At 29.8% G+C, this 57,671-nt stretch carries 65 protein-coding genes, 6 tRNA genes and 1 other annotated feature (2 of these 72 cut by a window edge); of the genes, 8 read left to right on the forward strand and 63 right to left on the reverse strand.

The annotated features are described in order from the left end of the window. From FDN13_RS00585 to FDN13_RS00620, 8 genes are all read right to left on the reverse strand, one after another. Positions 1-379, reverse strand: partial view of an aminotransferase class I/II-fold pyridoxal phosphate-dependent enzyme gene (locus tag FDN13_RS00585; protein ID WP_138978395.1) — the 5' portion only. 908 nt of this gene lie to the left of the window's left edge; only the first 379 of its 1,287 coding nucleotides appear in the window; its start codon is at positions 377-379; the stop codon falls past the left edge of the window. A 64-nt stretch (positions 380-443) separates the two neighbouring features. After that, positions 444-695, reverse strand: a complete 252-nt coding sequence (hfq, locus tag FDN13_RS00590; protein ID WP_138978396.1) for an RNA chaperone Hfq — start codon at positions 693-695, stop codon at positions 444-446. A 45-nt stretch (positions 696-740) separates the two neighbouring features. Continuing rightward, positions 741-1,685, reverse strand: a complete 945-nt coding sequence (gene miaA / locus FDN13_RS00595) for a tRNA (adenosine(37)-N6)-dimethylallyltransferase MiaA (protein ID WP_138978397.1) — start codon at positions 1,683-1,685, stop codon at positions 741-743. A gap of 8 nt (positions 1,686-1,693) precedes the next feature. Further along, a complete protein-coding gene (gene mutL, locus FDN13_RS00600; RefSeq protein WP_138978398.1) occupies positions 1,694-3,517 on the reverse strand; it encodes a DNA mismatch repair endonuclease MutL in 1,824 nt (607 codons plus the stop codon). Positions 3,518-3,814: 297 nt separating this feature from the next. Further along, positions 3,815-4,861, reverse strand: a complete 1,047-nt coding sequence (locus tag FDN13_RS00605) for an IS30 family transposase (RefSeq protein WP_138978399.1) — start codon at positions 4,859-4,861, stop codon at positions 3,815-3,817. 72 nt (positions 4,862-4,933) lie between these two features. Then, positions 4,934-7,465: a DNA mismatch repair protein MutS gene (gene mutS / locus FDN13_RS00610; RefSeq protein ID WP_435369333.1), complete on the reverse strand. Its 2,532-nt coding sequence runs from the start codon at positions 7,463-7,465 to the stop codon at positions 4,934-4,936. 115 nt (positions 7,466-7,580) lie between these two features. Then, positions 7,581-8,921 (reverse strand): tRNA (N6-isopentenyl adenosine(37)-C2)-methylthiotransferase MiaB, encoded by a 1,341-nt coding sequence (gene miaB, locus FDN13_RS00615; RefSeq protein WP_207670924.1) that lies wholly within the window; start codon positions 8,919-8,921, stop codon positions 7,581-7,583. A gap of 126 nt (positions 8,922-9,047) precedes the next feature. Continuing rightward, on the reverse strand, positions 9,048-9,710 hold the full coding sequence (locus FDN13_RS00620; RefSeq protein WP_138978402.1) for a PrsW family glutamic-type intramembrane protease: 663 nt from the start codon (positions 9,708-9,710) through the stop codon (positions 9,048-9,050). 196 nt (positions 9,711-9,906) lie between these two features. Here FDN13_RS00620 and FDN13_RS00625 point away from each other — a divergent pair, with 196 nt between their 5' ends. Together FDN13_RS00625 and FDN13_RS00630 are read left to right on the forward strand one after the other, a co-directional pair. Continuing rightward, positions 9,907-11,088 carry a PLP-dependent aminotransferase family protein gene (locus FDN13_RS00625; protein WP_138978403.1) on the forward strand — a complete coding sequence of 394 codons (1,182 nt, stop codon included), beginning with the start codon at positions 9,907-9,909 and terminating at the stop codon, positions 11,086-11,088. 93 nt (positions 11,089-11,181) lie between these two features. Beyond that, on the forward strand, positions 11,182-12,381 hold the full coding sequence (locus FDN13_RS00630) for a pyridoxal phosphate-dependent aminotransferase (RefSeq protein ID WP_138978404.1): 1,200 nt from the start codon (positions 11,182-11,184) through the stop codon (positions 12,379-12,381). Between the two features lie 28 nt (positions 12,382-12,409). Here the strand turns inward: FDN13_RS00630 and trpS are convergent, their stop codons facing one another. The 3 genes from trpS to FDN13_RS00645 form a co-directional block, all read right to left on the reverse strand. Continuing rightward, complete coding sequence (gene trpS / locus FDN13_RS00635) at positions 12,410-13,399, reverse strand: tryptophan--tRNA ligase (protein WP_138978405.1); 990 nt, start codon at positions 13,397-13,399, stop codon at positions 12,410-12,412. Between the two features lie 46 nt (positions 13,400-13,445). Continuing rightward, positions 13,446-13,645, reverse strand: a binding site (T-box leader). Positions 13,646-13,679: 34 nt separating this feature from the next. Then, the gene (locus FDN13_RS00640) at positions 13,680-14,534 is read right to left on the reverse strand and encodes a GNAT family N-acetyltransferase (protein WP_168190021.1); all 855 of its coding nucleotides are present in this window, start codon (positions 14,532-14,534) and stop codon (positions 13,680-13,682) included. Positions 14,535-14,550: 16 nt separating this feature from the next. Next, a complete protein-coding gene (locus FDN13_RS00645) occupies positions 14,551-15,087 on the reverse strand; it encodes a MerR family transcriptional regulator (protein ID WP_168190022.1) in 537 nt (178 codons plus the stop codon). Positions 15,088-15,286: 199 nt separating this feature from the next. Between FDN13_RS00645 and FDN13_RS00650 the strand changes: the two genes are divergently transcribed. From FDN13_RS00650 to FDN13_RS00660, 3 genes are all read left to right on the forward strand, one after another. Beyond that, a tRNA-Glu gene (locus FDN13_RS00650) sits at positions 15,287-15,361 on the forward strand. A gap of 3 nt (positions 15,362-15,364) precedes the next feature. Continuing rightward, positions 15,365-15,441 (forward strand) — tRNA-Ile (locus tag FDN13_RS00655). 12 nt (positions 15,442-15,453) lie between these two features. Next, positions 15,454-15,529, forward strand: a tRNA-Phe gene (locus FDN13_RS00660). A gap of 25 nt (positions 15,530-15,554) precedes the next feature. Here the strand turns inward: FDN13_RS00660 and FDN13_RS00665 are convergent. After that, a complete protein-coding gene (locus FDN13_RS00665; RefSeq protein WP_138978408.1) occupies positions 15,555-16,607 on the reverse strand; it encodes a CotS family spore coat protein in 1,053 nt (350 codons plus the stop codon). A gap of 161 nt (positions 16,608-16,768) precedes the next feature. Between FDN13_RS00665 and FDN13_RS00670 the strand changes: the two genes are divergently transcribed. The 3 genes from FDN13_RS00670 (at position 16,769) to FDN13_RS00680 (ending at position 17,022) form a co-directional block, all read left to right on the forward strand. After that, positions 16,769-16,845, forward strand: a tRNA-Ile gene (locus FDN13_RS00670). An 11-nt stretch (positions 16,846-16,856) separates the two neighbouring features. Then, positions 16,857-16,932: transfer RNA gene (locus tag FDN13_RS00675), tRNA-Thr, on the forward strand. 5 nt (positions 16,933-16,937) lie between these two features. Then, positions 16,938-17,022: transfer RNA gene (locus FDN13_RS00680), tRNA-Tyr, on the forward strand. 189 nt (positions 17,023-17,211) lie between these two features. Here FDN13_RS00680 and FDN13_RS00685 read toward each other — a convergent pair. The 51 genes from FDN13_RS00685 to flgK form a co-directional block, all read right to left on the reverse strand. After that, entirely contained in the window at positions 17,212-18,375 is a 1,164-nt protein-coding gene (locus tag FDN13_RS00685; protein WP_138978409.1) for a M20 metallopeptidase family protein, read from the reverse strand. After that, positions 18,368-19,279, reverse strand: coding sequence for a S66 peptidase family protein (locus FDN13_RS00690; protein ID WP_138978410.1), 912 nt, complete (start codon positions 19,277-19,279; stop codon positions 18,368-18,370). The genes FDN13_RS00685 and FDN13_RS00690 overlap by 8 nt, the downstream gene beginning before the upstream one ends. Before the next feature lie 46 nt (positions 19,280-19,325). Further along, on the reverse strand, positions 19,326-19,772 hold the full coding sequence (locus tag FDN13_RS00695; RefSeq protein ID WP_138978411.1) for a tetratricopeptide repeat protein: 447 nt from the start codon (positions 19,770-19,772) through the stop codon (positions 19,326-19,328). Positions 19,773-19,838: 66 nt separating this feature from the next. Next, on the reverse strand, positions 19,839-20,582 hold the full coding sequence (locus FDN13_RS00700) for a flagellar hook-basal body protein (RefSeq protein WP_138978412.1): 744 nt from the start codon (positions 20,580-20,582) through the stop codon (positions 19,839-19,841). Positions 20,583-20,593: 11 nt separating this feature from the next. Further along, positions 20,594-21,361, reverse strand: a complete 768-nt coding sequence (locus FDN13_RS00705) for a flagellar hook-basal body complex protein (RefSeq protein WP_138978413.1) — start codon at positions 21,359-21,361, stop codon at positions 20,594-20,596. A gap of 18 nt (positions 21,362-21,379) precedes the next feature. After that, positions 21,380-21,637 (reverse strand): hypothetical protein, encoded by a 258-nt coding sequence (locus tag FDN13_RS00710; protein ID WP_138978414.1) that lies wholly within the window; start codon positions 21,635-21,637, stop codon positions 21,380-21,382. After that, the gene (locus FDN13_RS00715; RefSeq protein WP_138978415.1) at positions 21,568-21,969 is read right to left on the reverse strand and encodes a DUF6115 domain-containing protein; all 402 of its coding nucleotides are present in this window, start codon (positions 21,967-21,969) and stop codon (positions 21,568-21,570) included. The genes FDN13_RS00710 and FDN13_RS00715 overlap by 70 nt, the downstream gene beginning before the upstream one ends. 10 nt (positions 21,970-21,979) lie before the next feature. Then, complete coding sequence (locus FDN13_RS00720) at positions 21,980-22,708, reverse strand: FliA/WhiG family RNA polymerase sigma factor (protein ID WP_138978416.1); 729 nt, start codon at positions 22,706-22,708, stop codon at positions 21,980-21,982. Between the two features lie 11 nt (positions 22,709-22,719). Continuing rightward, a complete protein-coding gene (locus tag FDN13_RS00725; RefSeq protein WP_138978417.1) occupies positions 22,720-23,388 on the reverse strand; it encodes a flagellar brake protein in 669 nt (222 codons plus the stop codon). A 6-nt stretch (positions 23,389-23,394) separates the two neighbouring features. Next, positions 23,395-24,252, reverse strand: a complete 858-nt coding sequence (locus tag FDN13_RS00730; protein WP_138978418.1) for a MinD/ParA family protein — start codon at positions 24,250-24,252, stop codon at positions 23,395-23,397. After that, positions 24,252-25,313, reverse strand: a complete 1,062-nt coding sequence (flhF, locus tag FDN13_RS00735; RefSeq protein ID WP_138978419.1) for a flagellar biosynthesis protein FlhF — start codon at positions 25,311-25,313, stop codon at positions 24,252-24,254. The genes FDN13_RS00730 and flhF overlap by 1 nt, the downstream gene beginning before the upstream one ends. After that, entirely contained in the window at positions 25,310-27,370 is a 2,061-nt protein-coding gene (gene flhA, locus FDN13_RS00740; protein WP_138978420.1) for a flagellar biosynthesis protein FlhA, read from the reverse strand. The genes flhF and flhA overlap by 4 nt, the downstream gene beginning before the upstream one ends. A gap of 11 nt (positions 27,371-27,381) precedes the next feature. Next, on the reverse strand, positions 27,382-29,205 hold the full coding sequence (flhB, locus tag FDN13_RS00745) for a flagellar biosynthesis protein FlhB (RefSeq protein WP_138978421.1): 1,824 nt from the start codon (positions 29,203-29,205) through the stop codon (positions 27,382-27,384). Between the two features lie 8 nt (positions 29,206-29,213). Then, the gene (gene fliQ, locus FDN13_RS00750; RefSeq protein ID WP_138978422.1) at positions 29,214-29,483 is read right to left on the reverse strand and encodes a flagellar biosynthesis protein FliQ; all 270 of its coding nucleotides are present in this window, start codon (positions 29,481-29,483) and stop codon (positions 29,214-29,216) included. Between the two features lie 10 nt (positions 29,484-29,493). Further along, entirely contained in the window at positions 29,494-30,258 is a 765-nt protein-coding gene (gene fliP / locus FDN13_RS00755) for a flagellar type III secretion system pore protein FliP (protein ID WP_138978423.1), read from the reverse strand. Next, a complete protein-coding gene (locus tag FDN13_RS00760) occupies positions 30,251-30,589 on the reverse strand; it encodes a flagellar biosynthetic protein FliO (RefSeq protein WP_138978424.1) in 339 nt (112 codons plus the stop codon). Before FDN13_RS00760 ends, fliP begins: the two co-directional genes overlap by 8 nt. A gap of 15 nt (positions 30,590-30,604) precedes the next feature. Beyond that, on the reverse strand, positions 30,605-31,039 hold the full coding sequence (locus tag FDN13_RS00765; protein ID WP_138978425.1) for a flagellar basal body-associated FliL family protein: 435 nt from the start codon (positions 31,037-31,039) through the stop codon (positions 30,605-30,607). Further along, positions 31,036-31,788: an OmpA family protein gene (locus tag FDN13_RS00770; RefSeq protein WP_138978426.1), complete on the reverse strand. Its 753-nt coding sequence runs from the start codon at positions 31,786-31,788 to the stop codon at positions 31,036-31,038. Before FDN13_RS00770 ends, FDN13_RS00765 begins: the two co-directional genes overlap by 4 nt. Further along, entirely contained in the window at positions 31,781-32,608 is an 828-nt protein-coding gene (locus FDN13_RS00775) for a motility protein A (RefSeq protein ID WP_138978427.1), read from the reverse strand. Before FDN13_RS00775 ends, FDN13_RS00770 begins: the two co-directional genes overlap by 8 nt. Further along, positions 32,605-32,808, reverse strand: coding sequence for a flagellar FlbD family protein (locus FDN13_RS00780; protein ID WP_138978428.1), 204 nt, complete (start codon positions 32,806-32,808; stop codon positions 32,605-32,607). Before FDN13_RS00780 ends, FDN13_RS00775 begins: the two co-directional genes overlap by 4 nt. Positions 32,809-32,822: 14 nt before the next feature. Then, positions 32,823-33,713, reverse strand: a complete 891-nt coding sequence (gene flgF, locus FDN13_RS00785) for a flagellar basal-body rod protein FlgF (RefSeq protein ID WP_138978429.1) — start codon at positions 33,711-33,713, stop codon at positions 32,823-32,825. A 71-nt stretch (positions 33,714-33,784) separates the two neighbouring features. After that, the gene (locus FDN13_RS00790) at positions 33,785-34,153 is read right to left on the reverse strand and encodes a TIGR02530 family flagellar biosynthesis protein (RefSeq protein WP_243120238.1); all 369 of its coding nucleotides are present in this window, start codon (positions 34,151-34,153) and stop codon (positions 33,785-33,787) included. After that, a complete protein-coding gene (locus FDN13_RS00795) occupies positions 34,134-34,556 on the reverse strand; it encodes a flagellar hook capping FlgD N-terminal domain-containing protein (protein ID WP_138978430.1) in 423 nt (140 codons plus the stop codon). Before FDN13_RS00795 ends, FDN13_RS00790 begins: the two co-directional genes overlap by 20 nt. 12 nt (positions 34,557-34,568) lie before the next feature. Then, positions 34,569-35,798, reverse strand: a complete 1,230-nt coding sequence (locus FDN13_RS00800) for a flagellar hook-length control protein FliK (RefSeq protein ID WP_168190023.1) — start codon at positions 35,796-35,798, stop codon at positions 34,569-34,571. 4 nt (positions 35,799-35,802) lie between these two features. After that, entirely contained in the window at positions 35,803-36,240 is a 438-nt protein-coding gene (fliJ, locus tag FDN13_RS00805) for a flagellar export protein FliJ (protein WP_138978432.1), read from the reverse strand. 8 nt (positions 36,241-36,248) lie between these two features. After that, a complete protein-coding gene (gene fliI, locus FDN13_RS00810; protein ID WP_138978433.1) occupies positions 36,249-37,550 on the reverse strand; it encodes a flagellar protein export ATPase FliI in 1,302 nt (433 codons plus the stop codon). Beyond that, positions 37,543-38,310: a FliH/SctL family protein gene (locus FDN13_RS00815; RefSeq protein ID WP_138978434.1), complete on the reverse strand. Its 768-nt coding sequence runs from the start codon at positions 38,308-38,310 to the stop codon at positions 37,543-37,545. Before FDN13_RS00815 ends, fliI begins: the two co-directional genes overlap by 8 nt. Continuing rightward, complete coding sequence (fliG, locus tag FDN13_RS00820) at positions 38,294-39,304, reverse strand: flagellar motor switch protein FliG (protein ID WP_138978435.1); 1,011 nt, start codon at positions 39,302-39,304, stop codon at positions 38,294-38,296. Before fliG ends, FDN13_RS00815 begins: the two co-directional genes overlap by 17 nt. Before the next feature lie 4 nt (positions 39,305-39,308). Beyond that, a complete protein-coding gene (gene fliF / locus FDN13_RS00825) occupies positions 39,309-40,883 on the reverse strand; it encodes a flagellar basal-body MS-ring/collar protein FliF (protein WP_138978436.1) in 1,575 nt (524 codons plus the stop codon). Positions 40,884-40,901: 18 nt separating this feature from the next. Further along, on the reverse strand, positions 40,902-41,186 hold the full coding sequence (gene fliE / locus FDN13_RS00830) for a flagellar hook-basal body complex protein FliE (protein WP_138978437.1): 285 nt from the start codon (positions 41,184-41,186) through the stop codon (positions 40,902-40,904). Between the two features lie 5 nt (positions 41,187-41,191). Then, complete coding sequence (gene flgC, locus FDN13_RS00835; protein WP_138978438.1) at positions 41,192-41,623, reverse strand: flagellar basal body rod protein FlgC; 432 nt, start codon at positions 41,621-41,623, stop codon at positions 41,192-41,194. Between the two features lie 15 nt (positions 41,624-41,638). Then, positions 41,639-42,037, reverse strand: coding sequence for a flagellar basal body rod protein FlgB (gene flgB, locus FDN13_RS00840; protein ID WP_138978439.1), 399 nt, complete (start codon positions 42,035-42,037; stop codon positions 41,639-41,641). Positions 42,038-42,253: 216 nt separating this feature from the next. Further along, complete coding sequence (fliS, locus tag FDN13_RS00845; protein ID WP_138978440.1) at positions 42,254-42,637, reverse strand: flagellar export chaperone FliS; 384 nt, start codon at positions 42,635-42,637, stop codon at positions 42,254-42,256. 11 nt (positions 42,638-42,648) lie between these two features. Further along, entirely contained in the window at positions 42,649-43,005 is a 357-nt protein-coding gene (locus FDN13_RS00850) for a hypothetical protein (protein ID WP_138978441.1), read from the reverse strand. A 5-nt stretch (positions 43,006-43,010) separates the two neighbouring features. Continuing rightward, positions 43,011-43,370 (reverse strand): flagellar protein FlaG, encoded by a 360-nt coding sequence (locus tag FDN13_RS00855; protein ID WP_138978442.1) that lies wholly within the window; start codon positions 43,368-43,370, stop codon positions 43,011-43,013. 174 nt (positions 43,371-43,544) lie between these two features. Further along, positions 43,545-44,642: a LegC family aminotransferase gene (locus tag FDN13_RS00860; protein WP_138978443.1), complete on the reverse strand. Its 1,098-nt coding sequence runs from the start codon at positions 44,640-44,642 to the stop codon at positions 43,545-43,547. A gap of 24 nt (positions 44,643-44,666) precedes the next feature. Further along, positions 44,667-45,659, reverse strand: a complete 993-nt coding sequence (locus tag FDN13_RS00865) for an NAD-dependent 4,6-dehydratase LegB (protein WP_138978444.1) — start codon at positions 45,657-45,659, stop codon at positions 44,667-44,669. 14 nt (positions 45,660-45,673) lie between these two features. Further along, positions 45,674-46,315: an acetyltransferase gene (locus FDN13_RS00870; RefSeq protein WP_138978445.1), complete on the reverse strand. Its 642-nt coding sequence runs from the start codon at positions 46,313-46,315 to the stop codon at positions 45,674-45,676. A gap of 13 nt (positions 46,316-46,328) precedes the next feature. Further along, complete coding sequence (gene neuC, locus FDN13_RS00875; RefSeq protein ID WP_138978446.1) at positions 46,329-47,480, reverse strand: UDP-N-acetylglucosamine 2-epimerase; 1,152 nt, start codon at positions 47,478-47,480, stop codon at positions 46,329-46,331. An 8-nt stretch (positions 47,481-47,488) separates the two neighbouring features. After that, positions 47,489-48,514, reverse strand: coding sequence for an N-acetylneuraminate synthase (gene neuB, locus FDN13_RS00880; RefSeq protein WP_138978447.1), 1,026 nt, complete (start codon positions 48,512-48,514; stop codon positions 47,489-47,491). Beyond that, a complete protein-coding gene (locus FDN13_RS00885) occupies positions 48,498-49,220 on the reverse strand; it encodes a cytidylyltransferase domain-containing protein (protein WP_138978448.1) in 723 nt (240 codons plus the stop codon). The genes neuB and FDN13_RS00885 overlap by 17 nt, the downstream gene beginning before the upstream one ends. Positions 49,221-49,224: 4 nt before the next feature. Further along, the gene (locus tag FDN13_RS00890; protein ID WP_138978449.1) at positions 49,225-50,292 is read right to left on the reverse strand and encodes a nucleotidyltransferase family protein; all 1,068 of its coding nucleotides are present in this window, start codon (positions 50,290-50,292) and stop codon (positions 49,225-49,227) included. Between the two features lie 65 nt (positions 50,293-50,357). Further along, positions 50,358-50,714 (reverse strand): hypothetical protein, encoded by a 357-nt coding sequence (locus tag FDN13_RS00895; protein WP_138978450.1) that lies wholly within the window; start codon positions 50,712-50,714, stop codon positions 50,358-50,360. Then, complete coding sequence (locus FDN13_RS00900; protein ID WP_138978451.1) at positions 50,701-52,422, reverse strand: motility associated factor glycosyltransferase family protein; 1,722 nt, start codon at positions 52,420-52,422, stop codon at positions 50,701-50,703. The genes FDN13_RS00895 and FDN13_RS00900 overlap by 14 nt, the downstream gene beginning before the upstream one ends. 53 nt (positions 52,423-52,475) lie before the next feature. Next, positions 52,476-53,291 (reverse strand): flagellin, encoded by an 816-nt coding sequence (locus FDN13_RS00905; protein ID WP_138978452.1) that lies wholly within the window; start codon positions 53,289-53,291, stop codon positions 52,476-52,478. A 163-nt stretch (positions 53,292-53,454) separates the two neighbouring features. Beyond that, entirely contained in the window at positions 53,455-53,787 is a 333-nt protein-coding gene (locus FDN13_RS00910) for a hypothetical protein (RefSeq protein ID WP_138978453.1), read from the reverse strand. A gap of 22 nt (positions 53,788-53,809) precedes the next feature. Next, a complete protein-coding gene (fliD, locus tag FDN13_RS00915; protein ID WP_138978454.1) occupies positions 53,810-55,771 on the reverse strand; it encodes a flagellar filament capping protein FliD in 1,962 nt (653 codons plus the stop codon). A gap of 25 nt (positions 55,772-55,796) precedes the next feature. Beyond that, on the reverse strand, positions 55,797-56,009 hold the full coding sequence (locus FDN13_RS00920; RefSeq protein ID WP_138978455.1) for a carbon storage regulator: 213 nt from the start codon (positions 56,007-56,009) through the stop codon (positions 55,797-55,799). Then, positions 56,000-56,419 (reverse strand): flagellar assembly protein FliW, encoded by a 420-nt coding sequence (fliW, locus tag FDN13_RS00925; protein ID WP_138978456.1) that lies wholly within the window; start codon positions 56,417-56,419, stop codon positions 56,000-56,002. The genes FDN13_RS00920 and fliW overlap by 10 nt, the downstream gene beginning before the upstream one ends. A 10-nt stretch (positions 56,420-56,429) precedes the next feature. After that, on the reverse strand, positions 56,430-57,305 hold the full coding sequence (flgL, locus tag FDN13_RS00930) for a flagellar hook-associated protein FlgL (RefSeq protein WP_138978457.1): 876 nt from the start codon (positions 57,303-57,305) through the stop codon (positions 56,430-56,432). A 10-nt stretch (positions 57,306-57,315) separates the two neighbouring features. After that, on the reverse strand, positions 57,316-57,671 hold the end of the coding sequence (gene flgK, locus FDN13_RS00935; protein ID WP_138978458.1) for a flagellar hook-associated protein FlgK. 1,306 nt of this gene lie beyond the right edge of the window; only the last 356 of its 1,662 coding nucleotides appear in the window; the start codon falls outside the window, past its right edge — the gene reads right to left on this strand; its stop codon occupies positions 57,316-57,318.

Here is a 57,671-nt window from a genome sequence, read left to right on the forward strand (position 1 = left end):
CGTAAGGCTTTCCTGTTATAGATAAAAGGGTTTCATTGGGCCTTAAATTACCACTTAAAGCAAGAGTTATTGCATGTGTTCCAGAAACTATATGTGGCCTTACAAGTGAATCTTCGCAGCAAAACACTCTCGAATAAACTCTATCTAAAGTATCTCTCCCAATATCTCCGTATCCATATCCTGTTGTATTTGTAAAATGAGCATCAGAAAGCCTTTCTTGCTGCATTGCATAGAGAACCTTTGATTGATTATATTCTTTAATCTCATCTATTTCTTTGATAATATCAGATATGTCATCTAAAGCCTTTTGTGACATTTTAATAACTTCATCACAAATATTAAAGCGTTCTTTTAGCATCCTTTTATATATTTCAAGCATATTAACCTCCAAGCAAATTTAATATAATGAAGCAAAATAAATACCCTCAATTTGAGGGCATATATCATTCTTTTTCTTCAGAATTATTTGATGTAGGTGTATAAAGTACTGGAATTGTAGGAGTTATAGTAGATACTGCATGCTTATAAACCATAATCTGCTTGCCTTCATTTTCGAGTATTATGGTAAAGCTATCAAAGCCTTTTACAAAACCTTTTAACTGAAATCCATTAACAAGATGTATTGCAACTCCTACTTTATTTTTTCTTGCTTGATTTAAAAAAACATCCTGAAGATTATTAGCGTTTTTATTCATAGCATCATCCTCCAAGGCAAAATATGATTATAATATATATATATTCTATACGAGATTGATTTTGCTTTCAATATAGAATATAATATTTTCTAAAATTTCATCAAGACTATTAAAATTATCAAGATCAATCCAATATATCCTATTTTCTCTTCGAAACCAAGTAAGCTGACGTTTTGCATAACGCCTTGTACTTTGTTTTATTATATCTATAGTTTCATCCAAAGTATAAAGCCCATCAAGATAATCAAGAACTTCTTTGTAACCTATACCTTGCATAGAAGTCATATTTTTATTATATCCCATTTCTTTTAATTTTTTAACTTCTTCTATAAGACCTTTTTCAAACATTTTATCTACTCTTTTATTTATTCTATCATATAACTTTTGTCTATCCATGTAAAGTCCAATATATGCGATATTATATTCAATTGGTTTATTTTTTGATTCTTTTTGATATTCAGACATAGTTTTTCCAGTATTTTTATAAACTTCAAGAGCTCTTATAATTCTTTTAATATCATTGGGATGTAGCCTATTAGCAGTTTCGATATCTACTTCCTTAAGCATAAGGTGAATATGTTCTCCTCCATATTCTTCAGCTAAGCCCTGAAGATATAAGCGATATTCCTTATCGTTTGCTGTATTTGTAAAATCAAGGGGATATGTAAGAGAATTAATATAAAGTCCTGTACCTCCAACAACGATTGGTACTTTGCCTCTTTTTATTATATTATCTATACACTCTCCAGCCATCTTTCTATATAAAGCAACACTGAATTCTTCCTTTGGATCAACTATATCTATCATATAGTGAGGTATACCCTGCATTTCCTCTAAAGTTGGTTTTGCAGAACCTATATCCATATATTTATATATTTGCATAGAGTCTGCAGATACTATTTCACCATTAATTCTCTTAGCAAGCTCAATAGATATTTCAGTCTTACCTGAAGCCGTTGGGCCTGTTATTATAACTATATCCTTCTTCATTCTATCACCTATTGAATTCTTTTAAATTTCTTTTCAAGTTCATTTACTGTCATTTTTATAATTGTAGGACGTCCATGAGGACAAGTATATGGATTTTCGCAATATCTCAATCTATCAATAAGTTCAAACATCTCCTTATAGTTTAGCTTATCACCAGCCTTTATTGCACTTTTACAAGCTAATGTATATATAGTTTTATCTATTATATTTGTTCTTTCATTATTTACGTTATTAAGTATTGACATTATCTCCATAAATAATTCTTTAGTATTAGGATTTCCATAAATAACTGGAATACTTCTTATAGATATTGAATTCCCACCAAACTCTTCAATTTCAAATCCAAATTGTTTAAAAAAATCTATGTTATCTAAAACCAGTTGTTTTTCACTAATAGAAAGATCAATAATTATTGGCACAGCAAGGCTTTGACTATATATACCCGTATTTTTATATTCATCAAAATATTTTTCATAACATATTCTCTCATGAGCTGCATGCTGATCAATTATATAAAGTTCATTTTCTCCTTCAGCTATTATATAAGTAAAGTGCATTTGCCCTATAATCGTTAAAGGTTCGAATTTTGGTATCTTAAAACTAATTTTATCATCTATCTTTTTAGTTATATCTTCTACATTATTATTGTATATTGTCTCCTCTTTCTTTTTATCAACACAATTATTTTCCTTTCTATTTTCATAATTATTATTAAAAATTGTCCTTTCTTCCTTTATGCTTTCATTCATATCAAAATCTATACTAATTTTTTGCTGCTCATAATCTATTTTTGGTATTTCTTTTAATAAATTTTGCTTAGATTCTTGAATATCAACAATCAAATTCTGTGAAAGCAAAGCATTTTTTACACCATTATATACATCCTTAAATATACCATTATCGTCTTGAAACTTTACTTCTGACTTTGCTGGATGAACGTTTACATCAACAAATTCAGGGTTTACATATAGTTCTACAACAAAAAAAGGATATTTATTTATTGTTAATATAGATTTATAAGCTGTTTCTATAGCAGCGGTAATTGTTTTATTCTTTATATATCTTTTATTTACAAAGATAGATTGTCCACTTCTACTTCCCTTTGCAATACTGCTATTACCAATATAACCTTTTATTGTTGCAATATTGCCAATATGATTTAATTGTATTAAGTTTTTTATTACTTCTCTTCCGTGTATTGCAAGAAGAACGGACTTTAAATCTCCATCACCTTTAGTTGCAAATATCAGCTTATCGTTTAAGTAATATTTAAATGAAATATCAACGTGAGATAAAGCTAAATTTTGCATTATTTCAGTTATATACATTCCTTCCTTTGAAGGGGATTTTAAAAACTTAAGCCTCGCTGGAGTATTAAAAAATATATCTTTAACAGTAATCGTTGTACCATTCTTTGAACCACAATACTCCTTTGATAATATTTTTCCTCCTTCAATTTCAATCCTTGAGCCAATACTATCATCACTCTTTTTAGAAATCATTTCTACCTTTGATACTGCAGCAATACTTGCAAGAGCCTCACCTCTAAAGCCTAAAGTTGCTATACTTTCAAGATCTTTTTCATTTTTTATCTTACTTGTTGCATGCCTTAAAAAAGCCGTTTCTAAATCCTCATTATCTATTCCACAGCCATCATCGGAAACCTTTAAATATGAGATGCCTCCATTTTTAACTTCAACAATAATTTCCTTTGCACCTGAATCTATGGAATTTTCAACAAGTTCCTTTACTATAGAAGCAGGTTTTTCTATTACCTCTCCAGCTGCTATTTTATTTATTGTTTTTTCATCTAAAATTCTTATATTACCCATTTAACCACTCCTAAATTTTTTTGGCTTTCGTGCAAATCTTATATAGATAGTTCATTGCATCAATAGGAGTCATATTTAAAACATCTAGTTCTTTAAGTTCCTCCTTAAATTGCAATAATAAATGCAACACTCTGTGAAAAATCATGTAGTATAAGGACTAAAAATAGTCAAAATAGCCTTAAATCCATCTTAATTATCAATCTATATGTCACGCAGGGGTATGTCAAGGGCTGCGTAGCAGGCGTAGCTTTACCCTTGACATACCACAAGTGGCATCTACAATATTCATAATATGATTTAGGCTATTTTTAATAATTCCTCGTAAAAAAATTTTTCAGGAGTTTTGTAATTTAGTAATTTTCGTGGGAGTGTATTCATCCAATTTTGAATTCTTTTAATGGTATCAATAGATATATCCTTTATACTCTTTCCCTTAGGGATAAAACGACGTATAAGACCATTATGTCGTTCGTTAGTTCCTCTTTCAAAAGAAGAAAAGGGATGGGTATAATATACCTCAACATCATATTTTTTAAGAATGAATTGTAAATTACTAAATTCAACTCCATTATCTGCCGTAATACTCTTGAAAATCTTTTTAAAATTATCCTTATATACTTCCATAAGTCTCTTTATAGAATCATCAACAGACTTAGCATCTTTATTATCTAAAAGCATTATTATTTCATAACGGGATTTACGTTCTGTTAAAGTTAAAAGAGCTTTATCGCCTGATTTTTTACCTATAACAGTATCTATTTCCCAATGTCCAAATTCTTGACGAGAATTAATTTGTTCAGGCCTTAAATCAATACTTTTACCTAAAAGGCGTTTGTTCTCCCTAATTCTTTTCTTTTTAGGTTTTAAATGTGTTTTTAAAGGTAAATCTATATTACGTATAGATAAAAATCCTCTATCAATATAGTTATATAAGGTCTTAGTTGAAACAATGAACTCATCTTTCCAAGAAGGATCAGTTTTGCAATAACCAACGACAGTATCAACAGACCAATTATTTTTACGGATTTTTTCTTCTGCAAATTTTATAAAGGTTTCTACTTTAGCCAATTTAATTTTTGCTCCGCAATTTGAGCGGTGATTTTTATAGACAGCTTGCCCAGTTTCAGGGAAATAACTTGAATAATAAGATAAATCACTTTTTAATTGTGATACAGTACCACGTTTAATTTCACGGCTTATAGTACTTGGACTTCGTCCTAATTTTTTAGCAATATAACGAATACTTTTACCTTCTTTAAGCAAGGCAAAAATTTCTCCACGTTCATAAGATTTCAGATGTTTAAAAGAACGTATAGGTGTGTTATAATTATTTTTATGAACCATAGTGAAAACCTCCTGTATGTTTGGATTTGTCACCTATATCATACATGATTTTCACTATGGTTTAAATATTTTTTACCTGTTGCATTTAATTATACAATGAATCTCTTTAAGTTCCTCTATAATTTCTCTTTCTTTAAAATTAAAAAGATTTATTTCTTTTTCTTTATCACTAAGCAAAGAAACAGCAACCTCATCTTGCTTTAAATTTGCTTTTATATTTTTATTTATATCACTTTCTTCGAGTTTATTTAAAATTTCCTTAGCCTTTAGTATAACATCATTTGGAAGGCCTGCAAGCTTTGCAACTTGAATTCCATAGCTTTGATCAGCACCACCACGAATAATTTTTCTTAAGAATATTATATCCTCACCATGTTCTCTTACAGATATGCAATAATTTTTTACTCCAGGAAGTTTTCCTTCAAGCTCTGTAAGCTCGTGATAGTGAGTTGCAAATAAAGTTTTTGCTTTTATTTTTTTACTAATATAGTCAGTAACAGCCCATGCTATACTTAGTCCATCAAAGGTACTTGTTCCACGTCCAACTTCATCAAGTAATATAAGACTATCCTTTGTAGCATTTTTGAGTATGCTTGCAACTTCAGCCATCTCAACCATAAAAGTACTTTGTCCTGAAGATAAGTCATCAGAAGCCCCTATCCTTGTAAATATTCTATCAACTATTGATATACTTGCAGACTTTGCAGGAACAAAACATCCTATTTGTGCCATTAGAGTTATCAATGCAACTTGTCTCATATATGTAGACTTACCTGCCATGTTTGGTCCTGTTATTATAGCAATCATATTGTCTTTTAAATCAAGATTAGTATCGTTAGGAACAAATATACTTGATAATACTTTTTCAACAACAGGATGTCGGCCTTCTTCAATTTTAATTTTACCATCCTTTGTTATTATAGGCTTACAATAATTGTTTTCAAAAGATGTAGTTGCCAAAGACAAAAGTACGTCTATTATAGATATTTGTCTTGCAGTCTTTTGGACTCTTATAACTTCTTTTGCAACTTTATTTCTTATTTCTGTGAATATCTCATATTCAATATCTATTATCTTTTGTTCAGAATTTAATATAAGATCCTCCATCTCTTTAAGCTCTGAAGTTATATATCTTTCGCAATTTGCAAGGGTTTGCTTTCTAATATATCTTCCTTCAGGTACATTTGAAAGGTTACTTTTTGTAATTTCTATATAGTATCCAAAAACCTTGTTATATCCTACCTTTAAAGATTTAATGCCAGTAATCTCTCTTTCTTTTTGTTCAAGATTAGCAATCCATTCTTTACCATTCTTCATGACATCCCTAAGCTTATCTACATCACTACTATATCCATCCTTTATAAGGTTTCCTTCTTTAAGCTGTAAAGGTGGATTATCGTTTATAGATTCATTTATAAGATTGTATATGTCATCAAGGGTATCAAAATCATTATACATATTTTTAATAAGATCGCTTTTACAGGATGATAATGCTGATTTTATGTCTGGAAGATACTTTAAAGATTCCTTTAAAGAAACTAAATCCCTGGCATTTGCAGCGCCACAACTTATTCTACTAATTAACCTTTCAATATCGTAGATGTTTTTTAAAAACTCCTTTAAATCACAGGCTACATATACATTATTAATTAATTCCTCAACAGCATCAAGCCTCTTATTTATTTCATCGATACTTATTAATGGTTCCTCAATCCATTTTCTTAGCATTCTACCTCCCATTGAGGTCTTTGTTTTGTCAAGAAGCCAAAGAAGAGAGCCTTTAGAATTTTTTCCTCTTATCGTTTCTGCAAGCTCAAGGTTTCTTCTTGATGTAGCATCAAGAACCATAAAGTCGCTTATTACATATTTTCGTATGCTTGTAATTTGAGATAATGAGCTTTTTTGATTTTCGCATATATATTTATAAAGACAGGAACATGCAATCAGTTCTATTTCACTAATATCTTTTAAATCATTAAACCTTTCTTTTAAAGAATTAATATCATCATTTAAATATTTTTTATATGTTAAAAGAAGATTGAATTTATCTTTAATCATTTTCTCTGTTTTTACATCCAAAGGTTCATTATTTTCTATAACTATAAGTTCAGACGGATTAAATTTTGATAATTCATCAATTATTCTCATTATCGTGCCTTCTGCACTTGTTGTTAAAAACTCACCTGTTGAAATGTCGCAAACGGCAATAGAAAATTCATTATCATTAATATAAACACATGAAATATAGTTGTTTGACCTTTCATCGAGCATATTACTTTCTATAATAGTTCCTGGGGTTATTATTCTTATAATTTCTCTTTTAACAATCCCCTTTGCAAGTGCAGGATCCTCAACCTGCTCACATATTGCAACCTTATAACCTTTTTGAATAAGCTTTGAAATATATGCATCTGCAGAATGATAAGGAACCCCACACATTGGTGCTCTTTTATCAAGTCCACAGTCTCTTCCTGTTAACGCGATTTCAAGCTCCTTTGATGCAATCTCAGCATCTTCAAAAAACATTTCATAAAAATCTCCAAGCCTAAAGAAAAGTATACAATCTTCACACTGCTTTTTAATTTCAAGATATTGCATCATCATTGGTGTTAAAGCCAAAATTCATTCCTCCTTTTAAGGACATAAAAATAATACTCAATTAAATATAATTATATAATACATTTTTAATATACGTAAGAAAAAAAGGGAGATACCCTCCCTATCTTATTTTGTTTTCAAACTCACCAAATAATATAAAGTTTTGAGGTTCTGTTATTTTAACGTTTACAAGTTCACCTTCAGAAATATTAATATTTGGAGCTGTAAAATGAACAAGTTTTCCTGTTCTTGTTCTTCCAGTAATTTTTGTCTTATCAGTTTTACTTGGACCTTCGACTAAAACTTCAACTATTTTATCTTTATATTCCATATTCTTTCTTTCACAGATTCTATTAACAAGTTCAACAAGTCTGTTAAATCTTTCGTGTTTTACATCATCAGGTATTTGATCTTCATATTCAGCAGCTGGGGTACCCTTCCTTTTTGAGTAAATAAAAGTAAAAGCAGAATCATATTCAACCTTTGATACAAGATCAAGTGTTTCTTTAAAATCCTCTTCCGTTTCTCCAGGGAACCCAACAATAATATCAGTTGTCAATGCTACACCTTTTATATTTTTCTTTATCTTATCAACAAGTTCAAGATATTGTTCCTTTGAGTATTTTCTGTTCATCTTTTTTAGTATATTTGTACTACCTGACTGTACAGGTAAATGTATATGTTCACAAATTTTTTCACAATCTCTTATTGCTTCTATAACATCATCAGTTAAATCCTTAGGGTGGGATGTCATGAATCTAATTCTTTCAATTCCTTCTACTTCATTTACCATTCTTAATAGCTTTGAAAAACTCATATCCTCAAGATCTTTACCATAAGAGTTAACATTTTGACCAAGAAGAGTTATTTCTTTATATCCTTTATTAGCAAGATCCTTTATTTCATTTATTATTGCCTCAGGCTTTCTGCTCCTTTCGCGTCCTCTTGTATAAGGTACAATACAGTAAGTACAAAAATTATTACAACCATACATTATCGTTACAAAGGCTTTAATACTGCTTTGGCGTTCAATATTAATACCCTCTATAATTTCCCCTTCTTCATTCCATACTTCAATTATTGTTGAATTACTTTGAAGTGCATTTTGAAGCAATTCAGGAAATCTATGTATATTATGGGTTCCGAAAACAATATCAACAAAAGGAAACTTTTTCATTATAATTTCAGGTACTCCTTTTTGTTGCATCATACACCCGCATACAGCTATTATAATTTCAGGTCTTTTTTCCTTTAGTTTTTTTAGCCTCCCAACATTACCGTAAACTTTAAGCTCTGCATGCTCTCTAACACAGCATGTATTAAATATAATAACATCTGCCAAGTTAACATCCTGTGTATTAGTATATCCAAGGCCTTTTAATAAGCCAGCGAGTTTTTCAGAATCTTCTTCATTCATCTGACATCCATAGGTTTCTATGAAATATGACTTGTTCTTATGAATTTTTTCCAAGTTAATCAACCCTTCTACAATATAATATTTCAACATATTTATTATACACAATCTTGTTTTATTTTGTAAATTATATATTATTATTAGTTTAGTTTACATAAATATATTTATGTTTATTCACTCTCTATTTTTCGATTCTAAAACATATTTATTAAGTTTAGATAAATTTATATACCAAAGATATATTACAAATACTATTAATAATACAAAATAATTATATATTCTTGAAAAAAGAATATAGTCATATATTCCATGTAAAATTACAGGTATAAAAAGCGCCTTATAGATATACTCACTTTTATACTTTGAATATTTATATAGGGATATATAATATCCCATAGTTATAGCAAATAGCATGTGAGCAGGAACAGATAAAAGTGCTCTTGCAATACCCGTATATAAATAATTAGCTTTAACATTAAAGACATATAAAATGTTTTCTGCTGTTGCAAAACCAAGAGATGTAAAAACACTATATACAATTCCATCAAGTTTTTCGTTGTAGAATTTGTTGTTAAAAGCAGTTTTCAGAATTATATAGTATTTGAAATATTCTTCCGTTAAGCCAGCAACTATAAATGCCTGAAAAAAAGCATTATCATAATTTGATAAACCTGATAGAAATCTTTCAATAATGTATACCGGGAAAACAGAAAGTATACCATATATAAATAGTTTTGTTAAAAGGGGAGCTGGTTCCCTATCGTATCTATCCTTTTGATAGATAAAAACTAATAATGCAATTGATGGTGCAAGAGCCAAAGCAATCATTTTAAACATAAAATCACCTCAACTTATTAATTATATGTTTCATATTACAGAATATTATAATCAATTATTGTTATATAACTGTTAATTTGCTATAATGTAAATGTAGATTTTGACTAAAAATAAAAATTTATATCAAATCATTATTTATTTTATTTTTACCTTAAAATTTATTTTAAATTAATTTTATTTGGAGGTGTTTTATTTTATGGCGTTTAGACTAGCTAACAGAATGAACAATCTCAAGGCTTCTGAAATTCGTGAGCTTTTAAAACTTGCAGAAATGCCTGAGATAATTTCATTTGCAGGAGGTATGCCAGCTCCTGAACTATTCCCTATAAAGGAAATGGAATTTGTTACAAAAAAAGTACTTGAAGATGAAGGAAAATTTGCTCTTCAATATGGTCCTACTGAAGGATATAAGCCCCTAAGAAAAATAATTGCTGAACAAAGAATGATAGTTTCTGGTGTAAAAGTTGATGAAAGTAATATCCTAATCACAAGTGGCTCACAGCAAGGTCTTGACTTTACAGGAAGAATTTTTCTTGATAAAGATGATATAGTTATCTGTGAAAGTCCAAGTTACTTAGGTGCAATTAATGCATTTAAGGCTTATGAACCTAAGTTTGTTGAAATTCCAATGGACGATGATGGAATGATAATGGAGGAACTTGAAAAAGCATTAGAAAAGTATCCTAATGCTAAATTCATATACACTATACCTGATTTCCAAAATCCAACCGGTAAAACCCTTTCTGTAGATAGAAGAAAAAGAATGGTTGAACTTGCTGAGAAATATAACATTCCAATAATAGAAGATAACCCTTATGGAGAATTAATATATGAAGGTGAAGTTTTACCTTCAATTAAAAGTTTTGATAAGAAAGGCTTGGTTGTTTACCTTGGAACTTTCTCAAAAACATTCTGTCCTGGTCTTAGAATTGGTTGGGTATGTGCAGACCATGAGATACTATCAAAGTATATAATAGTAAAGCAAGGAGCAGATCTTCAAACAAACTCAATGTCACAAAGAGAAGCTGCAATATTCATGCAAAATTATGATTTAAATGAACACGTTAATAAAATAAAACAAGTATATAAGAAGAGACGAGATCTTATGCTTGAAACTATGGAAAAGGAATTTCCAAAGAGCTGTACCTTCACTCATCCTAAGGGTGGATTATTTACATGGGTTACTCTCCCTGAAGGATTAGATGCTGCTAAAATACTTGAAATATGCTTAAAAGAAAATGTTGCCTTTGTACCTGGTGGTTCCTTTTTCCCAAATGGAGGTCATGCAAATCATTTTAGGCTTAATTTTTCAAATATGACTGAGGAAAAGATAGTTGAAGGTATTAAAAGGCTTGGAAAAGTTTTAAGAAGTCTATAATTAAATAAGACCACTTTTAATATGATCACCCACCTTTTTAGGTGGGTGATTTGTAAAATTAAGAAAATAATAAATTAAAGGAGGTTTATTAATATGGCTAAATTATCCCAAAGAATATTAAACCTGCAGGCCTCACCAATTCGAAAGCTTGCTCCTTTAGCTGACAATGCTAAAAAAGAAGGGAAAAAAGTATATCATTTAAACATAGGACAACCAGACATACATACTCCTGAAGTTTTCTATGAAGCAATAAAAAATTTTAATGAACCAGTATTAAAATATAGTGATTCCCATGGTATATCTGAACTAATCGATAGTTTTATAAAATACTATAAAAAATGGGACATCCATTTTGAAAGTGATGAGATAATGGTAACAAATGGTGGAAGTGAAGCAATTTTATTTGCTTTAATGGGTGTTTGTGATTATGGCGACAACGTTTTAATACCCGAGCCATTTTATACTAATTACAATGGTTTTGCTCAAATCGCAGGTGTTAATGTATCCTCCTTTCTCACAAAAGCTGAAGAAGGTTTCCATTTACCACCTAAATCTGAAATTGTAAAACACATAAATGATAAAACAAGAGCAATACTTCTATCAAATCCTGGTAATCCTACTGGAGTTGTATATACAAAAGAAGAAATTAACCTTATTGCTGAAATAGCAAAAGAATATGATTTATTTATAATAGCTGATGAAGTTTATAGGGAATTTGTTTATGATAACCTTGAATACACAAGCTTTATGAAGGTTACCGGAATAGAAAAAAGAGTTATTTTAATAGATAGTATATCAAAAAGATATAGTGCTTGTGGTGCAAGGATTGGTCTTGTTGCAAGTAAAAATAAAGAGCTTATTGCAAATATTTTAAAACTTTGTCAGTCAAGACTTTGTACTCCAACTATTGAACAGATAGGTGCTGCAAAGCTTATAGATACACCCCAAGAATATTTCTTTGAAGTTAAAAAAGAATATCAAAAAAGAAGGGATGTTGTTTTCAATGCTTTAAAGGAAATGCCTGGAGTTGTATGCCAAAAGCCAACTGGTGCATTCTATGTTGTTGCTAAACTGCCAGTAAAAGATGCTGAAGACTTTGTAAAATGGTTATTAACTGATTTTTCAGTCAACAATGAAACTGTAATGCTTGCACCTGCAGCAGGTTTTTATTCTACGGAAGGCCTTGGTCTTGATGAAGTAAGAATATCTTACTGTTTAAAGTGTGAAGATTTAGAAAAGGCAATGAATATTTTAAAAGCCGGACTTGAAGAATATAAAAATACTAAAGAATAATTTTTTAGGCAGGGTATATACCCTGCCTTTAATCAAAATAGTTTATTTTCATAGCAGCTCTAACTTCACGCATAGTTTCTTTTGCTATTTCCCTTGCCCTGTTAGTCCCTGATAATAGTATTTCATCTACAACTTTAGGATGAGATTCATAATATGCTCTTTTTTCTCTAAAAGGAGATATAAACTCATTTATTTTTTCTCCAAGTATTCTCTTACATTCTACACAACCTATCTTTCCACCCTTGCACATTTCTTCTATATTACACTTATCTTCTTTATTAAATATCCCTTGATATGAAAAAACTGTACAAATATCTGGGTTACCGGGGTCAGATTTTTTAATTCTATTTGGATCTGTAACTGCATTTCTAACTTTTTTCATAATTTCCTCATAGCTTTCAGAAAGGTAAATAGCATTACCATAGCTTTTACTCATCTTAAGTTTTCCATCAAGCCCTACAAGCCTTGGAACATCTCCAACTAAAGCTTCAGGTTCAACAAGTACAGGTGCATAAAGCTCATTAAACCTTCTAACAATCTTTCTGCACATTTCAATATGAGGAACTTGGTCCTCCCCAACTGGCACAAGGTTAGCTTTGCAAAAACTGATATCTGCAGCTTGTGATACTGGATATCCAAGGAAGCCATAAGTTAAATCATCATACCCTCTCTCTTTTGCTTCAGTTTTTATAGTTGGATTATGCCTTAAGCTATTTACAGAAACAAACATTGAATAATATATGGTAAGTTCTGCAATTTCAGGAATTAAAGATTGTACAAAAATAGTTGAAATCTCAGGATCTATACCTACCGATAGATAATCTATAGCTACATTTCTAAGGTTTTCTGATAACATACCCGGATTTTCAAAATGCGTTGTAAGTGCTTGAACATCAGCAAGTATAATAAAAGTTTCATATTCATGTTGAAGTTTTACTCTGTTTTGAAGGCTACCAAAATAGTGTCCAAGATGAAGCTTTCCAGTAGTTCTATCACCTGTTAATATTCTTCCTTTCATATAAGACAACCTCCTTAAAATGTATAATAAAAAAACTCCTCATCCATAATGGGACGAGAAGTTACCCGCGGTACCACCCAAATTAGCATAATGCTCACTTTACCTTTAACGCAGGAATACGGCAATTCTTACTTAATTCAGATGCAGCTCAAGGCCCCATTCAGCATTCTATTCGTCCCGGCTCTCACCAAACCCGGTTCGCTTTACGAAGTCGATATGCTTACTATTTCCTATCATAGCTTTAAAATAATTTTATAATATAAAATAAACTAAAGCAATATTAATTATTATTTTTTAAAATAATTGAAGCACTTCCATATAAAAACTCAAAACCATATTTTTTATACAAATTTATAGCCTTTTTATTATTACTATCTACAGTAAGATATAACTTTTCAATTCCGTTTGCTTTGCAACTTTTTATAATTTCATTTAAAAAATAATATCCAAAACCTCTACCTTGAAATTCTTGTACTATTCCAAAGTTCACAAGATAATAACTATTCTGTGTCTTAATAATTTGCCCATATCCTATTGGTGATCCTTTATATTCAATAAAAAAACATAAATTTTTTAGAAACTTACTGCTATTTTCTTCATAAATTACTTCATTTAACGTTAATTCTATTCTATCTTTAACCTTTGAAAAAATGTCATTTTGCAACATTACTCTAATGTTTTCCTCATGACCTATTTTCATTTTCCTTACAAATAAATCATTACTATTATTATAGTCTATTTCCGTATTTTTACTCAAAATATCTAAATACATATATAAATAGTTTTCTTTTATTTTTATATTATAATATTTTTTATACATGCTTATATTTAGTTTTTTATATTTTATTTTTAATTTATACTCGTTATTTTTAAAATCATTTTTTAAAATATAAAGCAACTTAAAAAAAGAAAAAGTTTTGTTTGTTGGAATAACAAAAACTTCATAATCATTATGAAAAAATAATATGCATTGTAATATATAATTTTCATAAACTAAAAAGCAAGTTTTTTTTAATACATGTTTTATAATGCTTGAATTAAATTCGCTGTGAAAGTTCGCGTTTTGTGATACATTATTAATTATCCTCTTTATATAAATTATATCTTTAATTTTAGCATTATTAATTGTAAGCATTTTGGCACCTTCATAATTATTTATCTTTTTTAAATATTTTTGATAAAAAACCTTTCTTGCGCTCTTTCTCATATTTTAGCTTTTCCTTCAGTTCAATTATTTCATAAGATTTTTGCTTTAGTTCCATTTTTAATTTCATATTTTCGCTGATAAGTACATCTCTTTCTTTGCTACTAATGTTTTTATTAAGTTCATTTATATTACAATTAATCTCCTGCAATTTTTCATTAATTATCTTTATTATGTTCTGACTTAAGGGAAGTAAAGAAGCGTCATTGCCATCAAAGGTCAAATCCTTTGCTATTGCAATTTCCTGTAATCCTTCAAATCTATTATCTTCTAATATTTTTTTAATTTGACCGTTAGTATAACCTTGCTGCTGAAGTTGTCTAATAAAAATTAATTTATCAAATTCTTTTTGAGTGAAAAACCTTCTGCCATTAACATCCCTTGGTATATTTAGATTGAATTCCTTTTCGTAATATCTAATTACCGAAGCCTTATATCCTGTTTTTTCACAAACATCTTTAAATGTATACGTTATTCCACCCATATTACCACCCCACATATATATTCTTTAAAATATAATATTTTCCTTCTAAATATGTGGAGTAATCAAATACAAAAATATACAACATATTTACATTATATGTTAATCCATTGTCGAATAACAAAAAATATTAAAAAACATATTGACTATATCTTCATATCATGATATATTATATTTCGTCAGCTATATATTATAACAATGTGGCCCCTTGGTCAAGTGGTTAAGACATCGCCCTTTCACGGCGGTAACATGGGTTCGAATCCCGTAGGGGTCACCACTTGGGTCTTTAGCTCAGCTGGCTAGAGCAACCGGCTCATAACCGGTCGGTCCGGGGTTCGAATCCCTGAAGGCCCACCATTAAATTAATACGGCCAGATAGCTCAGTCGGTAGAGCAGTGGACTGAAAATCCTCGTGTCGCTGGTTCGATTCCGGCTCTGGCCACCAAAAGCAACTTTCAAAGTTGCTTTTTTTATTTATTTAAACCATAATAATTTATAAAGTCCTCTATAAATTTATCCTGCATATCAATATATCTTAAAATTCGATTTAGCTTTTTTAAATATTTTTCATCTTCCCACTTTTTATGTTTATGATATCTTTTAATTCCTAACTTCCAAAACTTATGAGGAAAAATTATAAAGGCAAGCATTATTTCATATTCTTCCAAAGATAATGGATTTACTTTTGAATATTCTAATATTAATTCTTGAGCTTTATTAAAATCCCATGAGTAAATTCTTTTATGCATTATTCTTCTTATAAATTTTGCAACATCGTAAACACAAATATCATAGGTTATACTATCAAAATCAATTAAATATACATTTCCAATATCATCTATTATAATATTTTGATAATAAAAACTATCATGGCATATACTTTTCTCGTACTTTGCTCTTTTAAGTAAATCATAATATTTAGATTCATCAAGCATTTTAATTGAAATATCCATATATTTAATTGCTCCATCAATAGCATTAAAATATTGAATATCAAATATGCTTTTTACTTTTTTATCTTCAATTATCTTTTTAAATTTTAAAAGATCTTGCTTTCTTTTTCTAAGTTCTAAAGGCCAATTTTTTATCTTGTTTTCTATTTTTATTTCTTTATAATAAAAACCTTTTGATTTTAAATGGAACTCAGCAAGCAATTTAATAGCCATTTTAAGCTCATCTATATCATATATATTGCATTCTCTACCTTCAATCCATTCTGTCACGTAATATATTGATTTTTTTGTTTTAACATATTCTTTGCCATCTGATGTAAGTATAAATGATGCTATATTATTAAATCCATTATTATTAAGATATTTAATTAAATGATAATTTTTTATAACTTTTTTATTGCTATGCCTTACTTTCTTTAAACAATAACTTTTATTATTGAATTTAATTTTGTATACGTTTCTAATTTTTTCTATACTTTCAGGTTCTATTGCATAGTGCTTTAAAATTTTTTTTACTTTGCTATATTCATCATAATTTATTTTATTATTAGATTGTAGATTTGATGGCATAAGATACTCCTTACAAATGTTATAATAAAGTATATTTATAATGTTTGTAATTTATTACCTGTTTATTTATCATTTATGATAATATATATTATGATATATATTTATTAAAAATATATATTGACATACGCGCAGCTATATTTTATAATAAGAAATATCCGAGAGGGCCTTTAGCTCAGCTGGCTAGAGCAACCGGCTCATAACCGGTCGGTCCGGGGTTCGAATCCCTGAAGGCCCACCATTTCATAATACGCCGGCTTAGCTCAATCGGTAGAGCAACTGACTTGTAATCAGTAGGTTATTGGTTCGATTCCGATAGCCGGCTCCATACGAGGAGGGATTCCCGAGCGGCCAAAGGGGGCAGACTGTAAATCTGTTGTCAGTGACTTCGATGGTTCGAATCCATCTCCCTCCACCAAAGTGCAAGAAAACCTTGCACTTTTTTTATGCCTTGTTTTAAATAAAAAAATAGCTTCTACTATCGTAGAAGCGGCATAAGGCAAATCTTCCCTTTGAGTTTAAATTTATATTACAAAAAATATATAGCTAAGTCAACATATTTATTTCATTTATAGAAGATTATTCCTGCATAACTGTATACAGTATTTTATTCTTTTAAGAACTTATATGCAAAAGCTGCCTGTGCTGCACATCCGACTATCATACAACTTTCATCGATATCAAAATAGCTTCCATGAGCTGGATTTATAATACCCTTTTCTTCATTCCTACATCCTAATCTGTAATATAAAGCGGGAATTATTTGTGCATAATAAGCAAAATCTTCTACTCCCATAGAAGGCTTTTCAATTTCGATAAACTCAGCAATTTTATCTTTCTCTATAATATCCTTAAATAAATTAAACAGCTCATTATCATTTTGAAATGATGGATAACCTTCAATATATTCAAAGCTTGCTTTCCCCCTATACAATTTTGCAGTATTTTCAACAATCTCTTTAACTCTTCCTACACAATAATCTCTTAAATCTTTTCCAAGAGTTCTTATTATACCCTCCATAACTACACTTGAACTTATAGCATTAAGTGCAGTACCTCCATTAATTTTTCCTATTGTTATAATAGCATTGTCAACTGCTGCAATTTCCCTTGAAACAATACCTTGAAGATTATCAATTATTTTTGCAGCTATATATATACTATCAACTCCATCTTCAGGGTGAGCTCCATGGGATCCCTTTCCCCTAACGTTTATTGTAAAAGGATTTGAAGCTGCACATACTACTCCCTTTTTTACTCCTATTTTACCTAAGCTCATAGTTTCATCTACATGAAGAGCAATTATGGCTTTAACTTTATCTAAGCAACCATATTCTATCATTTCCTTTGCTCCTCCATAAGTCTCTTCAGCTGGCTGAAATATTAGCCTAACTGTACCATCAAGTTCTTTTTCTATTTCTTTTAATATTGCTGCAGCACCTATTTGAATTGCAGTATGCCCATCATGACCACAGGCATGCATATATCCTTCAATTTGTGATTTATAAGGTACATCTTTTAAATCAACAACCTCTAAGGCATCCATATCTGCTCTCAAAGCTACTATTTTATTCTTTTTGGAACCAATATCAGCTATAATACCATTATTATCGTATTTTGTATATTTAATACCAAGTTCTTTTAAATAAGACTCAACAAGCTCTGTAGTCTTATAAAGCTTATTATCAATTTCAGGATACTTATGAAGGCTTCTTCTTATTGTAACCATCATATCATATACGTTTTTAGCTTTTTCTAAAAAATTATTCATTGCTTACACCATCCTCCATAAAATATAGTTTATTATTTTCTATCCTCACCTTTACATTTAACGGTATTGTAATTTTTCTTTTTTCATGTCCCACTAAAAAGTCATAATATATTGGCAGCTGTATTTTTGAAAAAAAATCAAATATAACTTGATTAAAGGAAAGGCTTTTATCTTTATCTTCAGCCTCACAATTTGTAAACTGTCCAAGTATAACAGCTTTTACTTTATTAAAAACACCACATAACTTGAGCTGATAGAGCATCCTGTCAATTTTATATGGTTCTTCATCTATATCCTCAATAAATAATATTTTATCTTTAAATAAATTTTCATAGGCAGTACCCAATAGAGAGCATATCAAACTTAAGTTTCCACCTAAGATTCTACCTTCAACATCTTTTTGATTGATTGCATTTAAACTATAAGCTTTTCCTTTGATATTGCCAGTTACGCATTCAATAAATTTTTTAATTGTAAAATCATCATTTTCAGATATATCTGATGCTAACATTGGTCCATGAAATGTTACAAGTTTTGTATTTTTAAATATTGCAAAATGTAGTGCCGTTATGTCACTATAACCACAAAATATCTTTGGATTATTTCTTATCACATCATAATCAATCATATCAAGTATTCTTATTGTGCCATAGCCTCCCCTAAGGCATATTATTGCATCTATACTCTTGTCCATAAAAAATTTATTTATATCATTTACACGTATTTTATCTTCTCCAGCAAGAAAGCCATGCCTTTGAAAGCAGCTATCTCCTAAAACTACATCAAAACCCATCTCTTTTAAAATATTAACTCCTCTTTCTATACTATCTTTATCATAAGCAGGGCTTGCCGGAGCAATTATACCTATTTTACTACCTATCTTTAACTTCTTTGGTTTTATCAAATTACCACTCCCTCTATAAAAATAAATGCTTCCAAAAGGAAGCACCCTATGAATAGCATATCAGACTTAATAGCTTTTTTTCAATATCTTTAATTTTAACATCTTCACTATAGGATAAACAAAGTTTTATAATTCTATATGCTGTTTTAAAATCTTTGTTTATGTAGTATATATATGCAAGGTTTATGTAGCTATTTATAAATTTAGAATCAAGTTCAATACAATTTAAAAAGCACTCTACTGCTAATTTATAATTATCAGTTTCAAGGTACGCAGTTCCAAGATTATAATATATTACTGCATTTATAAGTCCATTTTTTATAGCTTCTTTAAAATGATAAATCGCAGAAAAATACTTTTTTTCACAACAGCAACAAAGACCCATATAGTAATTATAGAGCTTATAATTATCTTTAAAATTTTTTTCTATTAACTTTTTGGCATAATTAATATCATTTTCATTTATAAATTTAATTATATATTTTTCTAACATAGCTTTCTCCTTTAAAGTTTCATTTTACTTTTAAATTATATACTTTAAAGGAGATTTTTATACCTACTATTTACTTCTTAAATTATTAGCAATCTGCCACATTTCATCAGCAGACTTTACAATTCTTGAATTGATTTCAAAGGCTCTTTGTGTAATAAGCATGTCAGTAAGCTCTTTTGGCATATCAACGTTCGATTTTTCTATAAATCCCTGCTTTAAAATACCCTTTGCAATTTCAGGATCATTTTGAGCTTTAAAAAGGTTTTCACCACAAGACACTAATTCATCCCTATTAACAAAATCATATATATTAATTTTACCAATTGTATCACTATTAGAATATATATTTCCTTCGCTATCTATGTTTATTTTCTCACTTAATTTTTGTGGATCATAGTTATCAATATCAAGCACATATCCAGATGAATGTACAAAATTTCCGTCTTTATCTATATTAAAAGCACCATCTCTTGTATAATAATAGTTACCATCTGAGTCCTTTACCCTAAAAAATCCATTACCATCTATTGCGATATCTGATATTTTATTAGTTTCTGTTAATACGCCCTGCTTAAAATCTCTTACAATAGTTTCAGCTTTGCTTCCACTTCCTTGAGTGAGCTTATCACGATTACTACTTGTTATTGGAACACCAAGTCTGTCCAATTTATTATACATAATATCTTCAAAGGCAAGATCATTTTTTTTGTATCCATTAGTATCTACATTGCTTATATTATTTGATATAATATCAAGTTTATTTTGATTAGAATAAAGACCTGATCTGCCATTCCATAGTATCTTTAACATAATATCACCTCTTATTTAACACTTCCAACCTCATTTATTGCCTTCCCAAGAGTTTCATCCATTTGTTGTAATACTTTTTGGTTTGCCTCATAGCTTCTCATAATCTTTATCATATCTGTAATTATTTCTGTAGCATCAACATTTGATTTTTCAAGATATCCTTGTTTTACATCAGAGTTTACAATATTAGGTTCAATATCTGAAGTATAATTATTTGAAGAATCCTTTATTAGATTTTGTTTATCATCAAAATTACTAATATAGAACTTTACTATATTATCACCAGTATTAATAGTTCCATCTGATGAAAGTTCAAAATTTAGATCCTTTACACTTATTTCTATTTCATTGTCATTTTCATCTAATCCTAAAACTTTATATCCTTCCATTGTTGTAAGATAACCTTCTGAATCGATTTTAAACCTTCCATTTCTTGTATAAAACTTATTTCCATCGCCATCAACTACAGTGAAAAAACCTTCTCCATTAATTGCAAAGTCAAGATTTCTGTTAGTTTCTTCTAATATTCCTTGAGAATAATCAGTTTTAACTTCATCTATTCCCACTGCCATCCCCAAATTTCCTAAAGGGTTTCTATATCCTTTTCCGTTTATAATCTTATCCCTATTTTCAACCATTACATCTTGAAATGTTTTTAAAGCTATCTTATCTTTTTTATATCCGGGAGTATTTATATTAGCAGCATCATTACTTAAGTTTTCCTGTTGTATTTGCCTTGTTATCATTCCAGAAGCAGCAATATATAGACCTCTAATCATAGTTTGCACCTCAACCTTCTATTTTTTATCGCCTTCAAAGTAGGCTTTAATTTCATCGGGATAAATCATTCCCATTTTTCTTGCCATCATTTCAATTTTATACTTAGGTATTTGGCTATATGAAAAAGAACTTAAAATTAAGGTAGAAATCATTATTCCAACTCCAAGACCTAATAAGAAATTACTATCTTTAAATAAATAACTTATTATTTTTTTTGTTTTCTTAAACCAATCCTTAATAGTACCTCCCCCTTCCCTATCATCAATTTTGAACATATCTCATCTATAGACATTCCTTTATCATAAAGCTCAAATATAATATCGTTTAAATCTTTTCTTTCTATATCATTATCATTATTTTCGCTTTTTTCATCTTCAGTATCTTTTTTCTCTACATATTGTTCAATAATTTCATTTAAAATAATCAAAGAATTTTCTAAATCATTCACTCGGTTTGACAATTCTTTAATCTTTTCTTTCATGGAATTCATATCTTCAAAAAATTCAAATGAACTAACTTCATTTTTAGAGTTTTCCTTATTTTCAACTCTTTTTCTGATAGCAACATATATAATAATCAGTCCAGAAAGAGTCAATATATAAATCATAATAATCTCCTTATAAATAATTTAATTTCTTAAGGTTTTCCCTTAGCCTTACAATAGCTCTGCTGTGCAGCTGTGAAACCCTCGATTCAGAAATATTTAATATTTTACCAATTTCTTTTAAAGTTAACTTTTCAAAATAATATAGATTAAGTATTATCTTATCTTTCTCTGAAAGCATATCTATAGCCTTTTTTAACATATTTTGCTTTTCATTATCTTCTATTATTACATCCGGCTGAGGGCTTGTACTATCTTTTATAATACTTTTAAACTTTACATCCTCCTCATCAGATTTAAAAAGCACTTCATCAAGAGATATGATTGATATGTAATTTATATAGGACTCAATGTTCCTAATCTCTTCAGTTGACATCCCACTATAATTTGAAAGTTCCTCTTCGGTAGGTTCTCTATTAAGTTTTGTTTCTAATTCATTTTTTAATTGATTAAGATAATTCAATTTAGAAAAAGCACTCTTTGGTATCCAGCTTATCTTTCTAAGCTCGTCTATAATTGCACCTCTTATTCTTAAGGTAGCATAAGTTTCAAACTTTAAACCCTTTGTAGGATCAAACCGTTCAATAGCATCTATTAATCCTATTATGCCAAAACTAATCAAATCCTCATATTCAAGCCCTGGTGGTTTCCCGGCAACAAGCCTTGATGCAATATATTTTACATAAGGCAAATATTTTATAATCATCTCTTCCCTTTCATCAAAGTGTTGATAGCATTTCATAGCTTCACCTCCTACTTAAACAGCTTACTTTGTTCACGAAGCTTATCAAAAATAAATTTTATTATTTTATCCCTTAATCTTTCATCTATTTTTTCATACCTTAATGCTATTTTATAATTTTTACCAGCTTCATCATAATCACACCTTACTACTTTACATAATACATTAATTTCATCAGGTACTTTGATTGAAAGTAAAATAAAATCATTATGCTTTGCACTTTTTTTAGATATTATTTTTACTCCTCCACCACTTATATCAATAGTTACTGTTTTTTCTAGGTTTTTAAAATATCCAATAGGAACATCAGCTAAATCTATATATACTCTATTTTCAGGTAATATAAAATACTTTACATCCATAACAATTGGAAGTCTAAAATATTCTCTCCTTTGAACTCTTTCAATTACCTCAGGAAAACTTAACATTGCAAGCTGAATATTTTTTTCCTTCGTTTTTCCTAAAACAACTGAACGGCATTTAAATACTTCTTTTTCGTTTGCTATGTAGTATTCAATTATACTACCTATATGAATCATCATATATTTGCTTCCAGAAATAGGCATACCAATGAGTATGTATTCATTTTTTATATCCTGAATACTGCTCTTATACGTTATGTCATTTTCAATTATTTCTAAATTTTGATTGACATTTAATTTGATTTTATAATCCAACATAACATATCACCCTAAAAACTTTAATATTTTACTTATATATTCCTTAACAGTTGAGTTTTTATTTTTTTCTTCTTGCCCCAATATTTCTGATGATATTCTATAAATGCACAGTCCTGCTTCACATTTTGGATACAAAGATATAAAAGGTCTTTGTTCTTTTACTGCAAGTCTTACCTTTGAGTCCTCAACAATATAGCCAAGGTATTTAACCTCTCTTCCTAAAAATGCCTTTACTGTTTTAAAAAGTTTATCAAAAGTATCACGCCCTTCAATTATATTTCTTGTTCTGTTTACAATAATTCCTATATTGCTTTTTATTCCTTCATTAATTAATATCTTAATAAGACTATAGGCATCAGTTAATGCTGAAGGCTCAGGATTTGTTACAACTATTATTTCATCTGCAAACTCTAAAAGTGTTAAGGATGTTTTAGACAATCCTGCCCCCATATCTATAATCAAAATATCTGTATCCTGAATCTTAGAAAATTCATTTACGATTATTTTTCTTTTTTCATCATTAAGCTCAAAAAGCCCACTTATCCCAGATCCACCTGGAATTATCTTAACTCCTTCATCAGTTAATGCATATACATCATCTATAGTCTTGTTATTATATAAAATATCATAAATTGTATATTTTGTTTTTATTCCAAACAATATATCAACATTTGCCATACCAAAATCAGCATCAAGTATTGTTACTTTAAGGCCTCGTTTACTTAGGGCAATTCCAAGATTAATTGCAACATTTGTTTTGCCAACGCCACCTTTTCCACTTGATATAGCAATTACTTTAAATTTATTTGAACTATTTTGTTTTCTATTTTTTATCAAATTCCTTAAATTTGAAGCCTGATCCATTAGTTATCATCTCCCAGTACCAGTTTCAATAGCCTATCTTTGTTTGCTTCTTCAATATCTTCAGGTACATTTTGTCCTGTAGTAATAAATGAAATTGGTACATTCCCATAAAAGCAGCTTGTTAATATTGATCCATAAGTAAGCGTTTCATCGACCTTTGTTAATATTAAGCTGTTATAATTTACAGTCTTATAATTTTCAATAATCTTTTTAATGTCGCCTTGCTTTGTAGTCATGCTAAGAACAAGATGAACTATATCAGCATTAATCGTTTCAACATATTTTCTAGTTTCTGATATCTGCATCATGTTTTTACAATTTCTTCCTGTAGTATCTATTAAAATAACATCACATTCCTTCATTTCATCAATTGCCTTAGGAATGTCCTTTATTGAAAGGGCAACTTTAAAAGGGATTCCAAGGATATCAGAGTAAGTTTTTAACTGTTCAACAGCTCCAATCCTATAAGTGTCAATTGTTATAAGCCCCACCTTTTTTTGTTGATATAAACTATACATACTTGCAATTTTTGCTATGGTTGTTGTCTTGCCAACACCTGTTGGCCCTATAAAAACCTGAAGCCTGCAATCTTTTTTTTCATTAATTTTAATTATCTTTTCAATTATTAATTTAATTTCTTTTTCAATTTTTTTGCTACTAAGCTTTTTATTTCCATTATTTTCTTTAATGGCATTATAAATATCTTCTATTATTTCTATTGGTATATCATTTTCTAAAAGCCTTTGCTTAGTTTTACTTCTATCTTGAGTCTTTATTTTAGATTGCTCCTTTTGGCCTAAAAGAGATGCCATCATCTCCTTTAACTCGTTTATTTCCTTTTGAAGACTTTCATTTTTATCTTTATCAGAGTTTTCCTTACTTTTTTTAGATTTATCATCAGCAGCAGCCGTAACTTCAATTTTTTTAGGTTTTATAAAACCTATTATTCCTTTCTGTCTTATCTTCCTTTGACTTACTATTACAGCATCATTGCCAAGTTCATATCTTATCCTTGTCATAGCTTCATTCATATTATCAACAATGTATCTTTTAATTATCATATAGCCACCATCCCTACGGTTTCTATTTGTACATCAGTTGGTATTTCATTCATTGATAATACTGTAAGATTTTGAAATACAATCTCTGTTAGTTTTCTAAATACAGGTCTTATCCTTGGGGAACATAGTACAACTGGTTGTCCATTATTAAAATTGCTTGTTTCTATGCACATTTTAATCGACTCAAATATCCTTTTAGTTGTATCCGGATCAAGGGCAGGATAGGAACCTTGATATGTTTTTTGTATACTATCTCCAATTAACTGCTCAATTTCAGGATGAAGTGTCAGTACTCTTATACAATTATTTTCATCAACAAGATTTTTGCATATAGTTCTTCCTAAGGAAAACCTTACATATTCTGTTAAAAGCTCAACATCCTTTGTATTTACGCCGTTATCCGCTAAAGTTTCAAATATTGTTACAAGATCTCTAATTGGAACTCTCTCCTTAAGTAAGTTTTGAAGAACCTTCTGTATTTCACCTAAAGTTAATATGTTAGGTATAAGCTCTTCTACAACTGCACTATAGTTTTCTTTAAGATTATCAATTAGCATTTTAACTTCCTGTCTTCCTAAAAGCTCATAGGAATGACTTTTTATTATTTCAGTTAAATGGGTAACAAGCACTGTAGTTGGATCAACAACAGTTATTCCATTAAATTCAGCTTCTTCCTTCCTACTTTCAGGAATCCAAACCGCTGGTAGGCCAAATGTAGGTTCAACTGTCTTTATACCATCTATATTAATTCCTTCCCCTGTTGCATCTATTGCAAGATAGTGGTTACAAAATATTTCACCTTTTCCAACAGGTATGCCTTTTATTTTTATACAATACTCATTTGTTGCAAGCTGAAGGTTATCTCTAATTCTTATAGGTTGAACTATTATTCCCATTTCAATTGCACATTGACGCCTTACTCCTGCAATTCTATCAAGCAAGTCACCACCATTTGCCATATCTGCTAGAGGTATAAGGCCATAACCTATTTCTATTTCAAGAGGTTCTACATTTAAAAGATGAATAACATTTTCTGGTTCACTTTTTTCAACTTTCGTATTTTTTGTCATCGCAACTTCTTTAATAGCCTCTTTTTGTTTCTCTTCTTTTATTAAAAAGTATGATAGTCCTCCACAAAGTACTGACATAAATAAAAATGCAGCCTTTGGTAATGATGGAATAAGTGATAATAAAAATAGTATGCCCGATGAGATTGCAAGCACCTTTGGATAAGATGTTATCTGCTTTGTAAATTCCTTACCAAATGAAGTATCACTTGCTGATCTTGTAACAATAATACCAGACGCAGTTGATATAAGTAGTGCAGGTATCTGGCTTACAAGACCATCACCAACAGTTAGCAGCGCATATCTTGTCAATGCTTCCATAGCTGACATATTATGAAATAAAATCCCTATTACTATACCTCCTAAAATATTTATAACAACTATAACAATACCGGCTATAGCATCGCCTTTAACGAATTTACTTGCTCCATCCATTGCTCCATAAAAGTCAGCTTCCAGCTGAAGCTTTTTTCTCCTGTCCTTTGCTTCTGCTTCACTTATAATTCCTGCATTAAGGTCTGCATCAATGCTCATCTGCTTCCCTGGCATTGCATCAAGTGTAAACCTTGCAGCAACTTCAGCAACTCTTCCAGCACCATTAGTTATTACAACAAATTGAATAATAACTATAATTATAAATAATATAAATCCAACAACATAGTTTCCACCTACAACAAAATTTCCAAAGGCTTCTATTATCTTTCCTCCTTGAGCTTGTCCTAAAATAAGCCTTGTAGAGGAAATGTTAAGCCCTAATCTGAAAAGGGTTGTAATAAGGAGGAGTGTCGGGAATATTGAAAACTCCAAAACTTCAGTTGTAAACATTGTAAGAAGCATTATCGTTAATGAAAAGGAAAGATTAAAAGCAAGCAATATATCAAGCATCCACGTTTTAAGTGGTATTATTATCATAAGTACTATTAAGATAACTGCAACTGCAACTATAATATCTGTGCTTTTAGAAAGATTAAATTTTTTGTCATTAGCCATTTACTTCACCCTCAATTATTTTTAATGCTGTAAATATAAGCAATAATTTCTGCAACCGCCTGATAAAGTTCATAAGGAATTACATCATCAATTTCTACCTTTGAATAAATAGTCCTTGCAAGATCCTTATTTTCAACTATAGGAACATTATTTTTTTTTGCAATTTCTTTTATTTTTTGTGCTACAAGATCACAGCCCTTTGCAACAACCCTTGGAGCTGGATCCTTTTCCCTTTCATACCTTAGTGCAACAGCAAAATGAGTAGGATTTGTAATTACAACCGTTGCTTTGGGAACCTCATGCATCATTCTTCTCATTGCAAGCTCCCTTTGCTTTTGCTTAATTCTTGACTTTATCTGAGGATCTCCTTCCATCTGTTTTAACTCTTCTTTTACTTCTTGTTTTGTCATCCTTAAATCCTTTTTATACTGCCTTTTTTGAAATATATAATCAAATATCCCGATTGCAAACAGAAAAATTACAAGTCTTACAAGCTGTGCATCAACTATGCTTTTAACAAAAGGATATATACCATTTGGATTAAGATCTGATGTTTTTAAAATGTCACTCAACTTTGTTTTTATATAACTAAAAACTACATAAGATATTATTCCAATTTTTAAAATCGATTTTATAAGTTCAAAATAAGTCCTTTTATTAAAAAATCTTTTCATTCCCTCAATAGGATTAATTCTTTCAAATTTAAATTTTAAACTCTCATTAGTTAATATCAAACCCATTTGTGAAATATTTGCTATGATACCAAGTAACATAACCGTAAATACTATTGGCATTGCAGCTAAAAAACCGTTTTTTAATCCAAATAAAACTACATTATTAAGTTTTTGAATACTTAAATCTTCCTTAGTTATATATTTAAAGCTTTGTATTAAAAAATTTCTTCCGTTTTTATAATATAATTCTCCAATAATAGATAAAAGTATTGTAACTCCAAGAAGAATAATTGCTGAATTTAAATCTATGCTCTTTGGAACTTGTCCTTTCTTTTTGGCCTCCTGCAATTTTTTTGCTGTGGGCTCTTCAGTTTTATCGTCAGATGCAAATAGCATTATAAAAGGTATGGCATTTAGTATTTTTATAAAATTACCTGACATATTTTCAAAAACTTTTACATAAATATGTAAAAGCCCCGGCAATATTGCAGATATTACTGTAATTCCAACTAAAATTTTTGCAGGAAGACTTAACATAAAAATATTAAGCTGCGGTACCGTCCTTGATAGAAGACCTAAGGTAAAATCAGTAATAAAAATCACAATAACAATAGGTGCTGCAAGCTGCATAGCAATATAAAAGCTTTTTGAAAAAATGCTAATAAGTACAGGAAAATAATTTAAGTTTATTACACTTTTGCCTATAGGAACTACTTCAAAGCTTTTTATAATTGCCGATATAATGATATGATGAAAATTAAAAGTTAAAAAAATTATTATTGCAAACCAATTAAAAAATCTTTCAAGAGGTGTAGAATTTCCCGCAGTTGATGGATCATAATATTGGGACATTGAAAAGCCTATTGTAAAATCCATAAGCTGCGCTGAAACCCTCACAGCATTAAATATTAAAGTTGCTACATAACCAATTAAAACCCCTATAAATATCTCTATTGCAACTGAAATTACAAGCTCTGTTAGAGTATGAGGTATATAAAATTCAGTAGAATTAATTGTTGGTGATATTATAAGTCCTATTGATAAAGAAAGCCCAACTTTTAAAAGTGCTGGTATTTGTCTTACTGAAAATATAGGCGAAGATACAAGCATAGAGACTATCCTTACTGTTGACAATAAATAAACTATAAAATTTTGTTCCATTAAATCACCTATCTTACAATAAGGGTTATATAACTGAACATTTCCTGAATAAATTTAACCAATGTCTTAAGCATCCATGCTCCAAATACCAGAAAAAGCACTATAGATGTCAATATCTTTGGTACAAAAGTTAAAGTCTGCTCTTGAATTTGTGTTGCAGCTTGAAAAATTCCAACCAAAAGTCCAATAACCATAGAAGCTATTAATACTGGTGCTGCAATTTTGACTGCCGTAATTATTGCTTGTTTCCCTATTGCTAACACAAAGGACTCTGTCATAAAATTCCTCCTAAATGAAACTTTGGATTAAAGCCTTAACAATAAGATGCCACCCATCTGCAAGAACGAAAAGCAGAATCTTAAAAGGAAGGGATATAGTTACCGGTGGAAGCATAAACATCCCCATAGACATTAAAATACTTGCTACCACCATGTCAATTACAATAAAAGGAACATATATCAAAAATCCCATTTGAAAAGCGGTTTTAAGCTCACTTATAACAAAAGAGGGTATTAAAATCTTAAAGGGTACTTCATACCTATCCTTTGGCTTTTCTATATTTGCAGCTGTATAAAACAAAGCTATATCCTTTTCACGGGTTTGCTTTAGCATAAAATCCTTAATCGGTTTGCTACCTATTTCAATGGCCTTATCCTGAGTAATCTCTCCTTTTAAGTATGGCTGTATAGCCTCATTATTAACCTTTGTATAAACTGGAGACATTATAAATATAGTCATAAAAAGTGCAAGTCCAATCAATATTTGATTTGGAGGAGATTGCTGTGTTGAAAGCGCATTCCTCACAAACCCAAAAACAATTATTATCCTTGTAAAAGAAGTCATCATAAGAACCATTGCAGGTATAAAAGTTAAAGAAGTTAAAAGTAATAATAGCTTTATATTATCAACATATTCCTTTGGAGTCTTTGAACTATCAACTGATAATGTAACCTTAGGTATTTGTATATTATTTGGTTCAGCATAAGCTGTTACACAAATTAGTAATGTGAACATTAAAACAAAGTATATTATTTTATTTAGCCTTCTATTCATTATTGCTCTTCCTCTTTAGAAAATTTAATTTGATTATATCACTCTTATAGGAATTATCTTTATAATTAGATATAGCATCCTTATCAAGCTCTAATAATATCTTAACTTCATTATTCGTATTTGATATAACATACACTTTATCTAATATAGATACAACTGATATAAAAACATTTTGAGAAAGGTTTGTTCTTTCATAAACTTTAATTATCCTTCCACTATTTACATTTTTTATATATTTACTTCCGAACCTGAAAACTCCATATATTAAAAAGATAATCATCGGAAGTAAAATTATAATCTTTAATGCATCTAAAGCAAAACTATAGTCCATTCAATCACCTGCAAACTATTGAATTATTATATCGTAAAAATATACATGTGTAACTACTGGATCTCCTAGAACATCGTTTATTTGTTTTAAAAGCTCATCCCTGATTTTATTAAGCCCATCCTTTTGAAAATCACTGGATTTTTTTGTTCTAAGATATGAATTTATCTTATCCCTTATTTGAGGCATAACAGCATTTATATCATTCTCTGCACCTTTTTTAGTATAACCAAGGCTAATTTTTGTTTTTAAATAAACTCTTGTATCTTCATCAGCTAAATTAACTATTATATCATCTACTGAAACAGTACTTTCTACAACTTTTTGAGGCTGATTTTTAGCCTTTAATTTAGAATAGTAGCTATATCCAAAAAATGCTGCAATGCCTACTGCAATTACTAAAAGTATTATAAGAAGAATCATAATAATCTTATTGCTCTTTTTATCGCTCATTTTTTATTCTCCTTCTCTGATGTAACTATTAGTATATTAACTCTCCTATTCTTTTGCCTTCCCTCTGCTGTTGAATTTGTATCTATGGGCTTAAATTCCCCACAGCCTACAGCCATAAATTTTGTTGGATTTAGCTTCCTTACCTCTGTAAAATACCTCACTACCTTTACAGCCCTATCTGTGGAAAGTTCCCAGTTAGTCTGATAGTATCCTCTATTTATAGGGACGTTATCTGTATGTCCTTCTACTATTACTTCATTTGGGAAACTACTTAAAAGCTCAGATATCTTTTCAAGAAGTGGAAAGCTCTCTTTTTTTATTTGTGCACTTCCAGAATCAAATAAAATCTTTTCCTGAAGCTCAATAACTACTCCTCTTGCATCTTGTTTTATACTTACTTTACCTTGTAGCTTATTAGCCTTTATAAAATTTTCTACTTGCTTGTATATTTTCTCTGTTTCATTTATTTTTACATTATCTAAGCTTATATCCCCACTGCTATCTTTTTCTAAAGCTGGATTAGCCTCTACAGGGGTTGGAGCAATGTTACCTCCATTTACTATGTAGCCTGACGTTGCTCCAAAGGATTTTGCAAGGGACATAGCTATTGCCTTAAATTTAATATTATCAATCTGTGAAAAGGAATAAAGAAGTACGAAAAATGTTAATATTAAAGTTACCATATCTGAATATGTAGTAAGCCATTCCTGGCTTATCTGCTTTTTTTCAACTTCCTTCTTCTTACTCATTTTCAGTCACCATGCTTCCCTGCTGGTTTTCTTTAATCATCTTAAGTTTTTCTACAGGGGATAAATATGTCTTTAGCTTGTCCTCAACAATCCTTGGGTTAACTCCTGCTTGTATCGATAATATTCCCTCTAACATCATCTCCCTAATCTTTGCTTCCTTTTCACTTTTAAGCTCAAGCTTTCCTGCTAAAGGTCCAAATATAAAGTTAGCCATTACTGAACCATAGAAAGAAGTTATTATAGCTTTACTCATACCAGGCCCTAAAGCTTTTGGATCGTTTAAATTTGCAAGCATCTGAACAAGTCCTATTAAAGTTCCTATCATTCCATAGGCTGGTCCATAACCTGCCCATGATTTTAATATATTTATTCCTTCTGAATGCCTTCTTTGCATTTCATAAGTTTCAAGCTCCAATATTTCTCTTATAGTTTCAGGTTCTATTCCATCAACTACCATTTGAATTCCATTTTTCAAGAAATCATCATCTATATTTTGAATTTCATCCTCAAGGGATAACAATCCTTCTCTTCTTGCCTTTTTTGACAACTCAACAAACTTATTAATAATTTCTAATTGTGGTATGCTTTTATCAAAGAATGCATTTTTTATCATGGCTGGAAGCTTTTTAACAGCTTCCAGCGGATATGCAATAAGTATTGTAAAAAAGGAACCTCCAACAGTTATAAAAATCGAAGGCAAATCCCAAAACAGTTTAAGACCGCTTAATGTTATCTTTCCATTATTCATAGCCATACCAATTAATATAACAATAAACCCAAGCCCTAGTCCTATTGTTGTTGATATGTCCTTTTTCTTCATTTTATTACCTCCGGATTGCCTATTGTATATCTTCTTTTAAATTCTACTATCCTATTTATTATTTCCTCCGGAGTTTCCATTACAACAAACTTCTTTCCAGTTGTAAGAGTAATTACCGTATCCGGAGTAACTTCTATTTTCTCAATCAAATCATTATTTAAATAAAATATTTTGTGATTAAAACCTGTAAGCATAATCATAAATTATAACCTCTTTATCTCTTTAAATTAAGCAGTTCCTGGAGCATCTCATCTGAGGTAGTAATTGTTCTTGAATTTGCCTGAAAGGCTCTGCTTGTTATTATCATTTCAGTAAATTCATTTGCAAGATCAACATTGGACATTTCAAGCAGCCCTTGCTGTATGTTGCCATAGCCTGATGATGTTGCAGTACCAAATTCGGCAGCTCCTGAGTTTGATGATTCTTTATATGAATTTCCACCAAGTTTTGTTAAACCAGCAGGATTCTGAAAATTAGCAAGTGTTATTATACCTACTTCTACTGTTTTATCCCCATAAATCGCCTTAATCTTGCCATCCTGATCTATACTAAAACTTGTCAATTTAGAATCAACTCCATCAACAGACGCTTCAAGAGGAATTCTTATATTATCCAAACTAGAAATAGGATTTGGAACTGTTATAGCAGCTGACGAACTTAGATTTGGAGGACTTGCTGTAATATTACTTGCTGTAAGCCCCATTACATGATAACCTTCTGATGTTACTAGATATCCATTCTTATCTATTGAAAAAGAACCATCTCTCGTATACCTTGTCTCATTTCCATCAGAAATTACAAAAAAGCCATTTCCTTCAATAGCAAGGTCTGTTGATCTGCCAGTTGACTGAAGTGCACCCTGATTCATATTTGTATCAACTGCTGCTATTGCAACGCCAAGTCCTACCTGCTTTGGATTTATTCCACCTTTTCCACTAGCTGAATCACTTGCACCTTGAAGAGTTTGATTTAACATATCTTTAAATGTTACCCTTGCACCTTTAAAAGCAGTTGTATTAACATTAGCAATATTGTTTCCTATAACATCAAGCTTTGTCTGCTGATTTCTCATTCCACTTACACCTGAAAAAAGTGATCTTAACATATTAACCCTCCTAAATATTTAATTTGCCGCTTCAGTCGTTCCACGGCAGGGCCTCCCATAAAGGGTCCAGCCTATAAAATCATTGCGCTATCAATGTTTGTAAATACATTTTCTTTAATATTATCATTATCAACAGCTGTAATTATGGTATTATTTCTTATACTTGTTATAAAAGCAATGTTATTATATAAAATTAATGCATCCTTCCCACCTTTACTTTTAATTTTTTCAACTGCTGATTTTAAATTTTCTATATCTTTTTCTGTAAGGTTTATATTTCTATCTCTAAGCCTGTCCATTGCATGAGCAGAAAATTTTAATTCCTTATTAACTTCAACTTTTTCAAGAATCTTTGAAAACTCTATTGCTTTATTAATTTTTTTATTAATATCATAACTATTGATGTTATTATTTTCTATTCTATTTATCACTTTCTGCATCACCTACACCTACAACATCATCAATGCTATATTGGTTACTATCAGTTATAAGATATATATTGTCATTTCCTATTTTAACTGATTTTACAATTTCATTTACCGTTGTTGCGTTTCCACTGCTATCATAAGTTGAAAATTCAACATTTTTGCCAATAAGCATTGCACCTTCTGTAAATTTTTGAAGTAGCAACATTTTTTCAAAATTAGAATTTAAATTCTGCATCTGTTCAAGTGCTGTAAACTGTGCAAGCTGCGATATGTATTCTGTGTTATCTGTTGCATTCAATGGATCCTGGTTTGAAAGTTCTACTGTTAAAATTTTTAAGAATGCATCTTTATCGACAATGTTATTAGTTACAGTTCTTGTAGTACTTACATTTGAACTTACACTACTAACTTCCATACTAATAACCTCCTATACCAATATACTAAAACCCTCCTGAGACATTTCTTTTTTATCTTCCTGCTGAAATTCAATAAATTTATCAGAATTTCTTTTATCATGAGAAAAATTTTTATTCTGATGATTTGCATAGCTATCATCGCTTGCAACACTAACTGAAATATTATTTAAATTAATGTTATTATTTTTAAGATCATTTTTTAACGTTTCTATTTGATTAATAATCATATTTGCAACTTCTTTTTTATCAGTGATTATATTTCCGTTAATTTCTCCTTTTTCAAGTACAACCTTTACAACTACTTCTCCAAGGTCTTCAGGTTTTAATTTTACCCTAACCTCAGTAAAACCTGGCAGCTTCAATGTCTTAAACTTTTCAACAATAACCTCAGTTATATCGCTTTCATTTTTTATAATATAAGTATTTTTGTCTAATAAGGCATCTTTATCGTCTACTTTGACTGAATTATGTAAAATTTGTGGCGACATTTTACCTTCTTCTTTAACTTCATTACTTGTTTTAAGAATAATTTTTTCATTATTTATTTCTTTTTCTTGTTTATTTTTATTTAATCCAAAATCTTTTATATCTGTATCTGTTGTTGTTGATTTAAGTAAATTATCAGAAGCATTTTTATTAATATTTTTTGTTAAACCATTTTTAGTTTTATCTTGATTTAAATCTAAGCTATTTTTATCAGTGAGTATATTTACAGTATTATTTTTATTCCCATAAGCATTTCCTTCAGCTTTTTCCTCTATAAAACTTAATAGAGTATTAATGCTATTATTTAAATCACTTTTCTTTTCATCAATGCCTAATTCCTTTAAAAACATATTAAGTTCATCAATTGCATTTACATTTACGTTTGTATTTGTATTTGCGTTTATATTTGTATCTGTATTTTCTATATTGGTCTTAGAAGCACTAATAATTAAATTAAATTCATTTTTTAAATCCAAAATACTCTCCATGTTTTTATCTTGTAACTTAAATTGATTTAAAAAAGATACTATTCCTATTTCATTTAATAAATCAGCTTGACATGAATTAGTATTTTCTACATCACTGCTTTGGTTAACTTCTGTATTTAGGCTAATTTGCTGATTTTGTTGATTTACTAAAAAAAGATTTGCAATAAGTGAGCTAAAAAGTTCACTTAATAAGTCCTCTGATATTTTAGTATCTTTTTGCAAAAAACTCTTTACATCAGAAAAGCTGTTAACTGCATTAATATCCACATCCTCACCTCCTTTCATTTCTTATATATGAAAATAATGCAAAGTCATCATTTAAACTCTGCTCTTTTTTGTTTTCATAGAAATTGAACTCTTCTTTTGCTTTTTCTTTAAGTTTTTCAAGTACCTTTCTATCAGATATAGATTTTAATAGTTCTTCCTTTGCTTTTTCCATGCTATCCTTTGCTTTTAATAAATTTTGTCTTTGAATATCTATTGAATTTTCAAGATAGCTTAAATACCTTGAATAATTAATACAGTCTATTCCTGTTTTTAACTCTCCTTTTTTCTTTTGAGCTTCATCTTTTCTTTCTATTAGCTCATTTAATCTTTTTTCTTGAATTAAATAATTTTTAAACATCTTTACAAACTCATTCTTCTTTTTTTCTTCAACTTCAATTTTGAAGTTCAGTACATTTTGAAATTTAAATTTGAATTTTTCCATTTAATCACCTATCCTATTGAGGTAATTCTCCTATATGTCTCTTCAAAAGAGGAGTATTCATTTATACCTTGTTTTAAAAATGCCTCAATGTCGCCAATTATATTTATGGATTTATCTATTTTAGAATTTGTCCCCTTTTGGTATGCACCAATATTTATAAGATCTTCTGAATCTTTGTATGTAGCCATTATATCTCTTAATTCCCCGGCTTTTAATTTCAATTTCTCATCAGCTATTTCAGGCATAAGCCTCGAGATACTTGCTAATACATCAATAGCTGGAAAATGGTTTTTATTAGCAAGTTTTCTTGATAAAACAATATGTCCATCAAGTATACCTCTTACAGCATCAGCTATTGGCTCATTTAAATCATCACCATCAACAAGAACTGTATAAAAAGCTGTAATTGATCCTTTATCGGAATTTCCTGATCGTTCCATAAGCCTTGGAAGCATTGCAAAAACTGAAGGCGTATAACCTTTTGTTGCAGGAGGCTCCCCAACTGTAAGACCAACTTCTCTTTGTGCCATAGCAAACCTTGTTACAGAATCCATCATAAGCATTACTTTAAGTCCTTTATCCCTAAAATATTCAGCAACAGCAGTAGCTGTAAATGCCCCTTTAAGCCTTAAAAGTGGAGGTTGATCTGAAGTTGCAACAATTACAACAGATTTTTTAAGCCCTTCTTCTCCTAAATCCTTTTCTATAAATTCTCTGACTTCTCTTCCCCTTTCACCAATAAGACCAATGACGTTAACATCTGCATCACTATATCTTGCTATCATTCCAAGAAGTGTACTTTTACCAACACCACTTCCTGCGAATATTCCAATCCTTTGGCCAATACCACAAGTTAAAAAACCGTCAATAGCTCTAATTCCTGTTGACATTATAGTATCAATTCTTTTCCTTAAAAGAGGATTGGGTGGATCATTATCCAATGGATATTCACTATCATATTCAAATACATCATCCTTCATAGGTCTTCCAAGTCCGTCAAGAACTTTACCTAAAAGTTTACTTCCTGTCTTAACACTTAAAACCTTCCCAGTTGCTTCAACAGGGCAGCCTGCTGCAACTCCCGATAAATCTCCTAAAGGCATCAAAATTATAACATTATCTCTAAAACCTACAACTTCTGCTAAAACTTCTTTAGATGCAGTATGTATCTTGCAAAGCTCCCCAACAAAAGATTGAATTCCTTCAACCTCAATAGTTAGCCCAACAACTTTTTTTACCTTTCCTGTTAGCTTTATTGTATTTATGTTTTTTAATTTATTTGATATTTTATTAAAATCAATGCTAATCATACTTTCCCTCATACAGATTTTTTAAAATGATGTCAAGTTGTACATCAATCCTTCCATCTAAAAATCCAGAAGGAGTTTCTGCAGTCATGCTTCCCTGCTCAATCTGAGGATCAGCTAAAACAATAATATTATTATGATCTTCTACATAAATTCCAAGCTCTTCTTTACGGCTCTTTATTACATTAAAATCTAATGGGTTTACCCTTAGTATTATCTGCTTTTTATCAATAGCTTTTGATATTAAGGATTCTGCTATTTTATATACAGCATCAGTATTAATTGCTAACTCAGATTTTATAACATGTTTTGCAATATCAACAGCAAGATTTATTATATCCTTTTCAAACTTTTTAATATAATTTTTTCCTTCCTCATGACAGCTTTTAAGAAAAGCTATGCCATCTTCCCTCATATTTTCACATTCTCTATTTGCTTCATTAACTCCATACTCATATCCTTGGCTGTAGCCATCTTTATATCCATCTTGGTATCCATTTTCTCTTGCTTCTTTAATTATTTCTTCATATTTTATTTTTGCTGACTCTATAATATTTTTTGCCTCTTTTTGGGCTTCATCTAATATTTTATTTTTCTCTAAATTTATTTCCTCAAGTATAACCTTTTCAATTTCTTCAATTTTAAAACTATTATCGTTATTGTTTATCTTAATTTGTTCATAAATAGTTTCTATAACAGGTGGTGTTATAAGAACATCATTAATTGTTTCTGTTGATTTAATAATTTTATACGATGATTGCATCTTCACCACCCCTTGATATTACTATCTCTCCAGCGTCATCAAGACGCCTTATAATTGCAACAATAGCCTGCTGTGCCTTTTCTACATCAACAAGCCTTACAGGTCCCATAAACTCTATATCTTCCTTTAGAGTTTGTGCTGCACGCTTTGACATATTGTTATATATAACCTGTGCAACTTCTTCTGAAGAACCTTTTATAGCAAGGGCTAAATCCTTCATATCTACTTCCCTTAAAACTCTTTGTATTGATATATTATCAAGGGTTATAATATCTTCAAATATAAACATGCTCTCTCTAATCTTTTCAGCAAGCTCAGGTTGTTCCCTATCTAGTTCTTCAAGTATGGTTTTTTCCGTCCCTCTATCTACATTATTTAAAATATCAACAAGAGCTGGAACCCCTCCAATTGTTGCAATATCTGCTCTTATAACATTAGACAATTTTTTCTCAAGTATTTCTTCAACTTCCTCTATAACAATTGGTGAAGTATTACTCATAGTTGCAATTCTCTTTGCTACATCAACCTGAAGTTCCTCTGGAAGCCCTGAGATTATTTGTGCAGCTTTATCAGATTGAAGATAGCATAAAATAAGTGCTATTGTTTGAGGATGCTCATTCATAATTACATTAAGAAGCTGATGAGCATCTGCTTTTCTTGCAATTCCAAAGGGCCTATACTGCTGTGTTATTTCTGTAACCTTTTCTATAATCTCCAAAGCCCTTTGAGCACCAAGAGCTCTACTTAATAGATTCTTAGCATATTCAAAACCGCCTTCAAGTATGTAGTCCTTTGCTTTATTTAAATCAACAAATTCCTTTAAAACTTCCTCTTTAACTTCCTTTTTAACTTTTGGCATATTTGCTATTTCAAATGTAATTTTCTGCAATTCATTTTCTGGCAATTTTTTTAATATTGGAGCTGATGCATCAGGCCCAAGTGTAATAAAAAGTATTGCTGCTTTTTGAACACCTGTTAGTTTTTCCCTTGCCATATCATCACCTCTCGTCCTCTGAAAGCCAAGTCTTTATAACTTCAACTACTTGGTCTGGTTTCTTACTTGCATATTGTTTAATCTCCTTTTCAATGTCCATTCTATCTTCTTCCTCTTCTAATACAGGTTCATATATTGGTGGTTGCTTTTTAATTACATCATCTCCAACCACAACATCTATTATTGGCTTAGGTTGTAAATCTTCATCTTTTTTGCTTTTTTTCAACTTCCTTGTAATGAATATTATTAATGCTATAAGTAGTATCCCTGCTCCAGAAGCCATTCCTATAGTTGTATAAAGCTTTATTTTCTTTTCTCTTGCCTCTTGCTCCTGCATTAGCTTTAGCTGTTCTTCTTGTTTTTCTTTTAAATCATTATTAAAGGGCATAGCCTCAATACTTATTTGGTCTCCTCTTTTTTCATCATAACCTGTAGCTGCTGCAACAATATTCTTAATCTGATTTCTTTCTGTATTATTAATATTTCCATCAATTAGAACAGAAACTGTCATACGCCTAACTTCACCAGGTGCTTTTATTGTTTTTTCTTCAGTCTGACCTATTTCATAATTAGTTGTTTCTTCTTCCCTATTAGTACTTGATGATTGATTTGTTGTACTATTTGTAGTATTTGTCATAAAGTTATCAATTGGGCTTGTTCCACTATTATTACCTGTCGAATCATTTGAAGTCTCTTTTATTTTTGATTGACTTCTTATTATTGAATCTTTATCATATTTAATTGTTGTTACCTGCTTTGAATCAAAATCAAGATCAGCATTTACCTTTACAGAAACTTTGTCATATCCGAAAACATCACCAAGTATTTTTTTAAGATCATTTTGGAGGCTGCTTTCAAACTGTTTTTCAATATCCCTTTGCTTAAATGCTGAAACCGTACCAGAATTTACATCATCAAATATATTTTCACTTAAAAGGTTCATATTGCTATCAATTACTTCAACATTTTCTTTAGGAAGATTTTTAACACTACCTGATACTAAAGCAATTATTGCTTTAACCTGAGCCTGTGATAGAGTACTTGTCCCTTTAAGTTTTAAAGCAACAGAAGCCCTTGCATTTTCACTTTCCCTTGCAAACACAGTATCATCTGGAAGAACAAGCATAACTCTTGCCTTTTCAACTTCATCAAAGCTCATTATTGTCTTTGCAAGTTCGTCCTGTAATGCTCTTTGATACATTACCTTAGCCTCAGTATCTGTAACTCCAAATTTACTTTCATCAAATAGCGCCCATCCCTTACCATTTGATGGTAAATATCCATCAGAGAGTACTGAAATTCTAAGTTCATCAACCTTGTCCTTTGGTACAAGTATTGTATTCCCTTCTACTTTATATGAAATTTTATCGCTCTTTAATTTTTCAATTATTTTTGAAGCATCTTGAGCATCAACATCTGTAAAAAGTGTAGAATATGTAACTCTATTAAAATATGTAAAAAGCAATATTAAAGAAAATATGATTCCAAAAGCAGTTATTGTTATTAATATTTTTTTGTTTACACTAAGATTGTTCCATTTTTCCTTGAGCTTATTAAAAATATCCTGTATTTTATTCATTTCCTGCACTCCTTAGGGCTATATCTGCATTTTCATAATTTCCTGATATGCATCTACAAGTTTATTTCTTAGTTGAACAGTAAGCTCTAAAGCAAGCTTTGCCTCTTCCGTTGCAATCATAACCTCATGTAAATCCTTTACATCCCCTTTAATCATATCAATCGTTGCATTTTCAGCATTAATTTGAATATCATTTACTTTATCTAAATAATTTTTTAAATAATCTTCGAAGCCTAAATTGTTATTCTGATTTTTACTTTGTATTTCTGGAATACTGTATGTAGAAATTGCATCAATCCTCATATAATCTACCTTCCTATCTCTAAAGCTTTAAGTGCCATCTGCTTTTCAGAATTAATCGCTGTAACATTTGCCTCATAAGCTCTTGATGAAGCTATAAGATCAACCATTTCATTTAAAATATCAACATTTGGCATAGTAACATATCCATTACTATCTGCATCTGGATGAGATGGATCATAGACTTTTTTTAATGGACTTTGATCATCAGTTATTTTCCCAACTTTAACACCATTCATCTTATCTTCATATCTTCCTGTTTTTTTGTTTATTTCTCTTGATAGGTTTTCTTCAAAGGAAACAACTTTTCTTCTATATGGCTCACCAGTTGAAGTTCTTGTAGTTTCAGCATTAGCAATGTTGTTAGCTACAAGATCCATTCTTAACCTTTCAGCTGAAAGACCACTTGCACTTATTCTAAAAGCTGAAAAAATATTCATTATTATTTCCCCCCATCATTTAATAACAAGTCTTCTCATTGAAATTCGTGAATTAGCTTGGTTTATAAGAGCATTATATAAAATAGTATTTGTTGCAAGGTTTACCATCTCATTATCAATGTCAACGTTATTTCCATCTGTTCTCATTGATGTGCTTTTGTCTTTTACAACATCATAATTTAGATTTGACAGACTATTTCCTTTTTTAATATGTTTTTCGTTTGTAGTAGCAAGATCAATACTCCTATTTTCAAGAGCATCATTTAATTTATCTTCAAACACTACCCTACTTGCTTTAAAACCCTTTGTATTTACATTTGCTATATTGTTTGCTATAACCCTTCCTCTTTCAGAAGATGCATCTAGACTTTTTTTTAGCAAGCTATATGATATTTCATCAATTTTCTCCACCATAACACATATCTCCTTATAAATAGTAATTTTTTCTACCTAAATACTAATTTATTACATAAATATCTATATGTCAATAATTTTACATTAATTTTAATATTTATCTCTTTGCTATTTTAATATTTTTTTTTATAATATTTATATTTATATTAAAATATAACTAACTGTTTTATAAAATAAAAAACCCAAGCTTTCAGCTTGAGCCATACTAAATTATATTTATTCTTTTATTTTTTTATATGCCTCCTCAAATGTTTCTTTTAAATCCTCAGCAAAATTAAGAACCTCTTGAGCAATATCCTTGTCTTTCTTTATGTTTGCCTCAACAAGCCGTCTATACATATAATCATATAATGCCATTAATGATTTTGAAATTTCTCCTCCAACTTCCATATTAAGTGTTGACATAAACTCTAATATTATATTTTGTGCTTTTATAAAGTTAGTGTTTGATTTGGATATATTTTTTTCTTCTAATCCGATTATACCCTGTTTTATAAATCTTACAAGGCCATCATAAAGCATTAACAAAAGCTTTTCCTTCGATGCTGTGTTCACACTATTCTGCTGATAAATATTTAAAGCATTCGAACCTTTTAGCATATAACCCTCCCCTAACCTTTCATATCAATAATATTTCCAGTTTCATTTTTTATTGATTCAAAAAGTGAATCAATATCATCTATTTCTACTTCAATTAATTCTTTATCTTCACTATCTTTTATTTTTAATATTATTTTATCTTCATTTATTTTATATTGAAATTTTAAATTATATTTAGAAAGAAAAAAACCAAACTGCCTTGCAGCTTTTTCCTGTTTCTCCTTATTAAACCTTTCCTCTTTTTTTCTATTTTCTCTTTGTATCTGAGAACCTTTTATCTGATGAACAATCCTGTCTATAACTTTATATTCAATTTGCTTAATCGTTATTGGTTCAATCTTATCAAGCGTAATTGGATTAATAGGCATATAACCTACCTCTTTTCATCTACAAAAATTCCACAGACTTCCCAGAGCTTTGCAACCATATCAAGTATCTTTTCAGGTGGAATCTCTTTTAAAACTTCACCTGTTTCATCATCAATTATTTTTACCATAACATCCTTTGTTCTTTCATGAATCTGGAACTGTAAATGTGTATTATTTTTAAAAAGAACTTTGTTAGCTTTATCTACTGCTGATTGGAGCTCTCTTTTATTTATTATCTTTTCAGAATCAACTTCTGTATCAATATTTTGATTGTTATTCAAGCTACTCATATTTTGCATGTTAAGTACCTGGTTAGAATCAGTTACCGAAATATTGATATTTGAAGAGATTTTTGCTAAATTCATACCATCACCCCTAATTTTTTCTAATCTAAGTATCGGTAAACTAATTTTTATCTTTAGGGATGATACAAAATTTTAATTGATTTAAATTTATTATAATTCATTGCTCTATTTAAACCATCCATCGTTGCTTATAATAACAGATAATTTATGTTATTTTAGTTTTAAAAATTAATCTTAAATATTCCTTAAAACTTCACAAATCTTTTTAATTTCTTCCTTTTTTAATGAAACTGAACTTGGTAGATTAATTCCCTTTAAACTTACTTCATCTGTAATACTTAAATCTCCACATCTACAATTTTTATAGGGTGGCATTGTGTGAACAGGAATAAAGAATGGTCTTGTTTCAATTCCTTCTTCGAACATTATTTTTATAAGTTCATCCCTTGAAACAGGAAAACCATCTTCAATCAAAATTGAATATAACCAAAATACATTCCTGGTTTGTGATTTTTCAATTGGTAAAGTAATATTTTCAATACCTTTAAGAAGTTCATAATAAAAAGATGCATTCTCTCTTTTAATTTTTATATATTCTTCAATATTTTCAAGCTGTGCACATCCCATAGCTGCCAAAATATTAGGCATTCTAAAGTTAAATCCTATATCTGTATGATAAAATCCTTTATTCTCCAATGTTACTTTAGATTGTGTTGATAAAAATTTAGCCTTCTTACCTAATTGCTCATCATTGGTTACAAGCATTCCACCTGCACCTGTTGTTATAAGTTTATTACCATTAAAGCTAAAGCATCCAATATGTCCAATAGTTCCAGTATGTTTTCCTTTATATATTGAGCCTAAGCTTTCTGTTGCATCCTCTATAACATACAAATTATATTTATTTGCAATCTCCATAACCTTGTCCATATCAACAATATTACCGTAGATATGAACCGGTAATATTGCCTTTGTTTTTGGTGTTATAAGTTCTTCTATCTTGTCTGCGTCCATAACGAATGTATCTCTGCATATATCTACAAAAACAGGTTCTGCACCTACATACTTTACTGCATTAACAGGTGCAATAAATGTCATAGATGGAACTATAACCTCATCACCTTCACCAATTCCAAGAACCTCTAAAGCTAAATGAAGTGCTGAAGTACCATTTACAGTTACAACAGCACTTTTAGAACCAACGAACTTTGCAAAATCTCTTTCAAACTTATCTACATAGCTTCCAACAGAAGATACCCAATTTGTATCTAAACATTCCTTTATATATTTCCATTCATTTCCCTTTATCTCTGGCACGCAAAGAGGAATCAATTTATTCATCTCCCTTTTAATTTTTTAAACATTATATATATTCGTCTTATATAAATGCAAATTATTTTTTAACCACTCAATTGTTTCTTTTAATCCTTCCTCTAAAGTATACCTTGGCATCCAACCTGTTAACTCCTTTATCTTTGTATTATCAGCCCAAAGCCTATTAACTTCGCTTTTTTCTGGTCTTATTCTTTCTTCATCACATACAATCTCAACTTTTCTTCCAATTATATTAATTATTTTCTTCACTAAATCTCCAATTGAAATCTCATAGTTTGAACCTGCATTAATAACCTCACCAATTGTATTTTCACATTCTGCAACCTTTATAAATGCCTCAACTGTATCCTTTACATAATTAAAATCCCTTGTTGGTGTTAAGCTTCCCAGCTTAATTTTACTGGCACCAGATAATATTTGAGTTATTATGGTTGGAATAACTGCCCTTGCAGATTGTCTTGGACCATAAGTGTTAAATGGTCTTAATGTTACAACAGGTAAATTATAACTCCTATAATAACTTTCAGCTATTTTATCTGCACTAATTTTTGATGCAGAATATGGAGATTGCCCCTGAAGAGGATGTTTTTCATCAATTGGTACATATAGTGCTGTACCATAGGTTTCTGAAGTGGATGTATGAACCACTTTCTGTACATCATATTCTCTACAAGCTTCTAATACATTAGTTGTTCCTTCTACATTAGTTTTTATGTATGCCATAGGGGATACATAAGAATACGGTATCGCAATAAGTGCAGCAAGATGAAAAACTACCTCTTGCCCATTAATTATCTTTTTCATACCGTCATATTCCCTTATATCTCCCAAAACCACATTTATATTGTCTTTTACATTTTTATCAAAGGTTTCAATCCAACCCCAATTATTAAAGGAATTATATTGTACAAGAGCTGTTACATCAGCCCCTAATTCAACTAATCTTTCTGTTAAATGGCTGCCTATAAACCCTTCTGCTCCTGTTATTAAAACTTTTTTGCCCTTTAAGTCCATCTATATCTTCTCCTTTATACCTTTGTTTTTATAATCTTAGCAGGAACTCCAACAGCGACTTTATTATCACCAATATTATCAATCACTACAGCCCCTGCACCAATGGTAGTATTTTCACCAATATTGATACTATGTATAACTGTTGCACCAATACCTATATGTACATTATTACCAATTTTACAATTACCTCCTAATTTTGCACCAGGGGATATATGACAATTATCTCCAATAATACAATCGTGTTCTATTATAGAAGATGTATTTATTATTGAATTTTTGCCTACATAAGCATTAGCATTAACAACTGCATTTGCCATTATGCAAACTCCTTCTTCAATTGAAGCATAAGGTGAAACTATTGAATTTTTATGTATAAGTGTTGGAACTTTAAATCCTATTTGTTTAAGCTTTTTATATAATTCATATCTAAATGCTAAATTATCTATTGAACCAAGCGAAACAAAGGCATATTCTACGCCTTTGTTAAATAAATCCTGCAAAACTTCATCATCACCTATTATAGGTATTCCAAGCAAATTACCACATATATTTGATTTATCTGTAATTCCTACTATTTCAAACTCTTCAATACTTTTTATAATGTCTATAATAACCTTACAATGCCCACCTGCGCCTACTAAAACAATTTTTTTCATAATACTCACCATATTAAAAAGTTAATTTTTTTTCTAAAAGCCTTTTATCCAACTTTATACTTTTTAACTTTTCAACAATTTTTATACTTGTTGTACCATCCCCAAAAATGTTGTTAACATAATCAAGATTCTTTTTAAATTTATCGTCATAAAGTGCAATATTAATTGCATTTTGTATTTCTATAACTGAATAATTGCAATCTATCACATTACCGCATCTTAATCTACCCTTTTGTCTATTTCCTATATTAATAACAGGTTTTTTAAATATAGGTGTTTCTATAATACCACTTGATGAATTACCTATTACTAAATCACAATTTTTAATTAAGCTTAAATATTTTTTTTGACCTAAGCTATGAAAAATATATGCATTTCTTTGATTTTTAACAAACTCATTTATTTTATCTATAATTATTTTGCTTCCAAAATCAGCATTAGGATATGTAAATATATAATTAGCATCAAACTTTTGTATTGTTTTTAGTAAATTATCTATTTGCTCTACTGTATTTTCTACTTCAAGTGTTACAGGATGATATGTTATTAGAAATGTTAACTTATCTAAATTAACATTTAATTCCTCTTCTAACTCACTTTTATCTAACAATTCCATCCTCATAATATTTTCTATTCCTGCTTGCCCAACATTAAATACTCTCCACTCTTCTTCACCCATTTTTATTATTCTTTCTCTATAATATTCAGCCCCTGCAAAATGAATATGTGCCATCTTTGTTATTGCATGCCTTATTTGCTCATCGACAGCACCTTCTGTTGATTCCCCTCCATTCATGTGAGCAATAGGAATGTTCATCATCATTGCACAAGTTGCTGCTATAAAAGTTTCATACCTATCACCAAGTATTAATAAAATATCTGGTTTTAATCTATCAAAAGCTTGTGCCATTTGTATAAGTTCTAATCCCATTGACTTTACTATAGCACTCTTATTTTTAGAACTTATAAGCATATCTATCTCTTCATCAATTTTAAACCCATCTTTTTTTATTTGCTCAACTGTATATCCATACTCTGGACAAAGATGATTTCCTGTAACTATAAGTTGAAGTTCTAAATCTTTATCTTCCTGTATCCTCTTCATAGTCCAGTATAATAATCCATATTCTGACCTTGTTCCTGTTACAACAAGTATTTTTCGCATAAGCTCACCTACTTAATCATATCAAATGTAATTACTTCATCCTTTTGGATATTTTTAATTGCTATTTTACCTAATATCATATCTATATATACAGGACTTAATCCCTTTTCTGGCCTTTTAAATGTCAAGTTTTCAAGGCTCAATTTTTCTCCAGCTTCAATTTCTCTTTTTGCAACTATGGATTTTCTTGCTGAAAACCTTGTATTTTCCTCATTTATATTACATCTTTTTATTCCGTCTCCCATTGCTTTTTCAATATTTCTTATACTTCGTACCATATTTTTTAACTCTTTAGGATTTAATGATGCCCTGTGATCTGGTCCTTCCATATCTTTATCAAGTGTAAAGTGTTTTTCAATAACTACTGCACCCAAAGAAGCTGCAGCAATAGGAACTTCTATTCCTATTGTGTGGTCTGAATATCCAACAGGTAATTTAAAAGCATCCTTTAATGTAACCATTGCTTTTAAATTAACATCTTCATAGTCTGTCGGATAATTTGATGTACAATGTAATAAAATTATTTTATCATTTCCTTCTTGCTTTATTGAATTAACAGCACATTCAACCTCTGCTAAATTCGCCATACCTGTTGAAATTATCATAGGTTTATTAAGTTTTGCTATATATCTTAAAAGTGGAATGTTTGTCAAATCCCCTGAACTTATTTTATATAAATCTAAACTTAGTTTTTCTAATAAATCAACACTTTCAAAATCAAATGGAGTAGAAATAAAGATTAATTCCTTTTCTTCTGCATATTTTTTTAAAATAACATGGTCTTCAAATGATAGTTCAAATTTTTTTAGCATTTCATATTGTGTACCTCTTCCAGTGGTATTTACTTGATAATTTGCCTTAGGTGCATCCTTTGTAACTAGGTTTTCTGCCTTAAATGTTTGAAATTTAACTGCATCAGCACCTGCTTCCTTTGCAACATCAATTAATTTTTTTGCTATTTCTAAACTTCCATTATGATTAACTCCTGCTTCTGCAATAACAAAACATTTATTTTGGTTAAATAATCTTTCCATAGTTATCTGCTCCTTGCTTTAATATAAACTCAGCAAATTTAAAATCAATTTCATCATCAATGTCTACTGATGAAATTTTATCCATAATTATAGGAACTGTATTATCTGTGTACCAATTCTTATTTTTTAATATTATTCCAACTTTCGCTATATAAATTGCTCCATTTAACCTATAAACAATAGGCAAATCCTGCCGCCTTGCATAAAACTTGTTATCATTTAAGTAATCAACCATTTTCCCATTCTTTATAACCTTCATCCAATAGGGATTAACTTCACTTTCACACACACTAACAGCAGAATCTGCATCTTTATTATACATCTCTAAAATTGCCTCATCTATTTGCTTTGAATTTCTTAAAGGTGATGTACATTGAAGGCACATCACATAGTCAAAATTATAGTTTTCATCATTTAATAAATAATTTATAGCATGAATTATTGGTTCAATTCCGGGGGTATCATCCTGTGCAAGTTCCTTTGGTCTAAAAAAAGGGACTTCTGCACCAAAAGACTTAGAAATCTCTGCTATTTCTAAGTCTTCAGTTGAAACAATAACTCTATCTACATATTTACTTTTTAAAGCTTCTTCTATTGTATATGCGATAAGCGGTTTTCCATTTAAATTTTTTATATTTTTTCTTGGAATTCCTTTTGATCCACCTCTTGCTGGTATAATTGCTACAACACATTTATTTCCTATCATAAAATCATCCTTCTTTTTCCACTGATATTAATTTATATATATCCTCATTGATTTTGTTGTAATCTTCAAGCCTTCCTATATCCATCCAATAATCATTTATTTCATAATATCCAACCTTCATATCTTTTTCTATACAGCTATTTATTAGATCTGTTATTTCAAAATAGGAGTCCTCAGGAATAAAATCAATCACAGCCGGCGATAAACAATAGATCCCCCCATTTATTAAAAATTCAACATTTGGTTTTTCTTTTAACGCTTTTATTCTATTATTATCTACATCAATAACTCCATATGGTACTTCAAATAAATATTTTCTTACTCCAACTGTTATATCAAAACTATTTTCTTTGTGGTACTTCATCATTGAATCAACATTTAAATTAGTAAATATATCTCCATTAATAACAAAAAAATCATCATCAATAAATTCTCTGCATAATTTTATTCCTCCAGCAGTACCTAAACGTTTTTTTTCTTTAACATAGTTTATTCTTACACCATAAGCTATCCCATCTTGAAAATAATTTTCAATTATTTCCGACTTATAATTTAAAGATAATAAAAATTTATTATACCCATACTGTTTGAAATTGTTTATTATATGAAAAAGAAGAGGATCATTGCCTACCTTTAACATTGGTTTTGGAACTTCTTTTGTAAGATCCTTAAGTCTTGTACCTAATCCTCCTGCCATAATAACAACTATATTTTTTTTCCCAACAGGAAGGAGAATATCATTAATAGTTATTAAATCAATAACTATATTATTTTCATCTACAATAGGAATATCTTTAACAGCCTTTTTAATAAATAAATCTTTAATTTCGCTTCTTGTCATATTTGAATTTGCTGCTATGGGGTTATAGTGTGCTATTTTTTCTACAGATTCATCTAAAGATATTCCATTTAAAATTCCACGTCTAATATCTCCATCAGTTATTGTTGCAAGGAGCTTTTTTTCATCATCAACCAATAAGACTATACCTTTGGCTCCTAAATCTAATTTTTTTAATGCATCCTTAATTGAATCATTCTTATAAACAAGTAATTTATCTATGTTGTTTTTCATTTTTATCAGTCCTTTAAAAAAACTTTCATTTTATTTATCGTATTAAAATATTCATTCTTTATCTTTTATATGTTACTCAAAGTTCTATTTATAATATCGTAAAATATTTCAACCTGAGGCATAAGCTCAAATTCAACAACATCAGCAACATATAATAAATCCAAGTTATTATATCCATCAATATATTTTTGTATTTTTTCCTGTATTTGTTTTAAATCAAGCTTTTCACCAATAATTCTAGAAGCATAAACTGAAACTTCTAAAACCCAGTTAAATCCTTCTAAAATATTTTTAAAATATGTTTCTATATCAATTAAGTTCCTTTCTGAAATATTGATTACCATTTTGTTCATCCCACTATAAAGCTTTTCACAATAGCCTACAGCTTCAGATAGTATTTCTATATTTTCATTTTGATTCATTAATCAATTCCTCCAGCTTTTTTATTATTTCTTCTATATGCGGCAGTGCATATTCTATGCAAGAATTTATATTTTCATATAATACCTTCCCTTTTTCAGCTACAAACTTAATATGCTCAACTTCATCGTTGAAATTGCCAATCTTTTTATCATAAAAGGCAATATCTATTTCTTTTATTATAGGTGCAAATAATGTATTAATAAGTAAAAACTCTCTCTGCTTCTTATTAAATTTTTCATCGATATAATCTAATTTTTTTAGACTTTTTCTATAGCTTTTATAATCGTTATAATATTTATAAAGTAAATTTTTATTTTCAAATACTGCTTCTTCTGCCATTTTCTTTGCCTTTATTAATTCATTTAGGTTTTCTTTTAAATTTTTTATGACCAAAGCAATATCTTCATTTCTTTTTTTATATTGTTTTATGTAGCTTTTATCAATCTTATTGTCTTTAAACTGTTCAATAACTTCACTAAGCTTCATAACCTTTGTTCCTTCAATATTAGCGCCGCCTTCAGTGGCATTAATATATGTCCTGTCATCAAAATGTTTAATAAATTCCTCAAAACTTTTTCTAAAAGAATCTAATCCATAGGATGTTGGTACTTCATTTCCATATATATCCTTTACAAAAAGATCATATTTATCAGGCTGTATTTTTTCTCCTTCTATAGTAGCATTCTTTGCATGGATTTGATTGTTAGTATATGCCAAATCCTGTCCAATAAATATTATAGGATTGCATCCTAAATAGTGAGCAATTGCAGTACATGAATGAGCTACAGAACCGCCTTGATATAATAAGTCCGTTTTAAAATCTCCTAATTTACAGCTTATTTGATAAAATGTTGGAGAAGAAAAATATATTTTTTTACCTTTATATTCTTTTATTATATTTTTATTTGCCCCTTCGCTGTAAAATAGTGGTGTATCATAATTTAATGCTTCCTTTGATACTTTATACATTGCTTCACTTCCATCTATTACACATGCAAAATCGCATTTTATACCTTCTCTTTGCAATGTACTTAATGTTCTTATTCCTGTTATAATAATAAAATTATCTTCATTGCCTTTAAGTAAATTAATATTTTTTTCTAAAGAAGGCCCTGCTGATACAATTATAGCAGGTTTATCTTTATAAACATTTTTATATTCATCAAGTTTTTCATCAATAAGGACTGATGGAAGATTGTATATGTAATTTTCAAACCAATCCTTTGAAAACACTATCCTTGTATTTTCATTTATTGTTTTATCCATTACATAGTCCTTTATCATCTCTTTCAAATTGTAAACATCATTTGGAAATACCAAATCGTAATTTGAAAAAATAATAAATTCAATAAATCTTTTATCTATTGAATTTTTAAGTTCATTTTTGAAACTATTACTGTCCAAAGACAATACTTTAATGTTTAAATTAGTTTTTGATATATTCTCTTCTAAAATTTCTTTTAATTCTTTTGTTGGTTCTATAAAAATAATATCTCTTTCTTTAAATTCATCAATATATTCATAAATCCACTTTCCACCTGATGAACCAAAAATAATTATTTTATAGTTTTTATTTACGGGTAAAAACTTATTTCTGAAATTCTCAATTTCCCTTCTCATATTATACTTACTGCCTAAATAGATACTTCTATCTTTATAATTTATTTTAATCACTTCTATATTGTCAAAACTATTTTCTATTACCATTTTTTACCCCTTTCTTAAAAAAAGAACCAAGAATATCTTGGTTCTTTTTAAAACTATCTTAATAACTGAAGAACTTGCTGTGGAAGCTGATTTGCCTGAGCAAGCATAGCCTGTGCAGCCTGCTGGAGAATGCTGTTCTTTGAGTAAGCCATCATTTCCTTAGCCATATCAACATCTCTGATTCTGCTTTCAGCAGCCTGTAAGTTTTCAGATGAAGTATTCAAGTTAGCTATTGTATGTTCAAGCCTGTTCTGATATGATCCGAGCTTTGCTCTTTCACTTGATACTTTATTAATAGCTGCATTTATTTTATCAATTTGTCCAGTAATGCTAGCTGCACTTGTTGTTACATCTATTCCATCAACACTTAAAGCTGCTGCATCCATAGTTGCAATTGCTAATGTAATAGTTTGTCCACTATTTGCACCAACCTGGAATACTACGTTACTTGCTGTACCAGTTAATAATTTCTTTGTGTTAAATTCAGTCTGGCTTGCAATCCTGTTGATTTCATTTTTTAACTGGCTGATTTCCAACTGTATCTGGCTTCTATCAGCTGAAACATTTGTATCATTAGTTGCCTGTACTGCAAGCTCTCTCATTCTTTGAAGTATTGAGTGGGTTTCATTTAAAGCACCTTCTGCTGTCTGAATAAGTGAAACTCCATCCTGAGCATTTCTTGAAGCCTGATCAAGCCCTCTGATTTGAGCTCTCATCTTTTCTGATATAGCAAGACCTGCAGCATCGTCTCCAGCCCTATTTATTCTAAGACCTGAAGAAAGCTTTTCCATTGATTTAGCTGCTGCATTAACATTGATTGACATATTTCTGTGTGCATTCATTGCATTAAGATTGTGATTGATTATCATTTGTTTTCCCTCCTTGAATTTTTAGTAAGCTTCCCTGCTTACATTTATAATTTTAATTAGTCTTATGGCCACTCGACTAATTTTTTATTAGCTTTAAAGCTCTTATCTTACACTTTATTAATCGGAATTATTTTTAATAACTTTATATAAAAAATATATTTTTTTATAATCTTTGACTTAAAATGTAAGGTTCTGACTGAATTTTATTGTATGTACTATTTACCTGATCTCTTTTAACTGCTTTATCTAAATTTTCTTTTGCAAGATTCTTTTTTGTGTTTATTAAAGATATCATTTCTTGTTCAAGTTCATATAATCCAAGACTATAAGATATTCTCTTAAATTCTTCTTGAGTATACTTAAATCTTTTTATCTTATTTATTACTTCTTCTCTTTCCTTAATTAATGATTTTAAATCATAGTTATCATTTTCTAAACATTTTATAATCTCTAATGTTTTATTTTTGTACTGATTTAAAAGTTCATTTAAATCCATAAAATTATCACCTTTAAAATAATTAAGATATTCCAAGCTGCTGATATAGCCAGCTCATCTGAGAGTTTAACTCTTCCATTGCAGTTTCAAGGCTTGAAAACTGATCATAATATTTTTCCTTATCATCAGAATATTTCTGGTTTAGCTTCTGTATTAAAATACTTTGTCTGTATATTTGATCTGGAAATGTATTCGAACCAGTTGAACCATATATACTGTAATCATTCTGCTTATTTGCCATTTTTGTAAGTATCGCTGAATTTGATGTTACTCCTGCCACTCCAACATTTTTTACTATTATGTCGTTTATTCTTTGGAATATACCTTGGTTCTTATACTTAGTATTAGAGTCCGCATCACTTGAATATTTGCAAAAAAGATTTGCAATTTTTTCACCATTCTCTTTTAATGCATTTTTTAATATTTCTTCTCCACCATCTATAAATTCAATTTTCCCTTCCTTTGTTGAATCAAGCCCAAGGGTTTTTGAATTAAAACTAATTCCTGCTCCTTCTACGGCATCGTAGAAGGCTCTTCTCATGCTTACAAGAAGATTTTGAAGATTGGTATCGTTTCTTAAAATACCCTGCTTCGCTTTTTCCTCCCATTTTTCTATGTCATCCTCTGACATTTCTTTCTTCTGGGCATCTGTAAGAGGTGAATAATCATAATCCCTCTTTTCATTTAATATAGTATATATTTTATCTACAATACTGTTATATCCGTCGATGAAATCCTTTATTTTGTTAAATACTGTATCAACATTCTGGGTTATTGTAATATCTGTACTACCTGTTCCTGTAAGATTATAGGTAACATTATTAATTGTGAAACTATTATTGCTTTGGGTTATTGTTGTTGCAGTTCCTCCTGGTGAAGTTATTGTAACTTTTGCATCCTGCCCTTGGGAAGCTGATCCATATACATTTCCAGATAGATTTGTTGATAAATTTAATGAAGATAGCAAATCGGTATCTGTATCTGAATATCCGCTCATACTTTTAATTACCTTTAAAGCTGATGTGCTTCCTGTGTTTGCATTTTGAATTACAAACTGTCCCGATAACTGGTCATATTTTGCAGTTACCTTATTTGAAGTAGCTGTTGAAATTGCATCAATAACATCTTTTATCTTTTTAGTACCATCTGAATTGTCTATTGTAATTGATATATCTGTACCGTTGTAGTTTAAGTTCAAATACATTATTTTGTTTGTATTAGAATTTAAATCCGTCAGCTTTGTATTTATTGATGGAGTTATAATACTTCTGCTTCCAAAGCCTGTCCCTCCATCATCTGTAATTTTAGTACTGCCACTTATAGAATTAAGCCTTATGTATGTTCCTGAAGAATCTAATAGAAGAGATGCTGATATTTTCCCTTTTAAATTTGAATCAGCTGTTATTTTAGAATTTATAAGACTTATTAAGTCATCCATTGAGCCTGAAAAATCAGAATCAATAGTTATGCTTGTATCCGAACTTCCATCTGAATTTATGTCAAATTGTATCGTCTTACCATTCCAGTCAGTACTGCTGCTTATTTTAGCCTGAGTAAAAAGTGAATTTCCACTAATACTTGCAGCTTTTGCTGTCTGAAGAACATTAACACTATAAGTTCCTTCAACAGCACCTGTTGTAGCCGTTGCACTTGCAACTCCGGATACAGTTGATACAGCATCAAAAGCAGAATAATTCTTTGAGGAAAGCATATTTGAGGATGATAAGGATGAATTTAAATATTTATTTTGAAATGTTTTTATTTCAGAGATTATGTCCTTATATGTTTCCTGCTTCCATTGAAGAATCTGAAGATCCTGCTTTGCTCTATTTATTTTTGCCTGATCGTAATAAAGCATTTTTTCAACTATGCTATCAACATCAAGGCCTGTTGAAAGACCAGTTATCCTTAAAGTAGAACTGCTTGTTGATACATTAATAGATGTTGAACTTGATGATGAACTTGTAGAAGAAACACTGCTCACTTATATCTCCCTCCTTTGCTTGAGATTATTTTATCTTATTTATAAATTCCTCTATATTTTTTGTTGATTCAATATTTTCATCTCTAACTTCATTTATAAGCTCTTTTCTTAATATCTTTATGCTTTTTGGAGCATTAATCCCTACTTTAATCACACCTTCTCCAATTTCAAGTATGCAAACCTCTATTTCTTCACCTATCAATACAGATTCTCCTTCTTTTCTTGATACTATAAGCATACTATCTCCTGCCTTATTTTATAATTAGTATTTGATAATATTATTTGCTTTCCCTTCTTTTTTAATGAATTAATTACGATAGGTGCAAGAAGATTTGCAGTTATTTTATCCTGTCTTATTGTAAGTACATTATATACTAATACATCTTCTTCTTTTTCTATTTCAAGGCAGTCAACTTCATCATCAGATAATTCAATCTGATAATCATTAAAATAATCCCAAGGATTTATAATTACAAGACATACATCTTTGCTTTCCGTGCTTTGAAGGCATTTTAATGTAGATTTACTTTCCAAATCAAGAATTATGAATTTTTTATATTCTTCAAACCCAGGTATTCCACTATTAAATGTTATGATATCATTATCATCTATTATTATTTCGCCAAAAAATTTCGTATATATTTTCATATTAATCATCCTAACTTAAAAAATCTAAAATACTTTGCTGTAGTATTTGAGCACCAACCTTAAGAGAAGCAGTATAAACACTGCTCATTGTACTATACTCCATATATTTTTCAGCAATATCAATATCTTGAGTCTTTGAAAGAAGCTCTGTCATGTTATACGTTTCTTCCTCATTCTTGCTGCTCATAGCCTCAAGCCTGTTTGACTTTGCACCAACTTCAGCCCTTAAAATTAAAACTTTATCGATTTCATCATCAATATCATCTAAATAATCTCCAGGTGAATTACCACTCCCAAGGTCGTTAGAAATCTTAGAAACAACACTAAATATATCCAATAATTTATTTCCTGTTACTGCAATATCCATTGTTACGCCCTGTGAAAACTCTCTTAAAAGTCCATTAGTTGAGCCGTTATATTTAATACCTGATGATTCTGTTGAATCAGCTTCAAAGGGAGGATTGGTAGTCTTGTCCCCACCAAATATGTATCTTCCATCGTATGCAGTATTTCCTATCTGCATAATTTGTTCCTTTAGCTGGTCTATTTCCTTTTGAATAGCCTGCCTTTGTGTTGCATCATATGTATCTGTACTACCTTGTACAACAAGCTCCCTTATTCTTTGGAGGGAATCATTTATTTGTGCTAATGCCTCATCAGTTGTTTCAAGCCATCCAAGACCTTCATCTATATTGGATTTGTATCTTTCATTTGCAGAAATACTGCTGCTTAGCTCCATAGACCTTGCAACTTTAAATGGATCATCAGATGGCCTTTTAATTTCTTTTCCTGATGAGAGCTGCTCCTGATATTTTTTCATATTCTGCAAATTGTTTTTTAAATCGCTAAGATATCCCTTTACAAGAACCTTATTTGTTATTCTCATTATAATTCACCTACCTTTTTATAAGCCCATTTACAACAACATCAAGGAGCTCATCTATTACGCTTATCATCTTTGCATTTGCCTGATATGCCCTTTGAAACTGAATCATATTTGTAATTTCTTCATCAATTGATACTCCGGATATTGATTCTTTTCTTGTTTCAAGCTGTGAAAGCAGTGCTTCCTGATTTGTTACCATTCTTTCTGCTTCCTGGCTTGATACACCAAGGGAAGTAATTGTGCTTTTAAAGTAATTATCTATTGTCATTCCCTTTGAATTACCTTTTATTGTTAAATTTGTACTGTCAAAGCTAACATCATTAATAAAATCATCTCTAACTTTAATACTTAGTATATCCATTTTTA

The organism is Caloramator sp. E03 (genome assembly GCF_006016075.1).
Taxonomy (GTDB): Bacteria; Bacillota; Clostridia; order Clostridiales; family Caloramatoraceae; genus Caloramator_B.

Bases quoted from the DNA above. Each gene is read 5' to 3' on its own strand.
- hfq (WP_138978396.1), bottom strand. From the start codon at position 695: ATGAATAAAAACGCTAATAATCTTCAGGATGTTTTTTTAAATCAAGCA.
- miaA (WP_138978397.1), bottom strand. From the start codon at position 1,685: ATGAAGAAGGATATAGTTATAATAACAGGCCCAACGGCTTCAGGTAAG.
- mutL (WP_138978398.1), bottom strand. From the start codon at position 3,517: ATGGGTAATATAAGAATTTTAGATGAAAAAACAATAAATAAAATAGCA.
- FDN13_RS00605 (WP_138978399.1), bottom strand. From the start codon at position 4,861: ATGGTTCATAAAAATAATTATAACACACCTATACGTTCTTTTAAACAT.
- mutS (WP_435369333.1), bottom strand. From the start codon at position 7,465: ATGATGATGCAATATCTTGAAATTAAAAAGCAGTGTGAAGATTGTATA.
- FDN13_RS00620 (WP_138978402.1), bottom strand. From the start codon at position 9,710: ATGTTTAAAATGATTGCTTTGGCTCTTGCACCATCAATTGCATTATTA.
- FDN13_RS00625 (WP_138978403.1), top strand. From the start codon at position 9,907: ATGGCGTTTAGACTAGCTAACAGAATGAACAATCTCAAGGCTTCTGAA.
- FDN13_RS00630 (WP_138978404.1), top strand. From the start codon at position 11,182: ATGGCTAAATTATCCCAAAGAATATTAAACCTGCAGGCCTCACCAATT.
- trpS (WP_138978405.1), bottom strand. From the start codon at position 13,399: ATGAAAGGAAGAATATTAACAGGTGATAGAACTACTGGAAAGCTTCAT.
- FDN13_RS00640 (WP_168190021.1), bottom strand. From the start codon at position 14,534: ATGCTTACAATTAATAATGCTAAAATTAAAGATATAATTTATATAAAG.
- FDN13_RS00645 (WP_168190022.1), bottom strand. From the start codon at position 15,087: ATGGGTGGAATAACGTATACATTTAAAGATGTTTGTGAAAAAACAGGA.
- FDN13_RS00665 (WP_138978408.1), bottom strand. From the start codon at position 16,607: ATGCCATCAAATCTACAATCTAATAATAAAATAAATTATGATGAATAT.
- FDN13_RS00685 (WP_138978409.1), bottom strand. From the start codon at position 18,375: ATGAATAATTTTTTAGAAAAAGCTAAAAACGTATATGATATGATGGTT.
- FDN13_RS00695 (WP_138978411.1), bottom strand. From the start codon at position 19,772: ATGTTAGAAAAATATATAATTAAATTTATAAATGAAAATGATATTAAT.
- FDN13_RS00700 (WP_138978412.1), bottom strand. From the start codon at position 20,582: ATGTTAAAGATACTATGGAATGGCAGATCAGGTCTTTATTCTAATCAA.
- FDN13_RS00705 (WP_138978413.1), bottom strand. From the start codon at position 21,361: ATGATTAGAGGTCTATATATTGCTGCTTCTGGAATGATAACAAGGCAA.
- FDN13_RS00710 (WP_138978414.1), bottom strand. From the start codon at position 21,637: ATGTTCAAAATTGATGATAGGGAAGGGGGAGGTACTATTAAGGATTGG.
- FDN13_RS00715 (WP_138978415.1), bottom strand. From the start codon at position 21,969: ATGATTTATATATTGACTCTTTCTGGACTGATTATTATATATGTTGCT.
- FDN13_RS00720 (WP_138978416.1), bottom strand. From the start codon at position 22,708: ATGAAATGCTATCAACACTTTGATGAAAGGGAAGAGATGATTATAAAA.
- FDN13_RS00725 (WP_138978417.1), bottom strand. From the start codon at position 23,388: ATGTTGGATTATAAAATCAAATTAAATGTCAATCAAAATTTAGAAATA.
- FDN13_RS00730 (WP_138978418.1), bottom strand. From the start codon at position 24,252: ATGGATCAGGCTTCAAATTTAAGGAATTTGATAAAAAATAGAAAACAA.
- flhF (WP_138978419.1), bottom strand. From the start codon at position 25,313: ATGATAATTAAAAGATACATTGTTGATAATATGAATGAAGCTATGACA.
- flhA (WP_138978420.1), bottom strand. From the start codon at position 27,370: ATGGCTAATGACAAAAAATTTAATCTTTCTAAAAGCACAGATATTATA.
- flhB (WP_138978421.1), bottom strand. From the start codon at position 29,205: ATGGAACAAAATTTTATAGTTTATTTATTGTCAACAGTAAGGATAGTC.
- fliQ (WP_138978422.1), bottom strand. From the start codon at position 29,483: ATGACAGAGTCCTTTGTGTTAGCAATAGGGAAACAAGCAATAATTACG.
- fliP (WP_138978423.1), bottom strand. From the start codon at position 30,258: ATGAATAGAAGGCTAAATAAAATAATATACTTTGTTTTAATGTTCACA.
- FDN13_RS00760 (WP_138978424.1), bottom strand. From the start codon at position 30,589: ATGGACTATAGTTTTGCTTTAGATGCATTAAAGATTATAATTTTACTT.
- FDN13_RS00765 (WP_138978425.1), bottom strand. From the start codon at position 31,039: ATGAGCGATAAAAAGAGCAATAAGATTATTATGATTCTTCTTATAATA.
- FDN13_RS00770 (WP_138978426.1), bottom strand. From the start codon at position 31,788: ATGAGTAAGAAGAAGGAAGTTGAAAAAAAGCAGATAAGCCAGGAATGG.
- FDN13_RS00775 (WP_138978427.1), bottom strand. From the start codon at position 32,608: ATGAAGAAAAAGGACATATCAACAACAATAGGACTAGGGCTTGGGTTT.
- FDN13_RS00780 (WP_138978428.1), bottom strand. From the start codon at position 32,808: ATGATTATGCTTACAGGTTTTAATCACAAAATATTTTATTTAAATAAT.
- flgF (WP_138978429.1), bottom strand. From the start codon at position 33,713: ATGTTAAGATCACTTTTTTCAGGTGTAAGTGGAATGAGAAATCAGCAG.
- FDN13_RS00790 (WP_243120238.1), bottom strand. From the start codon at position 34,153: ATGCAGAAAGTGATAAATAGAATAGAAAATAATAACATCAATAGTTAT.
- FDN13_RS00795 (WP_138978430.1), bottom strand. From the start codon at position 34,556: ATGGAAGTTAGTAGTGTAAGTTCAAATGTAAGTACTACAAGAACTGTA.
- fliJ (WP_138978432.1), bottom strand. From the start codon at position 36,240: ATGGAAAAATTCAAATTTAAATTTCAAAATGTACTGAACTTCAAAATT.
- fliI (WP_138978433.1), bottom strand. From the start codon at position 37,550: ATGATTAGCATTGATTTTAATAAAATATCAAATAAATTAAAAAACATA.
- FDN13_RS00815 (WP_138978434.1), bottom strand. From the start codon at position 38,310: ATGCAATCATCGTATAAAATTATTAAATCAACAGAAACAATTAATGAT.
- fliG (WP_138978435.1), bottom strand. From the start codon at position 39,304: ATGGCAAGGGAAAAACTAACAGGTGTTCAAAAAGCAGCAATACTTTTT.
- fliF (WP_138978436.1), bottom strand. From the start codon at position 40,883: ATGAATAAAATACAGGATATTTTTAATAAGCTCAAGGAAAAATGGAAC.
- fliE (WP_138978437.1), bottom strand. From the start codon at position 41,186: ATGAGGATTGATGCAATTTCTACATACAGTATTCCAGAAATACAAAGT.
- flgC (WP_138978438.1), bottom strand. From the start codon at position 41,623: ATGAATATTTTTTCAGCTTTTAGAATAAGTGCAAGTGGTCTTTCAGCT.
- flgB (WP_138978439.1), bottom strand. From the start codon at position 42,037: ATGGTGGAGAAAATTGATGAAATATCATATAGCTTGCTAAAAAAAAGT.
- fliS (WP_138978440.1), bottom strand. From the start codon at position 42,637: ATGCTAAAAGGTTCGAATGCTTTAAATATTTATCAGCAGAATAGTGTG.
- FDN13_RS00850 (WP_138978441.1), bottom strand. From the start codon at position 43,005: ATGCCTATTAATCCAATTACGCTTGATAAGATTGAACCAATAACGATT.
- FDN13_RS00855 (WP_138978442.1), bottom strand. From the start codon at position 43,370: ATGAATTTAGCAAAAATCTCTTCAAATATCAATATTTCGGTAACTGAT.
- FDN13_RS00865 (WP_138978444.1), bottom strand. From the start codon at position 45,659: ATGGACTTAAAGGGCAAAAAAGTTTTAATAACAGGAGCAGAAGGGTTT.
- FDN13_RS00870 (WP_138978445.1), bottom strand. From the start codon at position 46,315: ATGAAAAAAATTGTTTTAGTAGGCGCAGGTGGGCATTGTAAGGTTATT.
- neuC (WP_138978446.1), bottom strand. From the start codon at position 47,480: ATGCGAAAAATACTTGTTGTAACAGGAACAAGGTCAGAATATGGATTA.
- neuB (WP_138978447.1), bottom strand. From the start codon at position 48,514: ATGGAAAGATTATTTAACCAAAATAAATGTTTTGTTATTGCAGAAGCA.
- FDN13_RS00885 (WP_138978448.1), bottom strand. From the start codon at position 49,220: ATGATAGGAAATAAATGTGTTGTAGCAATTATACCAGCAAGAGGTGGA.
- FDN13_RS00890 (WP_138978449.1), bottom strand. From the start codon at position 50,292: ATGAAAAACAACATAGATAAATTACTTGTTTATAAGAATGATTCAATT.
- FDN13_RS00895 (WP_138978450.1), bottom strand. From the start codon at position 50,714: ATGAATCAAAATGAAAATATAGAAATACTATCTGAAGCTGTAGGCTAT.
- FDN13_RS00900 (WP_138978451.1), bottom strand. From the start codon at position 52,422: ATGGTAATAGAAAATAGTTTTGACAATATAGAAGTGATTAAAATAAAT.
- FDN13_RS00905 (WP_138978452.1), bottom strand. From the start codon at position 53,291: ATGATAATCAATCACAATCTTAATGCAATGAATGCACACAGAAATATG.
- FDN13_RS00910 (WP_138978453.1), bottom strand. From the start codon at position 53,787: ATGGATTTAAATGAACTTTTAAATCAGTACAAAAATAAAACATTAGAG.
- FDN13_RS00920 (WP_138978455.1), bottom strand. From the start codon at position 56,009: ATGCTTATAGTATCAAGAAAAGAAGGAGAATCTGTATTGATAGGTGAA.
- fliW (WP_138978456.1), bottom strand. From the start codon at position 56,419: ATGAAAATATATACGAAATTTTTTGGCGAAATAATAATAGATGATAAT.
- flgL (WP_138978457.1), bottom strand. From the start codon at position 57,305: ATGAGAATAACAAATAAGGTTCTTGTAAAGGGATATCTTAGCGATTTA.